This is a genomic window from Pseudomonas sp. NFIX10 (assembly GCF_900111955.1).
GTDB lineage: Bacteria > Pseudomonadota > Gammaproteobacteria > Pseudomonadales > Pseudomonadaceae > Aquipseudomonas > Aquipseudomonas fluorescens_AA.
Genome location: NZ_FOKH01000046.1, coordinates 1 through 45668 on the forward strand (window position 1 = coordinate 1; position 45668 = coordinate 45668).

Here is a 45668-nt window from a genome sequence, read left to right on the forward strand (position 1 = left end):
ATCGAGCCGCCCAAGCCCTCAAGCAAGCGGCCTCAAACGCCCGGCAGGACAAAAGTTTTATTGGCGCCAGTCACCGTGCCCGCCTGACGCGGATGGACACCAGTTGTGCGATCAAGGCGACGGCTCATCAACTGGCGCGATTGATTTACGCCATGCTCACCAAAGGCCAGCCCTACGTTGAGAAAGGGGTAGAAGAGTTTGAGGAGAAAAGCCGGGGACGCCAATTGCGGGCTCTGGAGCGCAAGGCCCGCAAGTTGGGCATGCAATTAGTCAAAGCAGCATGATTTTTAGAAGCAAAAACAATGGGTTATTTTTTGTTTGATAAGAGCTTGCTCCCGCTGGACCGCGTAGCGGTCCCAGGCTTCTGGGAGCTGCTGCGCAGCCCAGCGGGAGCAAGCTCCCTCGCCACAAAAGCCATAGCCACAGGCGTTATCGGTGGAAATCAGCGGCTCTGGCGTTGTTGTAACAACAGGTTGCTAAAACCACTGCCGGCCAATTGTTTCTGGGCCTTGGTCAGCTCTTCGCGGTTGCTGAACGGGCCGACCAGGACCCGGTACCAGGTTTCGTCCTTCACGGTCCCGGACTCCACCGCCACGGACTGGCCCAGCAGAATGATCTGCGCGCGGACCTTGTCGGCGTCGGCTTCCTTGCGGAACGAACCGGCCTGCAGGAAGAACTTCGTCACCGGCGCGGCTTTCTGCACCGGAGGGGCGGGTGGCGGCGTGATGCCGGCCAGGGCCGCCTGGGCGCGAGCGGTGTCGATCTTCGCCGCTTCGGCCGGGGTCACCGGTGTGGTGGGCACTTGCGGCGTCGGCAGGGTTTTCTCCGGCACGGCATCGGGCGGCACGATGACTTCCGATTCCGGCAGCAACGTGTAGAAGTCGTACTTCGGCTTCACCGGTTGTGTCGGGCTCGGCGGGGTCTTGTTGGCCTCGGCGATGCGGGTGGCTTTCTGCTGCTCCTGCCGGACGCGCTTGACGTCATCGCCCTGGCCCGGCTCCAGCTTCATCAAGAACACAATGAACGCGCCGACGGTCAGGCCGATGGCCATCCACAACCAACCTGGAATCGGTTTTTTGGCTGGAGGCTGGTAACGACTGGCGCCGCGCTTGGGTGCAGGTTTTTTCTTGGCGGCCAACTTACATGCGCTCCAGGGTTTTCAGGCCCAGCAGTTCCAGGCCTTGCTTGAGCGTGCGCCCGGTCAGCGCGGCGAGGCGCAGGCGGCTCTGCATTTGCTCCGGGGTTTGCGCATTGAGGATCGGGCAGTTCTCGTAGAAGCTGGAGAACAGGCCGGCCACGTCGTACAGGTAGGCGCACAGGGTGTGCGGCGTGCCCTTGTCGGCGACGTTGTTCAGGACCTCGCCGAACTGCGCCAGCTTCGCCGCCAGCTCCTGTTCCTGAGGGGCCTCGAGCACAATCTGGCCGTCCACTTCGTTAAAGTCCTTGCCAAGCTTGCGGAACACCCCCGCCACGCGGGTGTAGGCGTACAGCAGGTACGGCGCGGTGTTGCCTTCGAAGTTGAGCATCAGGTCGAAGTTGAAGCTGTAGTCGCTGGTGCGGTGCTTGGACAGGTCGGCGTACTTCACCGCGTCGATGCCTACCACCTTGGCGATGTTGCGCAGTTCGTCCTCGGCCAGGTCCGGGTTCTTGCCCTTGACCAGGGTGTAGGCGCGGTCCTGGGCTTCGGTCAGCAGGTCGATCAGCTTCACCGTGCCGCCATCGCGGGTCTTGAACGGGCGGCCGTCGGCGCCGTTCATGGTGCCGAAGCCCATGTGTTCCATTTCCATCGGGCGGGTCACGAAGCCGGCCAGGCGCGCCACTTCGAACACTTGCTGGAAGTGCAGGGCCTGGCGCTGGTCGACGAAATACAGCACTCGATCGGCCTTGAGCACGCTGTTGCGGTAGCGCACGGCCGCCAGGTCGGTGGTGGCGTAGAGGTAGCCACCGTCGGCCTTGACGATGATCACCGGCAGCGGCTCGCCGTCGGCGGTCTTGAACTGGTCGAGGAACACGCACTGGGCGCCATTGCTTTCCACCAGCAGGCCCTTGGCCCTGAGGTCGTTGACCACGTTGGCCAGGTCGTCGTTGTAGGCGCTTTCGCCCATCACGTCGGCCATGGTCAATTTGACGTTCAGCAACTCGTAGATTTTCTGGCAGTGGGACAGGGAGATGTCCTTGAACTTGCTCCACAGCGCCAGGCACTCGGCGTCGCCGGCCTGCAGCTTGACCACCAGGCCACGGGCACGGTCGGCGAACTCGGGCGACTCGTCGAAGCGTTGCTTGGCGGCGCGGTAGAAGTTCTCCAGGTCTGCCAGCTCGTCGCTGGTAATCGGGTTTTCCTGCAGGTAGGCCATCAGCATGCCGAACTGGGTGCCCCAGTCGCCAACGTGGTTCTGGCGGATCACGGTGTCGCCAAGAAACTCCAGGACCCGGGCCACGCCGTCGCCGATGATGGTCGAGCGCAAATGGCCGACGTGCATTTCCTTGGCGAGGTTGGGGGCCGAGAGGTCGACCACGGTGCGCTGCAACGGGCCGGCCTTGCGCACGCCAATGCGTTCGTCGGCCAGGGCCGCATCCAGGCGCGAAGCCAGGGCCTGGGTGTTCTGGAAGAAATTGATGAACCCGGGGCCGGCGATGTCAGCCTTGCTGACGTTTTCGTCGGTCGGCAGCGCGGCGATGATTTTTTCCGCCAGATCGCGAGGTTTCATGCCGGCCGGCTTGGCGAGCATCATCGCGATGTTGCTGGCGAAGTCGCCGTGGGTCTTGTCGCGGGTGTTCTCGACCTGAATCGCCGGCGACAGGCCTTCTGGCAGCACACCTTCAGCGACGAGTTGGGCGATGGCTTGCTGGATGAGCTGGCGAATGGTGTCTTTCATGGTCTTCTCTTTCAACCGCAGGCGCGGCGGCGCTTCGATGCGCTGGTGGAAAAACTGGGCATTATCCGTGGCCCGGACGAGCTTGCCAACTGTAGCGGGTCGGTTGGGGATGTGTGGTGACTATTCTTGCTGGCTTGGATGTATGCGATCCCCTGTGGGAGCGAGCTCGCTCGCGATAGCGGTGGGGCAGTGACGGTGATGTCGGCTGTGCCGTCGCAATCGCGAGCAAGCTCGCTCCCACAGGGGCTGGCTTATGGTCCATTCAATACAAATCCACCGGATCCACATCCAGCGACCAGCGCACCGCGCGCCCACTCGGCATCTGCTCCAGCGCCAGCAGCCAGGCACTCAGCAGTCGATGCAGCGGCGCCCGGGCGTTGGCCTGCAATAAAAGCTGCGCGCGATAGCGCCCGGCCCGCCGTTCCATCGGAGCCGGGACCGGACCCAATAGTTCGATCCCAGTAAGGTTCTGCTGCGCCAGCAGGCGTTCTGCCTCGCTACAGGCCTCATCGAGGAAGCCTTCGGCCTGCCCCGGCTTGTGGGCTTCGGCCCGCAGCAGCGCCAGGTGGGAAAAGGGCGGCAGGCCGGCGCTGCGACGTTCGCTCAGGGCCTGTTCGGCGAAGGCGAAATAACCCTGCTCGGTCAGCTGGATCAACAGCGGGTGATCGGCCAGGTGCGTCTGGATAATCACTTTGCCCGGCTCCTCGGCCCGTCCGGCCCGACCTGCGACCTGGACGATCAACTGCGCCATGCGCTCGCTGGCGCGGAAGTCGCCGGAGAACAGCCCGCCATCGGCATCGAGGATCGACACCAGCGTGACCCGCGGGAAGTGATGCCCCTTGGCGAGCATCTGCGTGCCCACCAATATGCACGGCTGGCCCTTCTGGATCGTCGCGAACAGCTGGTTCATCGCGTCCTTGCGCGAGGTGCTGTCGCGATCCACCCGCAAGACCGGGTAGTCCGGAAACAGGATGCCCAGCCGTTCCTCGGCGCGCTCGGTGCCGGCGCCGACCGGGCGCAAGTCCACTTTGCCGCACTGCGGGCAATGCCTTGGCACGCGTTCGACGTGGCCGCAATGGTGGCACCGCAGCTCGCCATGGCGTTGATGCACGGTCATCCGCGCGTCGCAACGTTCGCAGCCAGACATCCAGCCGCAGTCGTGGCACAGCAGGGTCGGGGCAAAACCGCGGCGATTGAGGAACACCAGGACCTGTTGTCCGGCGGCCAGGGTCTGGCCGATGGCTTGCTGCATCGGCCCGGAAATACCGCTGTCCAGTGGACGACTTTTCACGTCCAGGCGCAGGAAACGCGGTTGCTTGGCGCCGCCGGCCCGTTCGTTGAGGCGCAGCAGGCCGTAGCGACCGGTGTAGGCGTTGTGCAGGCTTTCCAGCGAGGGCGTGGCCGAGCCGAGGACAATGGGGATGTTTTCCTGGCGGGCACGTACCAGCGCCAGGTCGCGGGCGTGATAGCGCAGGCCTTCCTGCTGTTTATAAGAGCCGTCGTGTTCTTCGTCGATGATGATCAGGCCGGGGTTTTTCATCGGCGTGAACAGGGCCGAGCGGGTGCCGATGATGATATCGGCCTCGCCGTCGCGGGCGGCGAGCCAGGCTTCCAGGCGTTCGCGGTCGTTGACTGCCGAGTGCACCAGGGCGATCCGCGCATTGAAGCGTTGCTCGAAACGCGCCAGGGTCTGGGGGCCGAGGTTGATTTCCGGAATCAGCACCAGGGCCTGCTTGCCGGCCTCCAGGGTCTGGCGGATCAGTTGCAGGTAGACCTCGGTCTTGCCGCTGCCGGTGACGCCCGCCAGCAAAAAGGCGTGGTAACTGTCGAAACCTGCGCGAATCGCTTCGCAAGCGGCGCGCTGTTCGGCGTTGAGCGGCAGTTCCGGCTGGGCCAGCCAATGTTCGTGGCGGGCGTCGGGGGCGTGCCGGCGGATCTCCACCTGGACCAGGTCCTTGGCCAGCAACAGGTCGAGGCTGTCCTTGCTGAGCATCAGTTTGCTCAGCAGTTGGTGGGCCACGCCATGGGGGTGTTGGGCGAGGGTGGCCAAGGCCTCGCGCTGGCGCGGCGCGCGGGCGATGCGCGGATCGTCCAGCGAGGCTCCAGGGGCCACCGACCAGAACCGCTCCTGGCGCGCCTCGGCCAGCTCACCCTGGCGCAGCAGCACCGGCAGCGCCCAGCTCAGGGTGTCGCCGAGGCTGTGCTGGTAATACTGGGACGTCCACAGGCATAACTTGAACAGCGAGGCGGGCAGCGGCGGCGTGGCATCGAGCAGGGCCAGGGCTGGTTTGAGCTTGTCGACCGGGACCTCGCTGTGATCGGTGACCTCCACCAGGATGCCGATCATTTCCCGCCGGCCGAACGGCACCCGCAGGCGCATGCCCGGCTGCAACTGGGCGCGCAGGACCCCGGCGGGGGCGCGGTAGTCGAACAGGCGGCGCAGGGGGGACGGCAGGGCGAGGCGCAGGATGGCGTTGGGCACGCGGGGAATCTCGGTAAGCGGACAAGTTCGCAAGGCTGAGCGCGATTCAATGTGGGAGCGAGCTTGCTCGCGAAAGCGGCGGCACAGCCAACATCACCGCAACGGACCCACCGCTATCGCGAGCAAGCTCGCTCCCACAGGGATTGTGCTTGAGGGCGCGAGCCTAGCAGACGGTTGGTATAAGCGACAGCTTGCGCGAATGACGATGTCTGGTAGAATCCGCGGCCTAATTACGTGCGGTATTCAACAATAGTGTTGGGTGGCGGCACGCTAGCCTGAGGAAAACAGCATGAAAACCGATATCCATCCGGAATACCCAGAAATTGCCGTAACCTGCAGCTGCGGCAACAAGTTCGAAACGCGTTCGACCTACGGCAAAGCCCTGGCGATCGACGTTTGCAACGAATGCCACCCGTTCTACACCGGTAAGCAAAAGACTCTGGATACCGGCGGCCGCGTTCAGAAGTTCGCCGATCGTTTCGGTGCTTTCGGCAAAGTTACTCCAAAAGCCTGAGGCTGATCATTTTGGATGGTCGTTACGACTGCTCCAGATTGATAAAGAAGGCGTCCCTTGCGGGCGCCTTTTTTGTGTCTGCGATTTGGCTCGGTGGCGCCCAGGGGGCCTGTCCTTCACCGGGCAGCCTGCCCCAGGTGGCGGTGCAGCGCGTGGTGGACGGCGACACCTTGTACCTGGAGGATGGTCGCCGCATTCGGATGATCGGTCTCAACAGCCCCGAGCTGGGCAAGCGCGGCCGTGCCGACGAACCCTTCGCCGTGGCGGCGCGCCAGCGGCTCGAAGCCCTGGTGGCCGCCAACGATGGCCGGGTGGGCGTATTGCCTGGCAAGGACGACCGCGATGATTACGGTCGTACCCTGGCCCACGTCTACAACGCCCGGGGCGAGAACCTCGAAGAGCGTTTGATTGCCGAGGGGCTGGGGTTTCTGGTGGCGGTCGCGCCGAACGTCGACCTGGTCAGTTGCCAACAAGTGGCTGAGCGTCATGCGCGGCAAGCCGGGGCAGGCCTCTGGAAGAAATCCCCTGTCGTCCGGGCGGAACAGATCGATGCCCCGGGGTTCGTGCTGATGAGCGGGCGGGTAGAAAGCGTGCGGCGCAATCGCGGTGGCATCTGGATTGAATTGCAGGGGCCGGTTGTCCTGCACATTGCGCCAGGATTGCAGAGGCGCTTCGACGCCTCGGCCCTGGAACGGCTCAAGGGGCGGAAAGTCGAGGCCCGGGGCTGGGTCGTCGACCGCGCCCGGCGTGGCGGGAACAAGGCTGGCCAGGCGCGATGGATGCTGCCGCTGACCGATCCGGCCATGTTGGAAGCGGTCCTGTAGGAAAATAATTGTAGACATTATTCGGTCGGATTGTATGCATGTAGCCCTTGTGTTCCGCGGCTCTTGGTCCAAAGTCGTAGAGTAGGGCGCTTGACAGTGGTGACTGGTCAGTCTTGTAGGGACTTTGCGAGGCGCGTATCCTCGGCGGTCCGTCTGTCCAACACAGTAAAAAAGCGGAATGCCCACATGTCTGATCTGAAAACTGCCGCTCTCGAATATCACGCGCATCCTCGTCCAGGAAAGCTGAGTGTCGAGCTCACCAAGGCCACCGCTACTGCTCGCGACTTGTCGCTGGCCTACAGCCCCGGCGTAGCCGAACCAGTCCGCGAAATCGCTCGCGACCCTGAACTGGCCTACAAATACACCGGTAAAGGCAACCTGGTTGCAGTCATTTCCGATGGCACCGCGATTCTCGGCCTGGGTAACCTCGGCCCATTGGCTTCCAAGCCCGTCATGGAAGGCAAGGGCGTACTGTTCAAGCGCTTCGCCGGTATCGACGTATTCGACATCGAAGTCGATTCCGAGAGCCCGCAAGCCTTCATCGACACCGTCAAGCGCATCTCCATCACCTTCGGTGGCATCAACCTGGAAGACATCAAGGCACCTGAGTGCTTCGAGATCGAGCGCGCCCTGATCGAACAGTGCGACATCCCGGTGTTCCACGATGACCAGCACGGCACCGCCATCGTCACCGCGGCCGGCATGATCAACGCCCTGGAAATCGCCGGCAAGACCCTGCCGGAAGCCAAGATCGTCTGCCTGGGTGCCGGCGCCGCGGCCATCTCCTGCATGAAGTTGCTGGTGAGCATGGGCGCCAAGATCGAAAACATCTTCATGGTCGACCGTACCGGCGTGATCCACTCCGGCCGTGACGACCTGAACCAGTACAAGGCTGTCTTCGCCCACGCGACCGACAAGCGTTCCCTGGCGGACGCGCTGGACGGTGCCGACGTGTTCGTCGGCCTGTCGGGTCCGAACCTGCTGAGCCCGGAAAACCTGTTGCGCATGGCGCCGAACCCGATCGTGTTCGCCTGCTCGAACCCGGACCCGGAAATCTCCCCGGAACTGGCTCACGCGACTCGCAGCGACGTGATCATGGCCACCGGCCGTTCGGACTACCCGAACCAGGTCAACAACGTACTGGGCTTCCCGTTCATCTTCCGCGGTGCCCTGGACGTTCGCGCCAAGCGCATCAACGAAGAGATGAAAGTCGCGGCCGCCAACGCCCTGCGCGAACTGGCCAAGCTGCCGGTGCCTCAGGAAGTGTGCGACGCCTACGGCGGCATCAAGCTGGAATTCGGTCGTGAGTACATCATCCCGAAACCCATGGACGCCCGCCTGATCACCCTGATCTCCGACGCCGTGGCCAAGGCCGCCATCGAGACGGGCGTGGCCACCCTGCCGTACCCGAAGAACTACCCGCTCAAGAGCGTGGATGACGTGTTCAACGGCTAAGTCGTTGTAGCGCTTCAACAAAAAGCCCCGGCTCCTGAGAGTCGGGGCTTTTTGTTGGCCGCCACAGCCCCTGTGGGAGCGAGCTTGCTCGCGATGACGGTCTGGCATTCAACATCGATGCAAGCTGATCCGACGCTATCGCGAGCAAGCTCGCTCCCACAGGTAGTGGTGTCATTGAGAACAAAAGCCCCGCACTTCTTTCGAAGGCGGGGCTTTTGGATGAGACCGGTCAGAACAGATCGATCGGTGCCGCTTCGTCCGCTGGCAGCGGGCTGCCTGGTGCGACACCGTTGCCCAGTTCGTTGACCGACGGTGGCGTGTCTTCGCTCTTGAACAGCTCGAAGTACGCACCCGGGGTGCCCGGCGTGGCCGCGCGGCCGCTGACCGGGTCGACCCGCAGGCTGAGGATGCCTTCCGGTTCCGGCTGGGTGTGCGGCGGCTTGTCCTTGAGGGCGGCGCCCATGTAGGTCATCCAGATCGGCAGCGCCACGGTACCACCGAACTCACGGCGACCCAGGCTTTCGGGCTGGTCGAAACCGGTCCAGACCGTGGTCACGTAATCGGCGTTATAGCCGGAGAACCAGGCGTCCTTGGATTCGTTGGTGGTACCGGTCTTGCCCGCCAGGTCGGTACGGCCCAGGGCCAGGGCGCGACGGCCGGTGCCGAGCTTGATCACGTCCTGCAGCATGCTATTGAGGATGAAGGTGGTGCGGCCATCGACAATGCGTTCCGCGACGGCGGGGGCTTGTGGCAGGCCGGGGGCCGTGGTGGCTTCGCCTGGCGTCGCATTGACCGTGAACGTGTCGGTGGACTGTGCGGCGACGCCATCGCTGGCCTGCTCGCCCGTGGGGACCCGTGGCGGGTTGGCAACGAACAATGTCTCGCCGTTGCGGCTTTCGATCTTGTCGATGATGTACGGGGTGATCTTGTAGCCGCCGTTGGCGAACGTGCTCCAGCCCGTGGCGATTTCCATCGGCGTCAGGGTCGCGGTACCCAAGGCCAGGGACAGGTTGCGCGGCAGGTCCTGCTTGTTGAAGCCGAACTTGCTGATGTAGTCGATGGTGCGATCCACGCCCAGCGCCTGCAACAGGCGGATCGATACCAGGTTGCGGGATTTGTACAGTGCCTCGCGCAGGCGAATCGGGCCGAGGAACGTATTGGTGTCGTTCTTCGGCCGCCAGACCTTGTCCAGGTACTCATCGACGAACACGATCGGCGCATCGTTCACCAGGCTGGCGGCGGTGTAGCCGTTATCCAGGGCGGCGCTGTAGATGAACGGCTTGAAGCTCGAGCCTGGCTGGCGCTTGGCCTGCAGTGCACGGTTGTAATTGCTTTGCTCGAAGGCGAAGCCACCCACTAGCGAGCGGATGGCGCCGTCCTGCGGGTCGAGGGACACCAGGGCGCCTTGGGCCGCCGGGATCTGGCTGAACTTGAGCGTGTTGTCCGCCTGGCGCTGGACGCGGATCAGGTCACCGACCTGGGCAACGTCCGACGGCTGCCGTGGGTTGGCGCCCATGCTGTTGGTATTGAGGAACGGACGGGCCCATTTCATGGTGTCCCAGGCCACGTGTTCTTCCTGCTCGCCGTTGCGGGTCAACACCTTGATGCCATCCTTGTCCACCGAGGTGACGATCGCCGGCTCCAGGCTGCTGATGGTGCGCTGCTTGGTCAGCTCCAGGGCCCAGGCTTCCTTGGTCTTGCCCGGCAGGCGCGATTCAGGGCCACGGTAGCCGTGGCGCTGGTCGTAGGTCATCAGGCCCTCGTGCAGCGCGGTGTTGGCCATTTCCTGCAGGTTGCTCGGCACCGTGGTGGTGACGCGGAAACCTTCGGTGTAGGCGTCGCTGCCATAGCGCCCGACCATCTCGGCACGGGCCATCTCGGCGATGTACGGGGCGTTCACTTCCGGGGTTGGCACGTGGTAGCTGGCGTTCAGCGGCTCATTGATCGCGGCGGTGTAGTCGGCCTCGCTGATCTTGCCGAGCTTGTACATGCGCCCCAGGATCCAGTCGCGACGCTCCTTGCTGCGCGCCGGGTTGGCGAGCGGGTTGAAGCGCGACGGTGCCTTGGGCAGGCCGGCGATCATCGCCATCTGCGCCAGGCTCACGTCGCGGATCGACTTGCCGTAATACACCTGTGCCGCCGCCTCGATGCCGTAGGCGCGGTTGCCCAGGTAAATCTTGTTCACGTACAGCTCGAGGATTTCATCCTTGGTCAGCTGCCGCTCGATCTGCAGGGCCAGGAGGATCTCGGTGGTCTTGCGCGAGAAGCTGCGCTCGCTGGTCAGGAAAAAGTTCTTGGCCACCTGCATGGTGATGGTGCTGCCGCCGGACTGGATGTGCCCGCTCTTGACCAACTGGCTGGCGGCGCGCATCAGGCTGCCGGGATCGACGCCATAGTGGTTGGCGAAGTTATCGTCTTCAGCACTTAGTAACGCATTGATGAAATTGGGGGGAATGTCGGCGAAACGGATCGGTGTGCGGCGCATTTCGCCAAATTCGGCGATCAGCTTGTTATCGCTGCTGTACACCCGCAAAGGAATCTGCAACTGAATACTTCTCAGCGCCTCCACGGACGGCAATCCCGGACTAAGGTAAAGAAAGGCACCGCTCAGGCCCAAGAGCAGTCCGCAGAAAACGGCGACGATGGACCATCCGAAAAATTTCAGCAGACGAATCAAGGCTTTTGGATATCCAGGCAAAGAATGAAAAAGGCGCCAGGTGCAGGGAAGGATCCGTGCTTGCAACAAAGCGAAAAAAAACGCTGGGCATTATAAGCATTTTTTTTCGTCGGGAATGCCATCCGGACGTCCGTCGGACGGCCGTGATTGAACGCAATGCATATTAGAGAGTCCGTAACTCACGGATAGTCATAGGGAATTGGTAGTGCTACGACTCTTCAATAAAAAAGCCCATGCGCTTCTGGGGATCGACATCAGTTCGACGTCGGTGAAGCTGCTCGAGTTGAGTCGCCAGGGCGAGCGATACCGCGTCGAGTCCTACGCGGTCGAACCGTTGCCGGCCAACGCCGTGATCGAGAAGAACATCGCCGAGCTCGAAGGGGTGGGCCAGGCGTTGTCGCGGCTGTTGGCTAAGGCCAGGACGCCCTTGCGCAGCGTGGCGGTGGCCGTGGCGGGTTCGGCGGTGATCACCAAGATCATCGAGATGGACGCCGGCCTGTCCGACGATGACATGGAGAACCAGCTCAAGATCGAAGCCGATCAGTACATTCCCTATCCCCTGGATGAGGTGGCCATCGATTTCGAGGTGGTGGGCGTTTCGCCGCGCAGCGCCGAGCGCGTCGAAGTGTTGCTGGCGGCCTGTCGCAAGGAAAACGTCGAGGTTCGCGAGGCCGCGTTGGCGCTCGCCGGGCTGACGGCCCGGGTGGTCGATGTGGAGGCTTATGCGCTGGAGCGGGCGTTTGGCCTGCTCGCCACGCAATTGGCCGCGTCCCAGGAACGGCTGACGGTGGCGGTCATCGACATCGGCGCCACCATGACCACCCTCAGCGTGTTGCACAACGGGCGCATCATCTATACCCGCGAACAGTTGTTCGGCGGTCGCCAGTTGACCGAGGAGATCCAGCGCCGCTACGGCCTGACACCCGAGCAGGCCGGCCTGGCAAAGAAGCAGGGTGGGTTGCCGGACGATTATCTCAGCGAGGTGCTGCAACCTTTCCGCGAGGCCCTGGTGCAGCAGGTCTCGCGGTCCCTGCAATTCTTCTTCGCCTCGGGCCAGTACAGCGCGGTGGACCACATCCTGCTGGCCGGGGGCACGGCTTCGGTCGCTGGCCTGGATCGGCTGATCGAGCAGCGCCTGGGCACGCCGACCCAGGTGGCCAACCCGTTTACCAACATGGCCCTGAGCAGCAAGGTCAATGCCGGTGCCCTGGCCAGTGATGCACCGGCCCTGATGATTGCCTGTGGGCTGGCCCTCAGGAGTTTTGACTGATGGCGCGGATCAACCTGCTTCCCTGGCGCGAAGAGCTGCGCGAAGAGCGGCGCAAGCGCTTTCTGCTGGCCTTGGTGGCGGCGCTGATCGGGGCGGTCGGCGTGGTCCTGGTCGCCGTCCGCTACATCGACAGCGCCATCGATCACCAGGTCGCCCGCAATAGTCACCTCTCCGAGCAGATCGCCGTGCTGGACGAGCGCATCAAGCAGATCAGCGAATTGAAAGCCCGTCGCCAGCAATTGCTGGAGCGCATGCGCATCATCCAGAACTTGCAAGGGAATCGACCGGTCAGCGGGCGTATCTTCGACCAGTTGGTGAGGACTTTGCCGGACGGGGTGTACTTCACCGAAGTGAAGATGGAGGACCGGACGCTTTTCATCAAAGGGGCCGCGGAATCGAACAACCGGGTCTCGGACCTGATGCGCAACCTGGACTCGTCGGACCTGTTCGATGCGCCCAGCCTGACGGAGGTCAAGGCCACGACCGCCGGTCAGCTCGACCAGGCCAACGTTTTCCAACTGACGGTTCGCCAGACCCGGCCGGCCGATGAGGGGGACGCCCAATGAGGCCGGGGGAATGGCTCGACGCGCTGCGCAAGATCGACGTCAGTGACCTGGACACCAACAACATCGGTTCCTGGCCAGCGCCCATCAAGTGGCTGGCGGGCATCCTGCTGGTGGCCCTGGTGCTGGGGCTGGGCTATAACTTTGCCTTGAGTGACCTGGAAAACCAGTTGCAGCAGGTGCGCGAGGAAGAAAATACCCTCAAGGCACAATTCGCGGGCAAGGCCCACATGGCCGCGAACCTGGAACGCTACACCGAGCAGATGAAGCAGATGGAAACGTCTTTCGGTGTACTGTTGCGGCAATTGCCCAGTGACACCGAGGTGCCGGGCCTGCTGGAAGACATTACCCGCACCGGCCTGGGCAGTGGCCTGGAGTTCGAGGAAATCAAGCTGCTGCCGGAAGTCACCCAACCGTTCTACATCGAGCTGCCGATCCAGATCACCGTGACTGGCGGCTACCACGACCTGGCGACATTCGTCAGTGGCGTGGCCGGACTGCCCCGGATCGTCACGCTGCACGATTTCGAAATCGCCCCGATGGAGCCCGAGGCCGGCACGAAGCTGCGCATGAGCATCCAGGCCAAGACCTACCGCTACAATGAGCAGGAGGCGCAGCCATGAGGCCGCTGGTGTGTCGCCTCTGCCTGCTGGCGGGCCTGGTCGCGCTGGCGGGTTGCAACGACGACAACGGTTTCAGCGACCTGGACGCCTACATGAACGAAGTGCGCCTGCGTCCGCCCGGCAAGATCGAGCCGACGCCGACGTTCAGGCCCTACGAGACCTTTACCTACAGCGCCGCGAACCTGCGCAGCCCGTTTTCCCGGCAAGTCCGCGTGGACCAGGCCGACCGCCAGCGCGGCTCGCGCAACGTCCGGCCCGACCCCAACCGGGTCAAGCAATACCTGGAAGGCTTCAACATCGAGCAGTTTGAAATGGTCGGTACGATCTCCAACGCCAGTGGCTCCTTCGCGCTCCTGCGGGGCGCGGGCGGGGTGCATCGGCTCAAGGTCGGTGACTACCTGGGGCGCAACGACGGGCGAATCTTCGCCATCAGCGCCACCCAGGTCGATGTGATCGAAATCGTTCCCGATGGCGAGGGTGCCTGGCTGGAACGACCTCGGACCATTCCTTTGAAAGAGCACTCAATAGTGGAACCCCAACAATGAACAGGTTTTTGTCAGCCTTCGGTATTTCGCTATGGATAGCGCTGCTGTCGCCGATGGTTCACGCGGCCAGTCTGAAGACACTGGATGTCGCGGCGTTGCCGGGCGACCGCGTCGAGTTGAAGCTCACCTTCGACGGGCCGCCGCCGCCCCCCCGGGGCTACACCACCGAACAACCGGCCCGGATTGCCCTGGACCTGCCAGGCGTGACCAATCAACTGGCCAGCAAGCACCGCGACCTGGGCGGGGGCAATGCGCGCAGCGCCACCGTGGTCGAGGCAGGCGATCGCACCCGGTTGATCATCGGCCTGACCCAGCTGGCGCCGTACGACACCCGGGTCGAAGGCAATAGCCTGTTCGTGGTGGTTGGCAAGGGCGCCGCGGCGAAGAACACTGCGGCGAAGAGTAATGTTCCGAAGAACGCCGCCCAGGCCCCGCGCCCGGCGCTGGCCAGCGCTGCGCCCGCGAGGGCCGGTGCGCCGGTGGGCAAGGCGATTCGTGGGGTGGATTTCCAGCGGGGGACCCAGGGCGAAGGCAACGTGGTGGTCGATTTGTCCGATCCTTCCATCGCCCCGGACATCCAGGAACGCGAAGGCAAGATCATCCTCAATTTCGCCAGGACCCAATTGCCCGAACCATTGCGGGTGCGCCTGGACGTCAAGGACTTCGCCACCCCGGTGCAATTCGTCAATGCCAGCGCCGGCAGCGACCGGGCGACCATCAGCATCGAGCCCAGTGGCACCTTCGACTACTCGACCTACCAGACCGACAACAAGCTCACTGTCAGCGTCCGGCCCATGACCGTCGACGACCTGCAAAAACGCAATGCCGACCGCGCGGCCTACAGCGGCGAGAAGCTCTCGCTCAACTTCCAGGACATCGAAGTGCGTTCGGTCCTGCAACTGATTGCCGATTTCACCAACCTGAACCTGGTGGCCAGCGACACGGTGCAGGGCGGCATCACCCTGCGCTTGCAGAATGTGCCTTGGGACCAGGCGCTGGACCTGGTGCTCAAGACCAAGGGCCTGGACAAGCGCAAGGTCGGTAACGTGCTGCTGGTGGCCCCGGCCGATGAAATCGCGGCGCGCGAACGCCAGGAACTGGAGTCGCAGAAGCAGATCGCCGACCTGGCGCCGTTGCGGCGTGAGCTGCTGCAGGTCAACTATGCGAAGGCGGCGGACATCGCCAAACTGTTCCAGTCGGTGACCAGTGCCGAGGCGAAAGCCGACGAGCGCGGCACGATCACGGTGGATGAGCGAACCAACAACATCATTGCCTACCAGACCCAGGACCGGCTCGACGAATTGCGCCGGATCGTGGCGCAGCTGGATATTCCGGTACGCCAGGTGATGATCGAGGCGCGGATTGTCGAGGCCAACGTCGACTACGACAAAAGCCTGGGCGTGCGCTGGGGAGGGTCGATCCAGAACAAGGGCAACTGGAACTCCTCGGGGGTGACCACTGGCACCTCCACCACCATCGGCACGCCGGGCAGTACCGGCACCAACCAGCCGTTCGTCGACCTGGGCGCCTCGGGCAATACGTCGGGGATCGGCATTGCGTTCATCACCGACAACGTCTTGCTGGACCTCGAGCTGACGGCCATGGAGAAGACCGGCAACGGCGAAATCGTCTCCCAGCCCAAGGTGGTGACGTCCGACAAGGAGACGGCAAAGATCCTCAAGGGCACGGAGATCCCCTATCAGGAAGCCAGCTCCAGCGGCGCCACCTCGGTGTCGTTCAAGGAGGCCTCGCTGTCGCTGGAGGTGACCCCGCAGATCACCCCGGACAACCGCATCATCATGGAGGTCAAGGTCACCAAGGATGAGCCGGACTACCTGAACAAGGTGCAGGATGTACCGCCGATCAAGAAAAACGAAGTCAACGCCAAGGTCCTGGTCAATGATGGCGAGACCATTGTGATTGGCGGAGTTTTCTCAAATACTCAGAGCAAGGTCGTAGATAAGGTGCCATTTCTTGGCGATGTGCCGTATCTTGGCCGCCTTTTCCGGCGTGATGTGGTTTCGGAGAAAAAATCCGAGCTGCTGGTGTTCCTCACTCCGCGTATCATGAATAACCAGGCGATTGCTGTGAGTCGTTGATTCTGTGCGAAATTTGATTCTTGTTGGGCCGATGGGCGCTGGAAAAAGCACCATCGGCCGTTTGCTGGCCAAAGAGCTGCGCCTGCCGTTCAAAGATTCCGACAAGGAAATTGAATTGCGCACGGGTGCCAATATCCCATGGATCTTCGACAAGGAAGGCGAGCCGGGCTTTCGTGACCGTGAGCAGGCGATGATCGCCGAGCTGTGCGCGTTCGAGGGCGTGGTGTTGGCCACCGGCGGCGGCGCGGTGATGCGCGAAGCCAATCGTCGGGCGCTGCATGCCGGCGGACGAGTGGTCTATCTGCACGCCTCTGTCGAGCAGCAGGTCGGCCGCACCGCCCGGGATCGCAACCGGCCGCTGTTGCGCACCGCCGACCCCGCCAAGACCCTGCGGGATCTGCTGGAACTGCGTGATCCGCTGTATCGGGAGATCGCCGACCTGGTGGTGGAAACCGACGAGCGGCCGCCGCGGATGGTGGTGCTGGACATTCTCGATCGCCTGCAGCAACTGCCGCCCCGTTAATGCGCCTGGCGAAATGCGCTATCCTCGACGTCCCGTCATGGCCCGCCTGGGGAGTGGCGGATGGCCATCCCATGGTGTCATGGCAAGCACCGGGAATTGTGGCGAGGGGATTTATCCCCGTTGGGCACTTTCGTTAATTGCAGGCAGGACGCCTGATTCCATCTTCACCGTGGGGACACATGCAGACACTTAAGGTCGACCTGGGCGAGCGCAGCTACCCGATTCATATTGGCGAAGGCTTGCTGGACCAGCCCGAACTGCTGGCGCCGCACATCGCCGGGCGGCAAGTGGCGATCATTTCCAATGAAACCGTCGCGCCTCTGTATCTGGAACGTCTGACCCGCAGCCTGTCGGCTTTCTCGGTCATTTCCGTGGTGTTGCCCGACGGCGAAGCCTTCAAGAACTGGGAAACCCTGCAACTCATTTTCGACGGCCTGCTGACCGCCCGGCATGATCGCCGCACCACGGTGGTTGCCCTGGGCGGTGGCGTGATCGGCGACATGGCCGGTTTTGCCGCCGCTTGTTATCAGCGTGGCGTCGACTTCATCCAGATCCCCACCACGCTGTTGTCGCAGGTCGACTCGTCGGTGGGCGGCAAGACCGGGATCAACCATCCGCTGGGCAAGAACATGGTCGGTGCGTTCTATCAGCCCAACGTCGTGCTGATCGACACCGCCACCCTCAATACCCTGCCGGTCCGCGAACTGTCCGCGGGGCTGGCGGAAGTCATCAAGTACGGGCTGATCTGCGACGAACCGTTCCTGGGCTGGCTCGAAGAGAACGTCGACCGCCTGCGTGCGCTGGATCAAGCGGCCCTGACCTACGCCATCGAGCGCTCCTGCGCCGCCAAGGCCGCCGTGGTCGGTGCCGATGAACGTGAGTCGGGGGTACGCGCCACGCTCAACCTGGGCCACACCTTCGGCCATGCCATCGAAACTCACATGGGCTATGGTGTCTGGCTGCACGGTGAAGCGGTTGCGGCCGGTACGGTCATGGCCCTGGAGATGTCCGCGCGCCTGGGCTGGATCAGCGAACAGGAGCGCGATCGCGGTATTCGTCTGTTCCAGCGCGCCGGGCTGCCGGTGGTCCCGCCCGAGGAAATGAGCGAGGCGGATTTTCTTGAACACATGGCAATCGACAAAAAAGTGATCGACGGTCGTCTGCGCCTGGTGCTGCTGCGCCACATGGGCGAAGCGGTGGTGACCGACGATTATCCGAAAGAAGTTCTACAGGCCACGCTGGGGGCGGACTACCGCGCCCTGGCTCAGCTTAAAGGTTAATAAGATTCCGATGACTAGTTTGCATGCCGACGAGGCTTTCCTCGGCCATTTCCAATTGAGTCATGACCCTTTCGCCCCACGGGTCCCGGGCTTCAAGTTCTTCCCCGCCCAGCGCAAGCCGGTGCTGGGCCAGTTGCATCACCTGGCGCGCTACAGCCAGTTGCTGTTGGTGGTCACCGGCCCCCAGGGCAGCGGCAAGACCTTGCTGCGCCAGGCCTTGGTGGCCAGTACCAACAAACAATCTGTGCAAAGCGTGGTGGTGTCGGCCCGTGGCGCCGGCGATGCCGCCGGTGTGTTGCGCCAGGTGGCCCAGGCGCTGAACGTCGCCCAGGCCGAAATCGGTGCAATCCTCGATCAGATCGTGCAACTGGCGCTGACCGGGCAGGAAGTCTATCTGCTGGTGGACGATGCCGAGCAACTCGACGAATCGGCCCTCGAAGCCCTGCTGGCCTTGGCGGCCGGTGCGCCGGAGGGCCGGCCTCACGTGTTCCTGTTCGGCGAGTCGTCGCTGATCGCCGACCTGGACCAATTGAACCTCGAGGAAGAGCGCTTCCACGTCATCGAGCTGGCGCCCTACACCGAGGAAGAAACCCGTGAATACCTGGCCCAGCGTCTCGAGGGCGCGGGCCGGGGTATCGAACTTTTCACCGCCGATCAGATCTCTGAGATTCACGAAAGCTCCGAAGGTTGGCCTGGCAACATCAACCAGGTTGCCCGCGATGCTCTGATCGAAGTCATGATTGCCAGCCGCTCAGCGGTGAAGCGTCCAAGTATGGGGTTCAACATGCCGAAGAAACACGTATTGGCAATTTCCGCCGTCGTCGTGGTCGCGGTTGCCGCCGCCTGGCTGATGCCGGGTCGCACCAAGGCACCTGCCACGGGTGCCCCTGCCAACGAACAGGCGCAACTGCCCCTCGGCCAAGGTACGCCGCAACCCAACGGTGGCGCGCCGGCCGTGGAATTCGCCGGTAACACCCAGCCGATGCCGCTGCCGCTGGTCGGCCAGTCGCAGCCGGTCATGCGCGGCCCGTTGGCCGAAGCGGCCGGCGGTATCACCGAAGGCGACGACGGCGCAGCGCCACCGATCGACGATAGCAGCGACACGCCGCCGACCGTGACCACCACCGCACCGCCTGCGGGCGTGCCGGCCGGCCCGGCGCCAACGCCTGCCCCGACCGCCAAGCCGACCCAGCTGGCCACCGCCAAGCCGGCACCGGTTCCGGCGCCTGCGGCCAAGCCAGCGCCGCCAGCAGCACCGGCGGCCAAGCCAGCTGCTGCCCCAGCCAAGGCCGCGGGCGGTAGCTGGTACGCTGGCCAGGCGCCGGGCAACTACGTGGTGCAGATCCTCGGCACCAGTTCCGAAGCCACGGCGCAGAACTTCGTCAAGGAGCAGGGTGGCGAGTACCGTTATTTCAAGAAAGTGCTCAACGGCAAGCCGCTGTATGTCATCACCTACGGCAGCTTTGCCAACCGTGATGCGGCCGTTTCCGCCATCAAGGCCTTGCCAGCGAAGGTTCAGGCTGGTAAACCTTGGCCTCGCACTGTCGCCAGCGTCCAACAGGAACTGGCTGCAACTCGCTGAAGATTCGGCGGCCTTACCCAGGCCGCCTCTCCCGGCAACCTCAAAATTTCCGCAAGGGCGGGCGACCTTTCAGGCCGCGCGCCTTGTGGTGTCTGCGTCACAGTAGCGTTTGAGTCGTAGCGGTCAAACCCAAAAAAGTTTTGACTAGCACAGCATATAGCTTTAAACCTTTCACAAATGCGACATGGATTTGCGACAGTTCGTCGTCAAATTTGTGAGCCTCTGTGTCGGTGTGTACAATGACCTCCCTTTTGCCCCCGCAAAGCTGGCGTACGTTCGGCGCGGCATGCAACCGGTTGAATTGAAAAGAAATTTGCCTCGATTAGAGGCAGCCTGGTGAGAAAGTGTCTATGAAAGCAGGTCTGTACCAACCAGATGAATTCAAGGATAACTGCGGTTTCGGCCTGATAGCTCATATGCAGGGCGAACCCAGCCATACCCTTTTGCAAACGGCCATTGAGGCCCTGACCTGCATGACCCACCGCGGTGGGATCAACGCCGACGGCAAGACCGGCGACGGTTGTGGCTTGCTGATTCAAAAGCCCGACGAGTTCCTGCGTGCCGTAGCCCAGGAAACGTTCGGCGTGACCCTGCCCAAGCAGTACGCCGTGGGCATGGTGTTCTTCAACCAGGACCCGGTGAAGGCTGAGGCGGCTCGCGAAAACATGAATCGCGAGATCCTGGCCGCCGGCCTGCAACTGGTTGGCTGGCGCAAAGTGCCGATCGACACCAGCGTCCTCGGCCGCCTGGCGCTCGAGCGCCTGCCGCAGATCGAACAGGTGTTCATCGCCGGCGAAGGCCTGAGCGACCAGGACATGTCGATCAAGCTGTTCAGCTCCCGTCGTCGTTCATCCGTGGCCAACGCCGCCGACACCGATCACTACATCTGCAGCTTTTCCCACAAGACCATTATCTATAAAGGCCTGATGATGCCGGCGGACCTCACCGCCTTCTATCCGGACCTGAGCGACGAGCGCCTGAAAACCGCGATCTGCGTGTTCCACCAGCGCTTCTCCACCAACACCCTGCCGAAGTGGCCGCTGGCCCAGCCATTCCGCTTCCTCGCCCACAACGGCGAGATCAACACCATCACTGGCAACCGCAACTGGGCCGTGGCCCGTCGCACCAAGTTCGCCAACGACCTGATGCCGGACCTCGAAGAACTCGGCCCGCTGGTCAACCGCGTGGGTTCGGACTCCTCGAGCATGGACAACATGCTGGAACTGATGGTGACCGGTGGCATCGACCTGTTCCGCGGCGTGCGCATGCTGGTGCCGCCGGCGTGGCAGAACGTCGAGACCATGGACCCGGACCTGCGCGCCTTCTACGAATACAACTCCATGCACATGGAGCCGTGGGACGGCCCGGCCGGTATCGTCATGACCGACGGTCGCTACGCCGTGTGCCTGCTGGACCGTAACGGCCTGCGTCCGGCGCGCTGGGTCACCACCACCAACGGGTTCATCACCCTGGCGTCGGAAATCGGCGTCTGGAACTACCAGCCCGAAGACGTCATCGCCAAGGGCCGCGTAGGCCCGGGCCAGATCTTTGCCGTGGACACCGAGACCGGCCAGATCCTCGACACCGACGCCATCGACAACCGCCTCAAGTCCCGTCATCCGTACAAGCAATGGCTGCGCAAGAATGCCCTGCGCATCCAGGCGACCATGGAAGACAACGACCACGGCTCGGCTTTCTATGATGTAGACCAGCTCAAGCAGTACATGAAGATGTACCAGGTGACGTTCGAAGAACGTGACCAGGTGCTGCGTCCGCTGGGCGAGCAGGGCTACGAAGCGGTCGGCTCCATGGGCGACGACACGCCGATGGCCGTGCTGTCGCAGCGCGTGCGCACGCCGTACGACTATTTCCGCCAGCAGTTCGCCCAGGTGACCAACCCACCGATCGACCCGCTGCGCGAAGCGATCGTGATGTCCCTGGAAATCTGCCTCGGTGCCGAGCGCAATATATTCCAGGAATCGCCGGAACACGCCTCGCGGGTGATCCTCAGCTCGCCGGTCATTTCCCCGGCCAAGTGGCGTTCGTTGACCAACCTCGACCGCCCAGGCTTCGCGCGCCAGGTCATCGACCTGAACTACGACGAAAGCGTCGGCCTGGAAGCGGCGATCCGCAACGTCGCCGATCAGGCTGAAGAAGCCGCGCGCGCCGGGCGCACCCAGATCGTCCTCAGCGACCGTCACATCGCCCCGGGCAAGCTGCCGATCCACGCCTCGCTGGCCACCGGCGCGGTGCACCATCGCCTGACCGAAAAAGGCCTGCGCTGCGACTCCAACATCCTGGTGGAAACCGCCACCGCCCGCGATCCGCATCACTTCGCGGTGTTGATCGGCTTCGGTGCCTCGGCGGTGTATCCGTTCCTGGCCTATGAAGTGCTGGGCGACCTGATCCGCACCGGCGAAGTACTGGGCGACCTCTACGAGGTGTTCAAGAACTACCGCAAGGGCATCACCAAGGGGCTGCTCAAGATCCTGTCGAAGATGGGCATCTCGACCATCGCCTCGTACCGTGGCGCGCAACTGTTCGAGGCCATCGGCCTGTCCGAGGAAGTCTGCGAGCTGAGCTTCCGTGGCGTGCCGAGCCGCATCAAGGGTGCGCGTTTCGTCGACATCGAAGCCGAACAGAAAGCCCTGGCCGCCGAAGCCTGGAGCTCGCGCAAGCCGATCCAGCAGGGCGGCCTGCTGAAGTTCGTTCACGGTGGCGAATACCACGCCTACAACCCCGACGTGGTCAACACCCTGCAAGCGGCCGTGCAGCAGGGCGACTACAGCAAGTTCAAGGAATACACCTCGCTGGTGGACAACCGTCCGGTGTCGATGATCCGCGACCTGCTCAAGGTCAAGACCCTCGACACGCCGCTGGACATCAGTGAAGTGGAACCGCTGGAATCGGTGCTCAAGCGCTTCGATTCGGCCGGTATTTCCCTCGGCGCCTTGTCCCCGGAAGCCCACGAAGCCCTGGCCGAAGCCATGAACCGCCTCGGTGCGCGTTCCAACTCCGGCGAAGGCGGCGAAGACCCGGCGCGCTACGGCACCATCAAGAGTTCGAAAATCAAGCAGGTGGCCACCGGCCGCTTCGGTGTGACGCCGGAATACCTGGTCAACGCTGAAGTGCTGCAGATCAAGGTCGCCCAAGGCGCCAAGCCCGGCGAAGGCGGTCAGTTGCCCGGTGGCAAGGTCAACGGCCTGATCGCCAAGCTGCGTTATGCGGTCCCCGGCGTGACCCTGATCTCGCCGCCGCCGCACCACGACATCTACTCGATCGAAGACTTGTCGCAACTGATCTTCGACCTCAAGCAGGTGAACCCCAAGGCGCTGGTCTCGGTGAAGCTGGTGGCGGAAGCCGGCGTCGGCACCATTGCCGCCGGCGTGGCCAAGGCCTATGCCGACCTGATCACCATCTCCGGCTACGACGGCGGCACCGGTGCATCGCCGCTGACCTCGATCAAGTACGCAGGTGCACCATGGGAGCTGGGCCTGGCCGAAACTCACCAGACCCTGCGCGGCAACGATTTGCGCGGCAAGGTCCGGGTGCAGACCGACGGTGGCCTGAAAACCGGCCTGGACGTGATCAAGGCGGCCATCCTCGGCGCCGAGAGCTTCGGCTTCGGCACCGCGCCGATGATCGCCCTGGGCTGCAAGTACCTGCGCATCTGCCACCTGAACAACTGCGCCACCGGCGTGGCGACCCAGAACGACAAGCTGCGCAAGGACCACTACATCGGTACCGTCGACATGGTGGTGAATTTCTTCACCTACGTGGCCGAAGAGACCCGTGAGTGGCTGGCCAAGCTGGGTGTGCGTTCGCTTGAAGAGCTGATCGGCCGCACCGACCTGCTGGACGTGATCGAGGGCCAGACCGCCAAGCAGCAGCACCTGGACCTGACCCCGTTGCTGGGCAGCGATCTCATCCCGGCGGACAAGCCACAGTTCTGCCAGGTCGACCGCAACCCGCCATTCGACAAGGGCGAGCTGGCCGAGAGGATGGTCGACATGGCCGCTTCGGCGATCAACGACCTGAGCGGTGCCGAGTTCGACCTGGATATCTGCAACTGCGACCGCTCCATCGGCGCGCGGATCTCCGGCGAAATCGCCCGCAAGCACGGCAACCAGGGCATGGCCAAGGCGCCGATCACCTTCCGCTTCAAGGGCACCGCAGGCCAGAGCTTCGGCGTCTGGAACGCCGGTGGCCTGAACATGTATCTGGAAGGCGATGCCAACGACTACGTGGGCAAGGGCATGACCGGCGGCAAGCTGGTCATCGTTCCGCCCAAGGGCAGCGTCTACAAGACCCAGGACAGTGCCATCATCGGCAACACCTGCCTGTATGGCGCCACGGGCGGCAAGCTGTTCGCCGCCGGCACCGCGGGCGAGCGTTTCGCCGTGCGTAACTCCGGGGCCCACACCGTGGTGGAAGGCACCGGCGATCACTGCTGCGAGTACATGACCGGTGGTTTTGTCTGCGTGCTGGGCAAGACCGGTTATAACTTCGGCTCTGGCATGACCGGCGGTTTCGCCTACGTGCTCGACCAGGACAACACCTTTGTTGACCGGGTCAACCACGAACTGGTGGAAATCCAGCGGATCAGCGGCGAGGCGATGGAAGCCTACCGCAGCCATTTGCAGCGTGTACTGGATGAGTACGTCGAGGAAACCGACAGCGAGTGGGGTCGTGAACTCGCCGAGAACCTCGATGACTACGTGCGTCGTTTCTGGCTGGTCAAGCCCAAGGCTGCCAACCTGAAATCGTTGCTTTCCAGCACTCGTGCCAACCCGCAGTGATATGCGCCTGAAGAGTTTGATGAGGTTTTAACAATGGCTGAACGTCTGAATAACGACTTCCAGTTCATCGATGTCGGGCGCAAGGATCCGAAGAAGAAACTGTTGCGTCAACGCAAGAAAGAGTTCGTGGAAATCTACGAGCCTTTCAAACCCCAGCAATCGGCCGACCAGGCCCACCGCTGCCTGGGTTGTGGCAACCCGTATTGCGAATGGAAGTGCCCGGTGCACAACTTCATTCCCAACTGGCTGAAACTGGTGGCCGAGGGCAACATCCTCCAGGCCGCCGAGCTGTCCCACCAGACCAATACCCTGCCGGAAGTCTGCGGCCGGGTGTGCCCGCAGGATCGCCTGTGTGAAGGTGCCTGCACCCTCAACGACGGTTTTGGCGCGGTGACCATCGGTTCGGTGGAGAAGTACATCACCGACACCGCGTTCGCCATGGGCTGGCGCCCGGACATGTCCAAGGTCAAGCCGACCGGCAAGCGCGTGGCGATCATCGGTGCCGGCCCGGCGGGCCTGGGCTGTGCCGACGTGCTGGTACGCGGTGGCGTGACCCCGGTGGTGTTCGACAAGAACCCGGAAATCGGCGGCCTGCTGACCTTTGGCATTCCCGAGTTCAAGCTGGAAAAGACCGTACTGAGCAATCGTCGCGAAGTCTTCACCGGCATGGGCATCGAGTTCCGCCTGAACACCGAGGTGGGCAAGGACGTGACCATGGAGCAACTGCTCGAGGAATACGATGCGGTCTTCATGGGCATGGGCACCTACACCTACATGAAGGGTGGCTTTGCCGGTGAGGACCTGCCGGGCGTCTACGACGCACTCGACTTCCTGATCGCCAACGTCAACCGCAACCTGGGCTTTGAAAAGTCGCCGGAAGATTTCGTCGACATGAAAGGCAAGAAGGTCGTGGTGCTCGGCGGTGGCGACACGGCGATGGACTGCAACCGCACGTCGATCCGCCAGGGCGCCAAGTCGGTGACCTGCGCCTATCGTCGCGACGAAGCGAACATGCCCGGCTCGCGCAAAGAGGTGAAGAATGCCAAGGAAGAAGGCGTGAAATTCCTCTACAACCGCCAGCCGATCGCCATTGTCGGTGAAGACAAGGTCGAAGGTGTGAAGGTGGTCGAGACCCGTCTCGGCGAACCGGACGCCCGCGGCCGTCGCAGCCCCGAGCCGATCCCCGGTTCCGAAGAGATCATCCCGGCCGACGCCGTGGTCATCGCCTTCGGCTTCCGCCCGAGCCCGGCGCCGTGGTTCGAGCAGTTCAGCATCCAGACCGACAGCCAGGGCCGCGTCGTGGCCCCGGAGCAGGGCCAGTACAAGCACCAGACCAGCAACCCGAAGATCTTCGCCGGTGGCGACATGGTCCGGGGTTCCGACCTGGTGGTGACGGCGATCTTCGAAGGCCGCAATGCGGCGGAGGGGATTCTGGATTACCTGCAAGTCTGACCGCTGTTGATCGTTCCCACGCTCTGCGTGGGAATGCAGCCCGGGACGCTCTGCGTCCCCCTGGAACGCGGAGCGTCCCTTGAGGCATTCCCACGCAGGGCGTAGGAACGATCAGTTCAACCGCGACAAATTGCCCCGATAGATAAAAGGCACGGCTCTTGCCGTGCCTTTTGCGTCGCGCTCTGAGAAAATGCCCGCACTTTTTTTCCGGATGCCGACATGACTGCCCTGAAGAACGACCGTTTCCTTCGCGCCCTGCTCAAGCAACCCGTGGACGTCACCCCTGTATGGATGATGCGCCAGGCCGGTCGCTACCTGCCGGAGTACCGCGCCAGCCGCGCCAAGGCCGGTGACTTCATGAGCTTGTGCATGAACCCCCAGTTCGCCTGCGAAGTCACGATGCAGCCGCTGGACCGTTATCCGCAGTTGGACGCGGCGATCCTGTTCTCCGACATCCTCACCATTCCCGACGCCATGGGGCAGGGCTTGTACTTCGAGACCGGCGAAGGCCCGCGTTTCAGGAAAGTCGTCAGCACCCTGGCCGACATCGAGGCGCTGCCGATTCCCGATCCGCAGAAGGACCTGGGCTACGTCATGGACGCGGTCAGCACCATTCGCCGTGAACTCAACGGTCGCGTGCCGCTGATCGGTTTCTCCGGCAGCCCCTGGACCCTGGCCACCTACATGGTCGAAGGCGGTTCGTCGAAGGACTTCCGCAAGACCAAGGCCATGCTCTACGACAACCCGCAAGCCATGCACCTGTTGCTGGACAAGCTGGCCCAATCGGTCACGTCCTACCTCAACGGCCAGATCCTGGCCGGCGCGCAAGCGGTGCAGATCTTCGATACCTGGGGCGGCAACCTGTCGGCGGCGGCATACCAGGAATTTTCCCTGGCCTACATGCGCAAGATCGTCAGCGGCCTGATCCGCGAGCACGAAGGTCGCAAAGTCCCGGTGATCCTGTTCACCAAGAACGGCGGCCTGTGGCTGGAAAGCATCGCCGAGGCCGGCGCCGACGCCTTGGGCCTGGATTGGACCTGCGACATTGGCAATGCCCGCGAACGTGTCGGTCACAAAGTCGCCCTGCAAGGCAACATGGACCCGACCGTGCTCTACGCCAAGCCCGAAGCCATTCGCGCCGAAGTCGGGCGTATTTTGGCGAGCTATGGCAGCGGCAGCGGGCATGTGTTCAACCTGGGCCATGGCATCACCCCGGAAGTCGACCCGGAACACGCCGGCGCCTTCCTGCGGGCGGTGCATGAGTTGTCGGCGCAATATCACGTCTGATTGCGACCTCTGTCACCCAGCCTGTCCGGTCCTGTGCTGGACAGGCTTTTTTATTGTCTGCCCTATAACTTTAAATTTAACGCCTGATTGTAGTTGGCCAGGTGTTACTGTTTGTCAGCGTTTAATGGTTATTGCCATTTATAAGAAGTTTCTCTTTCTATGTAAGGGAAATAGATTAACAGATCATTCCTTCTATTTTGAGAGATTTTTCCTACATAGGGGGGCTTAAACTTTCTATAAGGTTCCGGTGCTTGCAGGACGTGCGCTGAGCGATCCGGCGGGCCTTGCAAGATGACGGTAAAACGTCTTTCAATCTCGATGGATAGTCTGGAACTTATATGAAAAACAACTTCAACAAGAACGGCGTATTAACGGGATGCGCATCGTCGTTAGTTCTGTTGTCGGCCATGCTGACAGCCCAGGGTGTATTCGCCCACGGGTACCTCGAAGTACCGCCTTCGCGGGCATTTTTATGCCAGAAAGGTGAAAACAAAAACTGTGGTGGTGCGCAATACGAACCTCATAGTACCGGCGAAACGTTCAAGGGCTTCCCGAACGGAGCAGGCGGCGCCCCGCTGCAAGGCCCGATCGACGGCCAGATTGCCAGCGGCAGTAACTCGCTGTTTTCCGCCCTGGATGCGCAGTCGTCCACTCGCTGGCAACTGACTGAAATCCGCGATCGCAACATTGCGTTCCAATGGCAATACATCGCCCCACATCTGACGACCAAACACGAATATTTCATTACCCGTGAGGGTTGGAACCCGAACAAGCCGCTCGAGCGCGCATCGTTCGACAGTGCACCGTTTTGTACGGTAGACGGCGATAATCAAGTGCCAGTAAGTGGTGTCGAGCACAATTGTGTGATTCCCGACAGCAAGTCGGGTCATCACGTCATCCTGGCGGTCTGGACGGTCGGCGACTCCCCCAACGCATTCTACAATCCGGCGGATGTGAACATCCTCGCCGAAGCCGCCTTGCCGGGTGGCTGGTCGCCGGTGGGCAGCATCGCACCGTCGGCTCCACTGCTGGCGGGGGACAAGGTCAAGGCCCGGGCATTCTCTGCCACCGGTGAAAATGCCGAATACAGCGTAGAGATCAGCATCGACAACGCCGAAGAAGGCAAGCCCGAGAACTGGTCGTTCAAACTGGCCGAGGCCATCAACAAGGCCCATCCTTTGATTCGTGCCGGTATCCGTGACGACGAGGGCAATATCACGCCGATCAAGGGTACCAACAAGCTGTATGCCCAGGACGAAAGCGGCGTCAAGCGCTATGAAGTGCAACTGGACATGAAGGAAGACCCTGGCGCCAGCATGGAGGTCGCTTCCCTGCAGCCGGAATATGTACTGGACAAAGGCCGGGTCAGCATGGCGTTCGCAGCACAGACCAACCGCAGGATGAACCTGCAGGCCACGCTGTTCAATGAAAACAACAAGCAGGTCGGTACGGTGAGCCAGACTGTGGCTGAAGGCAATACCGGCCTGAGCATTGATGTACGCAGTGCGCCGGGTGCCCACACCCTGACGCTGGTGGGTACCACCGAAGACGGACGCAGCACTCGCCAGGATACCCGGAGCGTCACCCTGACCGGTGACGGCGCGGGCATCGAGTACGACTTCGAGTTTCCTGAAGGTCTCAGCGACTACACCGCCGGCACTAAAGTGCTGCAACCCAAGACTGACGAAGTATTCGAGTGCAAGCCGTTCCCTGAGTCCGGCTACTGCAAGCAATACTCCCCGACCGCCAACGGCTTCGAGCCGGGTATCGGTGCCTCCTGGCAAAGCGCCTGGGACAAGCTGTAAGTCCTGACAGGCACGGCTTCGGGCGATCCGCAGGGTTTGCCTGGAGCCTTCGAGGGAGGGTGGGTGATGCATTCCAATTATTCTCGGCCACGTGTGCTGCTGCACTGGCTGTCGGCGGTCATTATCCTGTGGACCTTGGTGTCCGGGTTTTATGTGGCTTACAACCCGGTGTCGGCTGCGACCGAGCACTGGATCGGGTCATTCAATGTGTCGCTGACGACGCTGTTCATTCCGCTGTTCGTGTGGCGTGCCTGCCTGTTTGTCCGTGCGTTGGAGCCCCAGGGGCGAGCGCCTGCGCCGATCAGGACGCTGGCCTTTGCGGTACACGCCATGATCTACCTGGTCATTGCTGTCGTCCTGGTGACCGGCGTTCTGATGATGAAAAGCGCGATCAGTGTTTTCGGACTCGTTCACTTCCCCCAGCCACTGAGCGATCCGGCGCTGATCGGGCGGGCAAGCACGATCCATACCTCGGCTTGCGTGGTGCTTTCCGTGCTCCTGGCGCTGCATCTTTGCGCAGTGGTCTGGCATGAGTGCTCCGGACGCAGGGTGGTGCGGCGAATGACCTTTGCCAAGCCCTTGGACGCGATGATCCGGCGGGCGCAAAAGTGAGTGTTTCTTTCAAGGTTGGCAGTCGGTTGCCCACGACAATCCTGGTGCTCGTACCGCTGTTGTACGGGGTGTTGCTGGCCGGGCAGGAGTGGCGTTATCGCCAGGCAGTGGCCCGTGCTGTGCCAGTGGTTGGCGACTCGTCTACCGTCCCGGTGCGCGCCCTGCCCAACGTACAAGCCGTCGCGACGGTGTTCGGCCTGACGCCCGAAGATGCCCAGGCGCCAAGCACCGAACCAATCACGTTGCAAGCCAGTTTTGTCGCTGGCCAAGGTTTGTCGCGGGCCTTGCTGGCGGACGCCGCGGGCCCGCGCATTTACCAAGTGGGCGAGCGTTTGCCGGGTGGCAGCGTGCTGCGCCGGGTCGAGACCAGCCATGTGACGTTGTGGCGCAACGGACGTGAAGAGCGCTTGGCTCTGCAACCCGCAGCCAAGCCCCTGTTGCGCCGGCTGAGCCTCGAAGACGGGCGCCATGCCGCGCCGCATTCCTCGCAATACCTACGCCCGGTGGCCGGGCAATCAGAGTGAACGAATTCATGAACAGCTTTATCCGGGGCCGTGTTTCGCGTGTCCTGTTCTGCCTCGCCGCGTCTTGCCTGCTGACGCCCGCCGGTTGGCTGCAGGCCGAAGAGGCCCAGTGGCAACTGGCGATGAATAACGCGGAACTGCGCGATGTGGTCGAAGAGTTCTCAGCGATCCTGGGCAAGACCGTGGTGCTCGATCCCCGGGTGTCGGGGCGCATCACCGTCATGTCCCGGGAGGCACTGGATCGCGAAGGCGTGCGACGGTTGTTCTATTCAGTGCTCGATGCCCATAACTTCACCGTGATCGACGAAGGCGAGCGGATCCTGATCACGCCGGTCAGCGATGCCAAGACGCGTGCCGGTGTCGCCGACGAACAAAGCGCCACACCGTCGCAGTTCGTCACCCGGGTCCTTGACCTGCAATCGAGCATTGCTGCCGATGTTGCCGGGCTGATCCGCCCCTTAGTATCGGCCAATGGTTACGTCGGCCCTTCGGTCTCGTCCAACGCCTTGGTGGTCACCGACACGGCGGCCAATGTCCAGCGCATCGCCGGCGTGGTGCAACGGTTGGATTCAGGACGCAACCGCAATCATGTGGTGGTGCGCTTGAAGCACGCCCAGGCCGGGGACATCGCCCCACTGGTGGAAGCCTCCGGCGGCAAGCGCGAGGGGGATACGGCGGGTGTGGTGATTGCCGATGCCCGCAGCAATCGGCTGGTGATCATTGGTGCGCCCGCGGTGCGTCAACGCCTGGTCGACCTGGCCCGGACCCTGGACGTGCCGGCAGCCGCCTCCCAGGACAACGCCCGGGTCATCCGTCTGCGTCACAGCGATGCCAAACAGTTGGCCGAGGTGCTGGAAGGTGTCGGCCAGGATAGGAAAACCACGCCGGTCCTCGCTGGCCAACGGGAAACCGCGGGAGCCAACCCCTTCAGGATCAAGGCCGATGAAAGCCAGAATGCCTTGGTCCTGATCGCTGAACCGGCCCAGGTCCGCATCATCGAGAACATCGTTCGGGAGCTGGACCAACCCCGGGCCCAGGTGCTCATTCATGCGGCCATCGTCGAGGTGAGCGGGGATATTTCCGAAGCGCTGGGGGTGCAGTGGGGGCTCAAGAGCGGCAGCGCGGCAGGGGTCATCAACTTCCCGGGAACCGACATCCCGATCGTCGGCCTGGACTTCAACAAGCTGGATAAAACCAAGGAAAACGCATTCCTGCGCCTGGGGGGCGATCGCTTCAGTGCGCTGGTTTCGGCGTTGGCGAGCAATGCCCACAGCAACCTGCTTTCCACTCCCAGCCTGCTGACCCTGGATAACCAGGAAGCGGAAATCATCGTGGGCCAGAACGTTCCGTTCAAGACGGGTTCCTACGCCACCAGCGGCAACGGCGCAGACAATCCGTTCACCACTGTGGAGCGCAAGGACGTGGGTATCAGCCTCAAGGTCAAGCCCTACATCAACGAAGGCTCGACCTTGCGCCTTGAAGTCGAGCAGGAGGTGTCGGACATCGCGCCGTCGGTCTCCGGTGTGGACTCCTCGGACCTGATCACCAACAAGCGCGCCTTGAAGAGCACGATCCTGGCGGACGATGGCGAGATCATCGTGATCGGTGGCCTGATCCGCGACAGTGTCCGCAGCCAGCAAAGCGGTGTGCCGCTGCTGCGCAGTATTCCCTACCTGGGCGCGTTGTTTCGCTGGAACCGCGACACCCAGACCAAAAGCAACCTGATGGTGTTCCTGCGCCCGACCATCGTGCGCAGCAGCGAAGACCTGGCCGATGTGAGCCGGCAACGCTACGACGCGCTCCGGGAGCTGAGCGAACCCGGCTCGCGGAAAAACAACTCGTTGCTGCTGCCCCGGGACGCCCGCCAGTTGTTCGAATCGTCTGCGCGGGAACCGGCGCTCGACGTGCGTCCACCGCCGCCGGAGGGCCTGTGAGCGAGCCGTTGCCCTTTGGTTTCGCCAGGCGCCTGGGCGTGCTGCTGGAAGGCGCGGGGCCGACCTTGAGCCTGTCGATGCGCAGCGACACGCCCCTGACTGCCGTGGCTGAAGTCCGGCGCCTGTGTGGGCGGGATCTGCCTATCCAGGTCCTGGAGCCGGCGCAGTTCGCCGCGCGCCTGGCCAGCGTCTATCGCCAGGGCCAGAGCGCCGCCGAGCAGGTGGCCCAAGGCCTGGACGAGGAATTGGACCTGCTCAGCCTGGCCGACCAGATGCCGCAGACCACCGACCTGTTGGAGCAGCAGGGCGATGCGCCGATCATTCGCCTGATCAATGCATTGCTCAGCGAGGCGGTCCGCGAGCATGCCTCGGATGTGCACCTGGAAACGTTCGAGCAATACCTGTCGGTGCGCATGCGCATCGACGGGCAGTTGCAGGAAATGCTGCGCCCGCGCCGGGAACTGGCGAACCTGTTGGTGTCGCGGATCAAGGTCATGGCGCGCCTCGACATCGCCGAAAAACGCGTGCCTCAGGACGGCCGGATGGCGTTGCGCCTGGCCGGGCACGAGGTCGATGTGCGGGTCTCGACCCTGCCTTCGGCCCATGGCGAGCGGGTGGTGTTGCGCCTGCTCGACAAGCAGGCCGGGCGCCTGGATCTGCAACGCCTGGGCCTGCCCGATGACACCCTGGCGAGCCTGCGCCAGTTGCTCGGCAAGCCCCACGGCATCGTGCTGGTCACCGGGCCCACGGGGTCGGGGAAGACCACCAGTCTGTACGCGGCGCTGAGCAGCATCAACGACCAGAGCCGCAACATCCTCACGGTCGAAGACCCCATCGAATATCACCTGCCGGGCATCGGCCAGATGCCGGTCAACCCGAAAGTCGACATGACCTTCGCCCGCGGTTTGCGGGCCATTTTGCGCCAGGACCCGGATGTGGTGATGGTCGGCGAAATACGCGACCGCGAGACCGCCGAAATCGCCGTCCAGGCATCGCTGACCGGGCACCTGGTGCTCTCGACCCTGCACACCAACACCGCCGTCGGCGCGGTCACGCGGCTGGTGGACATGGGCGTGGATGCGTATCTGTTGGCGTCGTCCCTGGCCGGCATCGTCGCCCAGCGTTTGTTGCGCTGTCTGTGCCCTTCCTGCAAAGCCCCTTATGTGGCCGACGCCGCCACGTGTCGGCGCCTGGGCCTCGATGCCGATGCCGCGCCCAGGCTGTTCAAGGCCCAGGGCTGCGAGCAATGCCAGAAAGGCTATCGCGGGCGCTTCGGCATCTATGAGCTGGTGCATGTCAACGCTGCGCTGTCGCAACTGATTCACCAGGGCGCCACCGAGCAGGCGCTCGCCGCCGAGGCCCGCAAGACCTCCCGCAGCCTGTTCCAGGACGGTCGCCAGCGCGTGCTGGAAGGCCTGACCAGCGTCGACGAACTGCTGCGCATTACCCAGGAGGATTAGCGCCATGCCGACCTTCGATTATCGGGCCGAAAACACCCAGGGTCGACGCTGCAAGGGCCGTGTGGAAGCCGACAGCCCTCGGCATGCTCGACAGTTGTTGCGCGAGCGCGGCTTGCTGCCCAGCGAGTTGGCGGAAGCCAAGGAGCAGCGAGTCCTGGTCGGGCGCCATGCCGGGGGGCGCCTGGGCCCGGCGGATCTGGCCTTGCTGACGTTGCAGCTGTCCACCTTGATCCAGGCCGGCCTGCCCCTTGAGGAATCCCTGGGGGCGGTGGCGCAACAGAGCCAGAAACGGCGCGTTGCCCACCTGCTGGCGGCGGTGCGCAGCCGGGTGATGGAAGGCCACGCGCTGGCGACGGCACTGAGGGCCTTCCCTCAAGCGTTCCCCGAACTGTTCTGCGCCACGGTCGCGGCGGGCGAGCAGTCGGGTCACCTGGGCCAGGTGTTGGAACAACTGGCGAGCTACACCCGGGCGCGCCAGGCCTCGCGCCAGCGCATTCAACTGGCGCTGGTGTACCCGCTGATTCTGATGCTGGCCTGTGTCGCGATTGTCGCGTTCCTGCTGGGTTATGTGGTGCCGGATGTGGTGAAGATTTTCATCGACAGCGGTCAGCCGTTGCCCTGGCTGACCCAGGCACTGATCGCCGTGAGCGACGGCTTGCGTCGCCATGGCCTACTGCTGTTCGGTGCGCTGGCCGGGCTGTTCGGGGTGTGGCGCTGGAGCTTGCGCCAACCGGCGTGGCGCCTGCGCTGGCACCGCTTGTTGTTGCGGCTGCCGCTGCTGGGCGAGGTGCTGCGGGCGATGGAAGCGGCGCGATTCGCCAGCACCTTGGCGATTCTGAGCAAAAGCTCGGTACCGCTGGTGGAGGCCTTGCACATCGCCGCGCAGGTGATCGGCAACCTGACGATCCGCGCCCGCATGGCTGACGTTGCACGTTCGGTACGTGAGGGCGGGACCCTGACCCGTGGCCTGGAGCAGGGCGGTGATATTCCGCCGCTGATGCTGCACATGATCGCCAGCGGCGAACGGGCCGGCGAACTCGACAACATGCTGGCCCGGGCCGCCGAACAACAGGAGGCCAGCCTCGCGGCGCGCATCGCGCTGGTGGTGAGCCTTTTCGAACCGGCCATGTTGGTGCTGATGGGCGGCGTCGTGCTGCTGATCGTCATGGCCATTCTCCTACCGATCCTGAGCCTCAACCAATTGGTGAACTGACCGATGAAACTCCAAAGCAACCGACCCTCACGCCATCAACAACGTGGTTTTACCCTGATCGAAATCATGGTGGTGGTGGTCATCATTGGCGTGCTGGGCGCCATCGTGGTACCGCAGTTCATGAGCCGACCCGACCAGGCCAAGGTCACGGCCGCCCGCACCGACATCCAGGCGATCGCCACGGCCCTGGAAATGTACCGCCTCGACAACTTCCATTACCCCTCGACCCAACAAGGCCTGGAGGCGTTGAGCAAACGCCCGTCCGGTACCCCCGCGGCCAGGAACTGGAACCCCCAGGGTTATCTGAAAAGCTTGCCGGTCGACCCTTGGGGCACGCCCTACCAGTACCTCAACCCCGGGCACAAATCCCTCGATGGCGGCTATGACCTCTACTCCCTGGGCGCCGATGGCGTGTCGGGTGGTGAGGGGATGGCGGCCGACATCGGCAATTGGTCCGAGTGAACATGCCGCGTCTCTGCCGGGGCTTCACCTTGTTGGAGCTGATGGTCGTTATCGTCTTGATCGGCGTCCTGGCGGGCATGGTCCGCTTCGCCACGGGGCCGGGCCCGGCGCGTGAAGCCCGCCAGCAAGCCCGGGACTTCGTGGCGCTGGTGCAGCAGTTGCGCGAGCGGGCGGTACTGGACGGGCAGGAATATGGCGTGCACGTGCAGCCGGGCGGTTATCAGGCGTTGCGACTCGAAGTCCAGGGCTGGACGGCCGTGTCGGTGCCCCATCGATTGCCCGAGGGCTTGACGCTCGGGTTGGAGCTGGACGGTCATGTCCTGTCGCTCGATGCCGTTCACGGCTCACCCCAGTTGCTGATGCTCAGCAGTGACGAGACCAGTCCGTTCAAGCTGTTCATCAACGTCGCTGGGCAGACGGTTGCCCGGGTATCGAGCGATGGCCTGACGGAGCCGCTGATCGATGAGTGACGCACGCAGGCAGGCCGCCGGTTGCCAGGGTTTCACACTGTTGGAAGTCATGATTGCCCTGGCGATTTTCGCGACGCTGGCGGCCGCCGTACTCTCGGCCAGCCAGTTCGTGCTCAAGCAAAGCGCCGGGCTTGAGGAGCGTCTGTTCGGCGCCTGGCTGGCGGACAATCAACTGAGCGAACTGCGCCTGGGAGTCGTCACGTCGCCTGGACAACAGCGACTGAATCGGCACCTGGATCGCCGCGATTGGGTCTTGCAGCAGCGTATCGCCCCGGCCCGCGATGGGCGCCTGTTGCAGGTCGAGATCCAGGTCAGCCGCGACGACAGTGCGATCGTCGCGCACCGCACCATCGGATGGATCCGCAGCCATCATGAATAGGCAATCGGGTTTCACCTTGTTGGAGCTGGTCATTGCCATCGCCATTTTTGCCTTGCTCGGCCTGGCCAGTTGGCGGTTGTTCGACGGGGTCGTGCGGACCCAGCAGGGAGTCGGTCAGCATGAGCGCGACATCAGGGCCTTGCAGCGTGCTGTCGGCGTAATCGAACGGGATGTGTGGCAGGCGGTTGCCGACTCGGTCGTGCTCGCCCCCGGGCATTTGCAGTTGCAGCGCAGCCAGTGGCGCAACCCACTGGACCAGCCTCGCAGCGAACGGCAGACAGTGAGCTATCAGCTCAAGGGCGGCACGTTATGGCGCGAGAGTGTCGGCGAAGGCATGACGCTTGTGCAGCGGCAGATATTGCTCGACGACGTCCGCAGCCTGAGTTGGCGCGTGTTCGACCGGCAACGGCGCTGGCGCGCTGAAACCGCGAGCGGCAACGCGCCGCTGGCGTTGGAGTTGATCGTGTCTGCGGGGCGTTTCGAACAGATCCGCCGGGTGCTGCTGTTGCCGGAGGCGTTGCCATGAAGCGCCAACGTGGCGTGGCGCTGATCAGCGTGCTGCTGGTGCTGAGCCTGGCATTGCTGTTGGTCGGTGGGCTGTTGCGCAGCCATCGCCTGCTGTTGCACAGCAGCGCGCAGCAACTGCAACAGGTCCAGTTGCGGCAATTGGGCTTGGCTGGGGAAGACTGGGCGCGGGTGGTGTTGGAAAACAGTGGGATAACGCCGTCCGGGCCCGTTGACCTGAGCCAGGATTGGGCCCGGCTCGGGCCTGTCATGGAAATGGACGGCGCCGAGCTGCGCATCGCTATCGAGGATTTGTCCGGGCGCCTGAACCTCAATGGATTGCTGGCCCAAGGGCAAATCGATCAGGTCACCCTCGGTCGCTGGACCCGCTTGCTGGCCTCGCTGGATCTGCCGCCGCTGTCGTTGCCCCAGGTCGGGCCGATGCAGGAGTTGAGTCAACTGCGCCTGTTGCCCGGCGTTGACGGCCCGATACTACGGCGCCTGGAGCCTTGGGTGGCGTTGCTCCCCAAGGACGCGCGGATGAACATCAATACCGCCCCGCAGCGCGTGCTGATGACCCTCGATGGCATGGAGGCCGGGGCCGCCCAGGCGTTGGTCAACCAGCGTCGCCACGCGCCATACCCCAGCGTGCAGGCGTTCACCAACGACCCGTTGCTGTCCGGCATGGGCCTCAGCAGCCATGGCCTGGGGGTGGGCAGCCGCTGGTTTCGAATCACCGTGAGCGTGACCCATGCCGACAGCCGTCTGCGCCTGGCCTCGGATATCGAGCGTGATGCTGTCAGCGGGCGCTGGACGGTTCGTCAGCGACGTTTCTTACCTTTCAGCCCCAGTGAGCTTCCTTGATGAAAACCTGGCTTTACCTGACTGCCGAGGGCCTGACCGCGCCTTGCGCCAACTGGCCGTGCTGCGTGTGGTCGTCCACCGGCGAGCGTCGTCGCCTGCCGTTGCACGAGGCGGCCGGCGAGTTGAGCGGACGGCCCGTGGATGTGCTGTTGCCGATGGAAATGTGCAGTTGGTTGCGCAGCGATCCGTGGCCCTCTCGACGCCAGCCCCGGCCCCAGGCCCTGGCATTCGCCGTCGAAGAACAACTGAGTGAAAACCTGGAGGCGCTGCACATCAGCGTCGGCCCGCGGGACCGTCAGCACCGCTATCCGCTGATGGTGACGGAGCGCGCCCGGTTCCAGGCGTTGCTGGCGCTGCTCGCCGAACAAGGCATCGATACACGGGCGGTGCATGTCGATGCCGACCTGCTTGCCGATGAGCAGGCATTGGGCGTGCGTTGGTTCGGGCGCTGGTTGTTGGGCGCAGGGCTGCCGGCGCGGCTGGCGTTGTCGGCACGGGCCCTGGCGACGCTCAAGCCCGGCTTGCCCGAGGACATTCAGTGGCTGGACGAAGAGCGCGATTACCCTGGCATCGATGAATGGCTGCTGAGCGCGGGTGGACGCCCCATCGACCTGTTGCAAGGTGAATTCCGTCGACGTGGTCGAGCGCTGCCATGGCGTGGTGTTTCGGCGGTGGCACTGGGCATGTTGGTGCTCACCTGGGCTTTCTGCGACGCCCGCGTACGTTTTCTTGAAAGCGAAACCCAGCTTTTGCATGCCCAAAGTGAGCAGCGGTTCAGGTCGCTGTACCCCGGGCAGGAGCGGATCGTCGACCTGGCGGTGCAGTTCCAGGCATTGCAGAGTCGGCGCGGGCAAAGCCACGACACTCAGGTCGCGCGTCTGACCCGTCTGACCGAGCAAGTCATTGGCGCCAGCAACGTCGAGGTGCAGCGCATCGATTTTCGTGAAGGCGAAGGCTGGAAGATCCAGTTGACGGCGAACAGTTTCGTCGAGCTTGAACAACTGCGTGAACGCGGGCAGCAAAACGGCTTGCCCGTCACCCTGGGCAGCGCGAGCAAACAGAACAATCGGGTGCAGGCCATCCTCACACTGGAGAACAGTTGATGAACATCGATGGATGGCGGGTCTTGAAACAGAGCTGGGGAAGCCTGTCGCGCCGAGAACAAGGGCTGTTGCTGGGGCTTGCCGGGGTATTGTCGGTGGCGCTGGCCTACACCGCGATTTGGCAACCGACCTGGCAACGACGGGAGGTTGCCGAACGCCAGTATCAACAACAGGCTGAACTGAACGCCCGGATCCAGCGTGCCGAACCCACCCGGGATATGACCGTCGCCACGCGGCCCTTGTCGGTGCGCGTCAATGAAAGTGCGACAGCGGCGGGGTTGGACATGGCGGAAATGGAAGTCGACGGCGACTCGGTGCGACTCGCCGTCAGTGGTGAGGCGAGTGCGTTGCTGCATTGGTTGGATCAACAGGAGCGAGAGGGATCGGTGCTGCGGTCGCTGACGTTGGAAGTGGAGCATGGTGTGTTGGGCGCGCGAGTGGTTTTGCGCCAATGACTCGGCTGCGCCCTGTAGGAGCTGCTGAAGGCTGCGATCTTTTTTTCGCTCCGGACTCAATGGTCTGGGACGAGATCGCAGCCTCGTTGCACTCGACAGCGCCTACATGTTCCCCGGCAACAACGGCAATTTCGCCAGCTTCACCGCCACCCACAACGCAATCACCAGCAAGCCACCGATGAACAGGCCGATCCCGTTCCAGCCGCCCAGGTGCCAGGCCACGCCGCCGGCCGTACCCGCCACGCTGGATCCGGCGTAGTAGCTGAACAGATAAAGCGACGAAGCCTGGCCCTTGGCCCTGAGGGCGCGGCGGCCGATCCAGCTGCTGGCGACCGAATGGGCGCCGAAGAAGCCGAAGGTGAACACCAACATGCCCAGGACCACCAGCCACAGCGGGGTGGCCATGGTCAGCAGGAGGCCGGCCAGCATCAGCGCGATGGTCGCCCAGAGCATTTTGCGGCGACCGAGTTTATCCGCCAGTGCGCCGACTTTGGCCGAGCTGTAGATGCCCGACAGGTACACCACCGACAGCAACCCGACGAAGGCCTGGTCCAGATGATAAGGCTCGGCCAGCAAGCGGTAGCCGATGTAGTTGAACAGCGTCACGAAGGCGCCCATCAGCACGAAGGCTTCGAGAAACAGCAGCGGCAACCCGGCGTCGCGAAAGTGCAGGGTGAAACCCTCCAGCAGACTGCGTGGGTGCAGCGAACGGGGACGGAAGTTGCGTGACTCGGGAAGAATCCGCCAGAACACCGCCGCCGCGATCAACGCCAGGCCGCCAATCACCAGCATCGCGGTGTGCCAACTGACGAAGTCGATCAAGACCCCGGTGATCAGGCGCCCGCACATGCCGCCGATGGCGTTGCCAGCGATATATAGCCCCATCGCCAGGCCGATGTGCTTGGGATGAATCTCTTCGCTCAGATACGTCATCGCGACCGCCGCCAACCCGCTCAACGACAGTCCGACCAAGGCGCGCAGCAGCAGGACGCCTTCCCAGGTCGGCATCATGGCGCTGGCGATCGTGCACACCGATGCGGCGAACAGCGCCGTCACCATCACCGATTTGCGGCCGATGCGGTCGGAAATCGGGCCAGTGATCAACAGGCCGATGGCGAGCATGCCGGTCGCCACCGACAGGATCAGGCTGCTCTGCGCCGCGTTGATGGAAAACTCCCTGGACAGCAGCGGCATCATCGGCTGCACGCAATACAGCAGGGCAAAGGTTGCAAAGCCTCCGCAGAACAGCGCCAGCACCGTGCGCATGAACATAGGCGTGCCTTTCTCGATATAGATGTCCTTGAGTTCGGCGACGGCATCGTCCTGCGCGTGGGGCGGGATTTCATGGGCCAATGGAGCGACAGCAGTTTTCACGGTGGACCTCGCAAGGACACGATCAGACAGGCAATGAAAAAAGCATATAGCTAGCTAATGTTTCTATCCAATATATTATTCGACCTGTTTAAGACGTTTGACGACCTATTGGATGACCCATGGAACTGCGACATCTGCGTTACTTCATCGCCGTTGCCGAAGAGCTGCATTTCGGCCGCGCCGCGCTGGCCCTGGGCATCTCCCAGCCGCCGTTGAGCCAGCAGATCCAGGCATTGGAACAGGAGATTGGCGCACGGTTGTTCGAGCGCACCAATCGTCGAGTCGAATTGAGCGAGGCCGGGCGGCTGTTCCTTGAAGAAGCGCGACGGGTGTTGGCCCAGGTCGACAAGGCCGCCGACGTGGCCCGCCGTGCCCAACTGGGGGAACTGGGTGAGCTGAAAATCGGTTTCACTTCGTCGGCGCCATTCAACTCCACCATTCCCCAGGCGATCTTCTCGTTCCGTCAGCGCTTCCCGGCGGTGCACCTGAACCTGCGAGAAATGAGCAGCACCCAAGTGGCCGACGCATTGCTGGATGAGGCGATCGAGGTCGGCATCATGCGGCCGTTGCCGCTGCCCGACGCCCTGAGGGAAATCGAACTCAGCCGCGAACCCCTGGTGGCCGTGCTCAGCGCCAAGCATCCCCTGGCCCAGGGCGATGAAAAAGGCCTGTTCCTCTCGGCGTTGGCCCAGGAACCGTTCGTGTTTTTCCCGCGCAGCTACGGCAGCGGCCTCTACGCGCAATTGCTGAGCCTGGCCCGCGACGCCGGCTTCAGCCCGCACTTCGCCCAGGAAGCCGGTGAAGCCATGACCATCATCGGCCTGGTCGCGGCAGGGCTGGGCGTCTCGGTATTGCCGGCGTCCTACCAACGCATGCGTATCGATGGGGTGGTCTATCGCCCGCTGCTCGACCCGGCGGCGGTCTCGGCCGTGTGGCTGGTGCAGCGCAAGGAACAGCGTTCGCCGATGGCGAAGGCGTTTGTGGATTTATTGACGCAAGGCACTTGCCGTTAAATCACCAACCACTCGACCTCGATTCGATCGGCCTATCCTTCCCAGACCGTCGCGGGCCTATTGCCGTGGTAATCATAAAAACCCTGGAGTATCCAGGTGTCGCCCTGGCGTTCGAACGCGGCGCGCCATGCGCCTTTGCCACCGCCGGGGGACAGTTGGGCCATGGTGTACCAGTAGTACCGATAGATTCGCTTGGTGGTTATCCTGCCGGCGCGGATATCTGCCAGGATTTCCCCGACCTTGGCTTCAGCCTCCTTGGGAAAGCTGGCGTATGACATCTGTGTTTCGGCCAACGCGCTGGTGCGGGTCTGGAATTTATCCGGTACAGGCTCTGGAGCGGGTAAAACCATGGGGGCGGTGGGTGAGGGTGTCCCTGTCACTTTGTTGGACTTGGCCTGTGTAACGATTTCGATGTCGAAGGGTTCATAGTTTGCGAGCGAACTGGTGAAGTTTGTAATGTCTTCGCCGGTGAGCAGCATGGTATTTCGCTGGGCCCTGCCTTTGTTGAGAATGAGATAAGGCACGCGATTGTTCCTTATTTCCGTCAACAGGCCAGGCTTGTGCATGCGCTGCTTCTCTTCCCGAAGCGCAGTGATCATCTCGTTGTAATAATCTTCCGAAGCCATGTAGTTATCTCGGGCGGCCTGCTCTTGCGGCCTGTCCCCCGGATATAACGCCTGGGCTTTGGCATTCAATTTGGCTTCCACGGTCTTCAACATGGCCCGGGTGTCCTTGGATATCTTATCCATGGCCACTCTTTTCCTGCCCTTATGGGGCGTGAAGGTCATGAAGACCGCGCCGGTCAGATTGTCCGTGATAAGCGTGGTGTGCACCTGGATTCGATCTTCGGTAAAGAACACGTTTTTGTGTGAAAGGATCGTGTCATATATTTTTATTTTCTGTGTTTCGCTCAGTTCGACGTCAGGCACGTTGGCTTCGATGTCCTTATAGCTAAGGGTCACGATTCGCCAGGTGTTCATCTTGTCCAACAGCTCGTCGTGGGCGGCCTGATGCCGGGACAGATTGCCCCGGCCCTGGGTCAGGGCCCTTATTTTCGAGAGATAAGCGTTGATGTCGAGCGCGCCTATGTCGGCCATGCTTTCGTCCAGTAGGCGTTCGAGCAGCGTGTCGGGCATGGAGTGGAAAATCTCCTTTGCCGTGTTGACGGCTTCGAGGGTGGGGTAGCGGTTGTTGACCAGCACCCCTTCCACCAATGCATTGAAATTGCGCTCTCGCGGTGTCTGCGGGGCTCGTCTTAACAGGCTCTGGAGCGCGCCGCCTCCGCGTAGGCGCTGCCGTTCTTCAACCTGCCAACGACCATTCTCCCAAATGACAGTCCGTTGGTTCGAGCGGTTGTCGGGCGCGTAGATGATTTGCTCGCCTGCCTGGACCGCCGTCTTGTAATAGCCGTTCTCCAGCATCAGGTAGCCTTGCCCGCTTGCATCCCGGTACCGGTGGCGACCTTCGTGGATCAATCCGTGGCCGTCGAACCCTTTGAGCCGGTACGGCCCCAGCTCCGGGTCCGTCATGGCGGGGAGCGCCGATAGCGCCGGGCGTGCTTGTCTGCGACGGCGTCCGGCGCGGGCCATGATCAAGTCTTGCCCCGCCTCGGCGATGACCTCTCCCAGCCCGCCGATAAAATCAAGGGTCCATTGCCGCAGGCTGCCGTTCTCATCGTCTATCGCCGAGACCGCGGCACCGCCGGCCATGGTCGGCAGGATCGCCCGTCCTAGCAGGCCGCCCAGCCGGCCTGCCGGGAACATCGACATCGCTCCCGTCAGCAGCATGACGGCGCTGCGGCGTCCCTCCTGGGCGCCGGTGCTGTCGCGCTCGGCATGGGTCACTGTCAACATGTCCACCGTCTTGATCCCATGGGCGATTTGCGTTTCATGCAACGCTTTGAACACATCCCCCTCGACGATGGGCGAAGCGATGGTGTTCGCGAAATCATCCTGTGCCCGGTCCTTGGCCCACGCGAAGACAGACTGTGTGACTTTCTTGATTTTTTCCTCGAGCGTCAGGTTCTCCGAGGTCGATACCATGCTGGCAAGTTGCTCGGTCTGTTCGAGCAGCGGCAGGTGCGAAATGAGCCAACGGGTCATCTCCGACGTGGCAGTGAGTGTGTGCGCCAAGGTTGTTTCCAGCGCCCGCGCGCTTGGCGCATCCACGTCCCTGAACGTCTTGCCGTCGGGGGCGCCTGGTGTGTACAGCGTCAACGAGGGGCGGCTCGCCGTCGCCTTCACCCCAAACGCCAGCAATTCCTTCAGCACGCTGTTGCCCCATTGCAGTTGGCGGACCACCACCTCGTGCCCGTTGACCTTGTCGCGCGCCGCCGCGGTCGGGCCGTCCAGTGCCGCCAGCACCAGCTTCAAGCCGGTATTGTCCCGGTCGTGCCGCAAGTCCCCCGAAATATGCGCGGCCCACACTTGGGCGCGCATCTGTTGCGCTTTCAAGGCCATCCACTGCGCCTGCTGTGCCCGGGCCACGCGTTGCAGCTCGGCCGGAAGCCGGGCGCCGATGTTCGCCCTTTCAATGACGTCCACAATTTGCGCGAAGCTCAGCGGCCCTTCCACGGTTGGGTGAGAGGCATTGCGTTCGTCCTGGGTCAGGTTGGACATCGCCCACTGCGTCAGGGAACGACGGTCATCGACGATTCCCCTCATGCTGCCTTGCGAGACCCCGGAGCCAAACGGCGAGCTACCTGTTGGTGCGTGGGGATCGACCACTGTTCTTCTGATACTCAGGGACACGTCCTCAGGGTCGACCGGCGGGTATTTCGCCTTGATGACATCGGCGAGCAACTGACGGGTCCGGTCCCGAAGAGCGTCCATGGTGGCCAGCGCCACCGGGTCTGGCGGCAGGGGCTGATCCGTCAGGGCTTTGTGCAGGGCCCGCGTCGCCGTCCACCATGCCAGGCGATCGCTGGCGGTGACGTGCGGGTTGCCGTGCAGCCAGTCATTGAGTCTCTTGAGGTTTAGCCGCAGTTCGCGTTCGCCCATGACGTCCGCCAGGTCCAGCTTGTGGCCGATATCCGCGGCCACATCGACCCGGTTCATCCAGGCGCTGATTTCTTCCGACGCCGCGGGACCGTCCAGCACGGCATCGCACACGGCAGTTTTCTGCTCCGCCCGCAGCTCCGTGACCAGGCGAACGAGGAAGTGCTCGGCCACAGGCGCGGTATCGACTTCATCCCCAGCGTTGCCGTCTTGCGCCAGGCCAGCCTTGAGCGCCACCAACGTGTCGTACAGTTGCAACGGCTGGCCCGGGCGGTACAGCACGGCAGGTCCCGAATCGCTGGCGTTGTCATACCGCGACAAGGCCACGGCGCCCGACATCGGTACGCTGAAGCTCCACCGGCGGGGTGTGATCCCCAGGCTGAACACGCCGGGTCGGACCCGTTCCGCCAACTGTGCACGAGACGCTGCGTCCGGCGCCGACAACGCATAGTCGGTCAGCGCCTGGTGCATCTGCGGGCTCAATGTCGTGTCCAGCCGATGCAGATCGGCCTGGGTCTTGAGTTGCCTGGCGAGTTCGTCCGCCAGCCAGTCGCCGACGTTGCGGTCCTGGCTGAAGTCGGCCGGCGTGTTCCAGAACTCATCCAGTGCATGGGTGAGCAGTCGTGCATAAAGCGTCGGCGTGGCGCTGATCAGCCGCTTGATTTCAGTTTTCGCGGCGCGCTCGTTCAGGGCGGCGGGCGCTGCGGCGGTGTTGTCCTGGGGGGTGACAATCTCGATGTTGTCCAGATTACCGAAGAACGCGCGCGGATCGATCCTGCCAGCGACGACTTGCAGCAAAAGCGTTTCGAGCAAGAGGGTGTCCGTCACCGTCTTACCGGTTGCCGGGTCATCGGCTGTGCGCTGCGCAGGCGGGATCGTCTCTCCGCGTAGCGTGCGCACGGACAGCTCGTGTACCGTCATGCTGTTCGCCAAGGCAGGGAAGGTTCTCCTGAACCAATAATCCAGGTGTTGCCTCATCACCTTGGAAGGCCGTGGGATGGCGTCGTTCAGGCGGATCATGTGTCGCTGCGACGCCTTGAGCTGGCTGATCAGCGGGGCATCCGGCAGCGCGGTGCTGTCGGCGAGCGGTAAGTCATGAGACGTTGCAAGGGGGGTGTGTTCCACTGCTTTCTTCCTGGAGGAATGTTGGCAGCACAACCTATTCAGGAAAAGTCCGGGTGGGTGGTATATAGGTACCGCATGGAGGGAAGGGCGATAGGGTAAGCACCATCAATGAGCGCTATGACGTGGGCGCTGACGGATCATTGAGTGATCGTGAAGAATGCCAGAATAGCTTCGCGAGGGGAGTGTCAGGTTTTTTGTGTGCGGGCCGGTAACGGCCTGCCGTTAGGCAGACCTTCATTTACCACGTCGGCCTGATGAACCGGTCCCCGTACAGGATCGCGAATTGATTCATGGCACTTTTCCAGTCGTGGGCCGCACTGCCCCAGTTCGCCGTGATATTGCGCAAGCCCAGCCAGATTAATTTGATTGCAGCGTCATCGGTTGGGAAGTGTCCTCTCGTTTTAATGATCTTGCGCAGTTGAGCGTTGATGCTTTCGATTGCATTGGTCGTGTAGATCACTTTTCGAATGGCCGGTGGGAAAACAAAAAATGGGACGACTCGATCCCAGGCGCGTCGCCAGGCA

Annotated in this window: 35 protein-coding genes and 1 pseudogene; 29 read left to right on the forward strand and 7 right to left on the reverse strand. The window is 62.9% G+C overall.

Features of this window, described 5'->3' with window-relative positions:
• Positions 1–284 (forward strand): annotated as a pseudogene (locus tag BM321_RS28115) (IS110 family transposase); the annotation flags it as partial.
• 158 nt (positions 285–442) lie between these two features.
• Here the strand turns inward: BM321_RS28115 and BM321_RS28125 are convergent.
• The 3 genes from BM321_RS28125 to BM321_RS28135 form a co-directional block, all read right to left on the reverse strand.
• The gene (locus BM321_RS28125; protein WP_092446226.1) at positions 443–1138 is read right to left on the reverse strand and encodes an SPOR domain-containing protein; all 696 of its coding nucleotides are present in this window, start codon (positions 1136–1138) and stop codon (positions 443–445) included.
• Between the two features lies 1 nt (position 1139).
• Positions 1140–2876, reverse strand: coding sequence for an arginine--tRNA ligase (gene argS, locus BM321_RS28130; RefSeq protein WP_092446228.1), 1737 nt, complete (start codon positions 2874–2876; stop codon positions 1140–1142).
• A 262-nt stretch (positions 2877–3138) separates the two neighbouring features.
• Positions 3139–5358: a primosomal protein N' gene (locus tag BM321_RS28135; protein ID WP_092446230.1), complete on the reverse strand. Its 2220-nt coding sequence runs from the start codon at positions 5356–5358 to the stop codon at positions 3139–3141.
• Between the two features lie 289 nt (positions 5359–5647).
• Here BM321_RS28135 and rpmE point away from each other — a divergent pair, with 289 nt between their 5' ends.
• The 3 genes from rpmE to BM321_RS28150 all read left to right on the forward strand — a co-directional run bounded on the left by rpmE (position 5648) and on the right by BM321_RS28150 (position 8151).
• Positions 5648–5872 carry a 50S ribosomal protein L31 gene (gene rpmE / locus BM321_RS28140; protein ID WP_053117645.1) on the forward strand — a complete coding sequence of 75 codons (225 nt, stop codon included), beginning with the start codon at positions 5648–5650 and terminating at the stop codon, positions 5870–5872.
• Between the two features lie 11 nt (positions 5873–5883).
• Positions 5884–6696 carry a thermonuclease family protein gene (locus BM321_RS28145; RefSeq protein WP_092446232.1) on the forward strand — a complete coding sequence of 271 codons (813 nt, stop codon included), beginning with the start codon at positions 5884–5886 and terminating at the stop codon, positions 6694–6696.
• 186 nt (positions 6697–6882) lie between these two features.
• Positions 6883–8151, forward strand: a complete 1269-nt coding sequence (locus tag BM321_RS28150; protein WP_072407352.1) for a malic enzyme-like NAD(P)-binding protein — start codon at positions 6883–6885, stop codon at positions 8149–8151.
• Between the two features lie 229 nt (positions 8152–8380).
• On the opposite strand, the gene BM321_RS28155 is transcribed toward BM321_RS28150, so the two are convergent.
• Entirely contained in the window at positions 8381–10825 is a 2445-nt protein-coding gene (locus tag BM321_RS28155; protein ID WP_175534987.1) for a penicillin-binding protein 1A, read from the reverse strand.
• 208 nt (positions 10826–11033) lie between these two features.
• Here BM321_RS28155 and BM321_RS28160 point away from each other — a divergent pair, with 208 nt between their 5' ends.
• The 24 genes from BM321_RS28160 (at position 11034) to gspM (ending at position 38636) form a co-directional block, all read left to right on the forward strand.
• Positions 11034–12098, forward strand: coding sequence for a pilus assembly protein PilM (locus BM321_RS28160; RefSeq protein WP_092203334.1), 1065 nt, complete (start codon positions 11034–11036; stop codon positions 12096–12098).
• Complete coding sequence (locus tag BM321_RS28165) at positions 12098–12664, forward strand: PilN domain-containing protein (RefSeq protein WP_092446237.1); 567 nt, start codon at positions 12098–12100, stop codon at positions 12662–12664. The genes BM321_RS28160 and BM321_RS28165 overlap by 1 nt, the downstream gene beginning before the upstream one ends.
• On the forward strand, positions 12661–13284 hold the full coding sequence (pilO, locus tag BM321_RS28170; RefSeq protein WP_092203338.1) for a type 4a pilus biogenesis protein PilO: 624 nt from the start codon (positions 12661–12663) through the stop codon (positions 13282–13284). The genes BM321_RS28165 and pilO overlap by 4 nt, the downstream gene beginning before the upstream one ends.
• A complete protein-coding gene (locus tag BM321_RS28175) occupies positions 13281–13829 on the forward strand; it encodes a pilus assembly protein PilP (RefSeq protein WP_092328851.1) in 549 nt (182 codons plus the stop codon). Before pilO ends, BM321_RS28175 begins: the two co-directional genes overlap by 4 nt.
• Entirely contained in the window at positions 13826–15928 is a 2103-nt protein-coding gene (gene pilQ / locus BM321_RS28180; RefSeq protein ID WP_092446239.1) for a type IV pilus secretin PilQ, read from the forward strand. Before BM321_RS28175 ends, pilQ begins: the two co-directional genes overlap by 4 nt.
• 4 nt (positions 15929–15932) lie before the next feature.
• The gene (gene aroK, locus BM321_RS28185) at positions 15933–16451 is read left to right on the forward strand and encodes a shikimate kinase AroK (protein ID WP_060739556.1); all 519 of its coding nucleotides are present in this window, start codon (positions 15933–15935) and stop codon (positions 16449–16451) included.
• A gap of 179 nt (positions 16452–16630) precedes the next feature.
• Entirely contained in the window at positions 16631–17731 is a 1101-nt protein-coding gene (gene aroB, locus BM321_RS28190; RefSeq protein ID WP_092446241.1) for a 3-dehydroquinate synthase, read from the forward strand.
• Positions 17732–17741: 10 nt separating this feature from the next.
• Positions 17742–19313, forward strand: a complete 1572-nt coding sequence (locus tag BM321_RS28195; protein WP_092446243.1) for an AAA family ATPase — start codon at positions 17742–17744, stop codon at positions 19311–19313.
• Between the two features lie 350 nt (positions 19314–19663).
• A complete protein-coding gene (gene gltB, locus BM321_RS28205) occupies positions 19664–24112 on the forward strand; it encodes a glutamate synthase large subunit (protein WP_092446245.1) in 4449 nt (1482 codons plus the stop codon).
• Between the two features lie 33 nt (positions 24113–24145).
• Entirely contained in the window at positions 24146–25564 is a 1419-nt protein-coding gene (locus BM321_RS28210; protein ID WP_003196992.1) for an FAD-dependent oxidoreductase, read from the forward strand.
• Between the two features lie 219 nt (positions 25565–25783).
• Complete coding sequence (hemE, locus tag BM321_RS28215) at positions 25784–26851, forward strand: uroporphyrinogen decarboxylase (RefSeq protein WP_092203350.1); 1068 nt, start codon at positions 25784–25786, stop codon at positions 26849–26851.
• A 338-nt stretch (positions 26852–27189) separates the two neighbouring features.
• On the forward strand, positions 27190–28656 hold the full coding sequence (gbpA, locus tag BM321_RS28220; protein WP_092446247.1) for an N-acetylglucosamine-binding protein GbpA: 1467 nt from the start codon (positions 27190–27192) through the stop codon (positions 28654–28656).
• A 66-nt stretch (positions 28657–28722) separates the two neighbouring features.
• A complete protein-coding gene (locus tag BM321_RS28225) occupies positions 28723–29268 on the forward strand; it encodes a cytochrome b (RefSeq protein ID WP_092446249.1) in 546 nt (181 codons plus the stop codon).
• On the forward strand, positions 29265–29792 hold the full coding sequence (locus BM321_RS28230; protein WP_092446252.1) for a type II secretion system protein N: 528 nt from the start codon (positions 29265–29267) through the stop codon (positions 29790–29792). The genes BM321_RS28225 and BM321_RS28230 overlap by 4 nt, the downstream gene beginning before the upstream one ends.
• Positions 29793–29800: 8 nt before the next feature.
• Entirely contained in the window at positions 29801–31726 is a 1926-nt protein-coding gene (gene gspD / locus BM321_RS28235; RefSeq protein ID WP_175534986.1) for a type II secretion system secretin GspD, read from the forward strand.
• Positions 31723–33186, forward strand: coding sequence for a type II secretion system ATPase GspE (gene gspE / locus BM321_RS28240; RefSeq protein WP_092446256.1), 1464 nt, complete (start codon positions 31723–31725; stop codon positions 33184–33186). The genes gspD and gspE overlap by 4 nt, the downstream gene beginning before the upstream one ends.
• A 4-nt stretch (positions 33187–33190) precedes the next feature.
• On the forward strand, positions 33191–34399 hold the full coding sequence (gene gspF, locus BM321_RS28245) for a type II secretion system inner membrane protein GspF (RefSeq protein ID WP_092446258.1): 1209 nt from the start codon (positions 33191–33193) through the stop codon (positions 34397–34399).
• A gap of 3 nt (positions 34400–34402) precedes the next feature.
• Positions 34403–34861 carry a type II secretion system major pseudopilin GspG gene (gene gspG, locus BM321_RS28250; protein WP_092446260.1) on the forward strand — a complete coding sequence of 153 codons (459 nt, stop codon included), beginning with the start codon at positions 34403–34405 and terminating at the stop codon, positions 34859–34861.
• Between the two features lie 2 nt (positions 34862–34863).
• A complete protein-coding gene (gene gspH, locus BM321_RS28255; RefSeq protein WP_092446262.1) occupies positions 34864–35331 on the forward strand; it encodes a type II secretion system minor pseudopilin GspH in 468 nt (155 codons plus the stop codon).
• Complete coding sequence (gene gspI / locus BM321_RS28260) at positions 35324–35710, forward strand: type II secretion system minor pseudopilin GspI (protein ID WP_092446264.1); 387 nt, start codon at positions 35324–35326, stop codon at positions 35708–35710. Before gspH ends, gspI begins: the two co-directional genes overlap by 8 nt.
• Positions 35703–36236, forward strand: coding sequence for a type II secretion system protein GspJ (locus tag BM321_RS28265; protein ID WP_092446266.1), 534 nt, complete (start codon positions 35703–35705; stop codon positions 36234–36236). Before gspI ends, BM321_RS28265 begins: the two co-directional genes overlap by 8 nt.
• A complete protein-coding gene (locus BM321_RS28270; protein WP_092446268.1) occupies positions 36233–37078 on the forward strand; it encodes a type II secretion system protein GspK in 846 nt (281 codons plus the stop codon). Before BM321_RS28265 ends, BM321_RS28270 begins: the two co-directional genes overlap by 4 nt.
• Positions 37078–38181 carry a type II secretion system protein GspL gene (gene gspL, locus BM321_RS28275; RefSeq protein WP_092446270.1) on the forward strand — a complete coding sequence of 368 codons (1104 nt, stop codon included), beginning with the start codon at positions 37078–37080 and terminating at the stop codon, positions 38179–38181. Before BM321_RS28270 ends, gspL begins: the two co-directional genes overlap by 1 nt.
• A complete protein-coding gene (gspM, locus tag BM321_RS28280) occupies positions 38181–38636 on the forward strand; it encodes a type II secretion system protein GspM (protein ID WP_092446272.1) in 456 nt (151 codons plus the stop codon). Before gspL ends, gspM begins: the two co-directional genes overlap by 1 nt.
• Positions 38637–38738: 102 nt before the next feature.
• On the opposite strand, the gene BM321_RS28285 is transcribed toward gspM, so the two are convergent.
• The gene (locus BM321_RS28285; RefSeq protein WP_256573508.1) at positions 38739–39908 is read right to left on the reverse strand and encodes an MFS transporter; all 1170 of its coding nucleotides are present in this window, start codon (positions 39906–39908) and stop codon (positions 38739–38741) included.
• Positions 39909–40129: 221 nt separating this feature from the next.
• Here BM321_RS28285 and BM321_RS28290 point away from each other — a divergent pair, with 221 nt between their 5' ends.
• Positions 40130–41023: a LysR family transcriptional regulator gene (locus BM321_RS28290; protein WP_092446276.1), complete on the forward strand. Its 894-nt coding sequence runs from the start codon at positions 40130–40132 to the stop codon at positions 41021–41023.
• Between the two features lie 32 nt (positions 41024–41055).
• Here the strand turns inward: BM321_RS28290 and BM321_RS28295 are convergent, their stop codons facing one another.
• Positions 41056–45144, reverse strand: a complete 4089-nt coding sequence (locus BM321_RS28295; RefSeq protein ID WP_092446278.1) for a dermonecrotic toxin domain-containing protein — start codon at positions 45142–45144, stop codon at positions 41056–41058.
• Positions 45145–45382: 238 nt separating this feature from the next.
• Positions 45383–45668, reverse strand: a 286-nt coding sequence (locus BM321_RS28300) for a transposase (RefSeq protein WP_139230462.1), incomplete at its 5' end; no start/stop codon positions are given.

Coding starts and splice junctions, on each gene's coding strand:
- pilQ (WP_092446239.1), top strand. CDS start 13,826: ATGAACAGGTTTTTGTCAGCCTTCGGTATTTCGCTATGGATAGCGCTG.
- gspH (WP_092446262.1), top strand. CDS start 34,864: ATGCCGCGTCTCTGCCGGGGCTTCACCTTGTTGGAGCTGATGGTCGTT.
- rpmE (WP_053117645.1), top strand. CDS start 5,648: ATGAAAACCGATATCCATCCGGAATACCCAGAAATTGCCGTAACCTGC.
- gspG (WP_092446260.1), top strand. CDS start 34,403: ATGAAACTCCAAAGCAACCGACCCTCACGCCATCAACAACGTGGTTTT.
- pilO (WP_092203338.1), top strand. CDS start 12,661: ATGAGGCCGGGGGAATGGCTCGACGCGCTGCGCAAGATCGACGTCAGT.
- gltB (WP_092446245.1), top strand. CDS start 19,664: ATGAAAGCAGGTCTGTACCAACCAGATGAATTCAAGGATAACTGCGGT.
- gspD (WP_175534986.1), top strand. CDS start 29,801: ATGAACAGCTTTATCCGGGGCCGTGTTTCGCGTGTCCTGTTCTGCCTC.
- hemE (WP_092203350.1), top strand. CDS start 25,784: ATGACTGCCCTGAAGAACGACCGTTTCCTTCGCGCCCTGCTCAAGCAA.
- BM321_RS28265 (WP_092446266.1), top strand. CDS start 35,703: ATGAATAGGCAATCGGGTTTCACCTTGTTGGAGCTGGTCATTGCCATC.
- gspF (WP_092446258.1), top strand. CDS start 33,191: ATGCCGACCTTCGATTATCGGGCCGAAAACACCCAGGGTCGACGCTGC.
- gbpA (WP_092446247.1), top strand. CDS start 27,190: ATGAAAAACAACTTCAACAAGAACGGCGTATTAACGGGATGCGCATCG.
- BM321_RS28175 (WP_092328851.1), top strand. CDS start 13,281: ATGAGGCCGCTGGTGTGTCGCCTCTGCCTGCTGGCGGGCCTGGTCGCG.
- aroB (WP_092446241.1), top strand. CDS start 16,631: ATGCAGACACTTAAGGTCGACCTGGGCGAGCGCAGCTACCCGATTCAT.
- argS (WP_092446228.1), bottom strand. CDS start 2,876: ATGAAAGACACCATTCGCCAGCTCATCCAGCAAGCCATCGCCCAACTC.
- BM321_RS28290 (WP_092446276.1), top strand. CDS start 40,130: ATGGAACTGCGACATCTGCGTTACTTCATCGCCGTTGCCGAAGAGCTG.
- BM321_RS28225 (WP_092446249.1), top strand. CDS start 28,723: ATGCATTCCAATTATTCTCGGCCACGTGTGCTGCTGCACTGGCTGTCG.
- BM321_RS28165 (WP_092446237.1), top strand. CDS start 12,098: ATGGCGCGGATCAACCTGCTTCCCTGGCGCGAAGAGCTGCGCGAAGAG.
- BM321_RS28210 (WP_003196992.1), top strand. CDS start 24,146: ATGGCTGAACGTCTGAATAACGACTTCCAGTTCATCGATGTCGGGCGC.
- gspL (WP_092446270.1), top strand. CDS start 37,078: ATGAAAACCTGGCTTTACCTGACTGCCGAGGGCCTGACCGCGCCTTGC.
- BM321_RS28270 (WP_092446268.1), top strand. CDS start 36,233: ATGAAGCGCCAACGTGGCGTGGCGCTGATCAGCGTGCTGCTGGTGCTG.
- gspI (WP_092446264.1), top strand. CDS start 35,324: ATGAGTGACGCACGCAGGCAGGCCGCCGGTTGCCAGGGTTTCACACTG.
- gspM (WP_092446272.1), top strand. CDS start 38,181: ATGAACATCGATGGATGGCGGGTCTTGAAACAGAGCTGGGGAAGCCTG.
- BM321_RS28150 (WP_072407352.1), top strand. CDS start 6,883: ATGTCTGATCTGAAAACTGCCGCTCTCGAATATCACGCGCATCCTCGT.
- BM321_RS28285 (WP_256573508.1), bottom strand. CDS start 39,908: ATGTTCATGCGCACGGTGCTGGCGCTGTTCTGCGGAGGCTTTGCAACC.
- BM321_RS28195 (WP_092446243.1), top strand. CDS start 17,742: ATGACTAGTTTGCATGCCGACGAGGCTTTCCTCGGCCATTTCCAATTG.